Raw genomic sequence first — 48,375 nt, 5'->3', positions numbered from 1 at the left:
CCCAGCAAGCTGGGCTTCATCGTTCGACTTGCATGTGTTAAGCACGCCGCCAGCGTTCGTCCTGAGCCAGGATCAAACTCTCCGTAAAAAAATTACGACCCCCAACCCCGAAGAGAAGGAGAGTCAAGTTTGACCTCTAGCAAATAAGACATCTCTCCGACCCGAAAGCCGGAAGCTGACATCAATTTCCAAAGGAATCCCAACCCGATCCGAAGATCAAGGCCGGGGTATAAAATTGGCATTGAACATAGTGCACGCTGTTGAGTTCTCAAGAATCGGACACATCCCGCCTCCACACCAGAACGGTGCTTCACAACGAAAGTGATCGAAGTTTGCTGTACGAGGGCGTGAGCCACTCAATTTGTCTTGCTTGCCGAGACCGGTTAGGCTTGTCAGAACCGAAGTCCCGATCGCCTCCGTGGCAACTCGACTAACTTAGCACATCCGCAGGCCGTGTCAAGTCCGGCTTCTTCGTGGTGTTCGCTGCACGATCGAGGACCGCACCGCTGCACCGGGCTCGGCCGTGAGGCCTTGCAACGAAGCCGGGACCGTGTCCCGTGGAGGCTTTGCATCTTACGCTCGCGATCCCGCAGTCTTCAAGAGACGAATCTCTAACAGGCCTGGGAGCGAGGGGATGGTCCCCGCTTGAGGTGGGCCAGCTGGTCTCGACGCTCTGCGCCTGACTCCCGCTTGCCGCTCCTTTGGGGTGACGAGGAGTTACATTACGTCGGGCCTCGGCCGAGCGGCAAATCGCCTGCGTCCCGGGCGTGTCGCGATTCAGGGGCCGTGCGTCGCTGAGTGTCCGACTCGGTACCCGACACCGGCTACCGGCTACCGGCTACCGGCTACCGGCTACCGGCTACCGGCTACCGGCTACCGGCTACCGGCTACCGGCTACCGGCTACCGGACACCGGACACGGGACACCGTGTTAATGAGACCGCCGACGCCGTCATCGTCCGCGTCCGCTCGAGGAGAGCGGGCACGCGGTCAGCGGACGAAGGCCCCGGCGAAGCTCTTCTTGCCGCGACGGAGGACGGCGATCCCGTCGATCAACGGGAGCTCGCCGAGCGTGACGGTCTCGGACGGGAGGGCGGTGTTGTTCACCGAGAGCCCGCCCTGGGCGAGAGCCCGCCGCGCCTCCCCCGTGCTGGCGACGAGTCCGGTCTCGACGAACGCCTGCAGCGCCGGCGTCTCCGGGGTCGCCTCCATCGAGGGCACCGCCTCGAGCGCGCCGCGGAGGATGACCGGGTCGATCCCCTCGAGCGAGCCCTTGCCGAAGAGCGCGGCCGAGGCGTCGATCACCGAGCGCGTCGCCTCCGCTCCGTGCACCAGCGACGTGACCTCCCAGGCGAGCGCGCGCTGCGCCTCCCGGCGGAACGGCTCGTCGGCGGCGGCCTTCTCCAGGCGCTCGATCTCCGTGCGCGGCAGGAAGGTGAAGATCCGCAGGCGGTCGGCGACGTCACGGTCGTCCGTGTTGACCCAGAACTGGTAGAACGCGTACGGGCTGGTGAGCTCGGAGTCGAGCCAGACGGCGTTGCCCTCGCTCTTGCCGAACTTGGTGCCGTCGGAGTTCATCACCAGGGGTGTGCCGATCGCGTGGACCGACACGCCCTCCGTGCGGTGGATCAGGTCGGTCCCGCTCGTCAGGTTGCCCCACTGGTCGCTGCCGCCGGTCTGCAGGACGCACCCGTACTGCCGGTAGAGCTCCAGGTAGTCGAGTCCCTGCAGGATCTGGTAGCTGAACTCGGTGTAGCTGATCCCCGCGTCGGAGTTGAGGCGGGCGCTGACCGCGTCCTTCTTGAGCATCGTCCCCACGCGGAAGTGCTTCCCGATCTCCCGCAGGAAGTCGATCGCCGACAGCGGAGCGGTCCAGTCGAGGTTGTTGACCAGGCGCAGCCCGTTGTCGCCGCCCGCGGGAACGAACCGGGACACCTGCGCCTGGAGGCGCTCGACCCACGCCGTCACCGTCTCGCGCGAGTTCAGCGTCCGCTCGGCCGTCGGACGCGGATCCCCGATCAGCCCGGTCGAGCCGCCGACGAGCCCGAGCGGCCGATGCCCAGCCAGCTGGAGCCGGCGCATGACGATCAGCTGCACCAGGTTCCCGAGGTGGAGGCTGGGCGCGGTCGGGTCGAACCCGCAGTAGTAGGTGATCGGCTCCCCCGACAGCAGCTCGCGCAGCGTTCCGGCGTCGGTCGACACGTGCACCGAGCCTCGCCAGACCAGCTCGTCCCACACGGAGTCGAAGGCGGGGTCGAGCTGCGGGCTCGTCGCGGACCCGGAGAGGTGCTGGTCGATCACCCGACCAGGCTACCGTGGCGGGAAGAAGCCGGTCTCCACTAATCAAGCGCACAGGCTTGATCTCGGGCGATCAAGTGAGGATACTTGATCGGGGAGGTCCGATGTTCGTCGTCACCGCGGATCAGCGCGACAGCAGGCACGACCACGACCGCGTGGACCAGGCGATCGCGAGCCTGATCGACGACGGTCGGACGACGTTCGTCCTGCCCCCGGAGCGGACGGCGGGCGACGAGTTCCAGTGCGTGCTCGACCGGGCCGATGCCGTCGTCGCGCTCGTGCTCGAGCTGCACCGGACCGGCCACTGGAGCATCGGCCTCGGGATCGGCCCCGTCGACCGGCCACTCCCCGCGACCACGAGAGCGGCGACCGGGGAGGCGTACTTCGCGGCGCGCCGGGCGGTCGAGGCGGCGAAGGGCCGGCCGACGCGCTTCTCCCTCGATCCGGACGCACCGGGAACGGCGGCGCCGGCACCGGCGGACGTCCAGGCGCTGATCGATCCGCTCCTCCTGCTGCGCGACGCGCGCTCCGAGGCCGGCTGGCAGATCGTCGACCTGCTCGAGAGCGGCCTCTCCCAGAAGGATGCGGCCGAGCGCCTCGCCGTCAGCCCGCAGGCGGTCAGCCTCCGGGTCCGCGCGGCGAGTGCTCGAGTCGACGCTCCCGCCCGTGACGCGCTCGCGCGCCTGCTGACAGTGGTCGACCGTACGCTCGACCCCACCGACGAGAGGACACCCCGATGACGGCACCCCCCGGATCCCCCGCCCTGCTCCTCGCCTCCGCGCTGCAGTCCGCCTCGTGGACGGGCGTGGTGCTCGTGCTGCTCGCCGGACTCGCCGGTGCGGTGCTCGCCGTGCGCCTTCGCCGTCCGCAGCTCGCCTGGATCCCCCTCGTGGCGGCGGCCGCCGCCTTCCTGCTCACGGCGGTCGCCGGACCGTCCGCGCCCCCGATCCACTCCGTCCTGGTGGCGGTGCTGGCCTTCGCGCTGGCGATCGCGGGCGGCGGGCCGGTCGTGCTGCTCACCCTCCGGCTCGCGACGGCCGACTCCCGCAGCGGCAGCCACGGCGGCATCATGGTCGCCGGAACCTCCCGCCCCGCCGCCGGGAGCGCGCCCTCGGCGATCGGCCAGGCGATCGAGGTGCTGCGCGGGGGGACGACGATCGGGGTCCTCGAGCGGATCGCGACGGCCGGCGCGCTGATGAGCGGTCTCCCCGAGGGGATCGCGGTCGTGGTGGCGATCAAGGGCGTCGGCCGCTTCAGCGAGCTCGCCTCCCCGGAAGCGCGCGAGCGGTTCATCATCGGCACGCTGGCGAGCCTCGCCTGGGCGGCGGCTCTCGGCGTTCTCGCCCGGCTCTACCTCGCGGGCTGAGCTCCGGGCCGCCGCCGGGGCACTGCTCTCCGGTAGGGCGAGACGGTGGGGTCGGCCGGGATGCTGAAGCGCCACGGGAAGTCGTCCCCGCCGCCCGGGCCCGAGACTCCGGTGCGCGGGCCCGCCGCCACGGAGGACGGCCTCTCCCCCGGCAGCAGCTCGAACGCCGCCTCGAGCGGGTCGCCCGACTCGGTGAGACGGACTCCGAGGGCCTTCGCCAGCCGTGCGGGTCCGCGGGCCAGATCCCGGCTGCGAACGGGTCCGCGCCGGATCATCGCGAGATCCTCCCCCGATACGACCTCGCCGGCGCGCAGCAGCACCGCCGACGCCGCGCCCGCCGGGGAGCAGACGATGTTCACGCAGGTGTGCATCCCGTACGTGAAGTACGCGTACACGGACCCGGGCGGACCGAACATGGGAGCCGTCCGGGGTGTCGGTCCGCGGTGCGCATGCGAGCCCGGATCCTCACCGGTTCCGAGGTACGCCTCGACCTCGGTCAGCCGGACGCCGACCACGCCCTCCGGCGTGCGGTGCAGGAGGACGCGGCCGAGCAGCTCCGGTGCCACCTCGAGGGCCGAGCGCGAGAGATCGGGGAGGTCGGCGCTCAGAAGAAGCTCTGGCCCGACACGAGGGTGATCACGATCACCGCGACGATGACGACTGCGGCGACGAGCACCAGAGTCCGCTGCTGCCAGGGGCGCAGCGGCGGACGGCCGTCGTCGCCCGGCGCTCCTCGAAGAGTCACGGGCGTTCCCCTCGGAGGGATCCGCGCACGACCCGGACGCGCTCGGTCAGCCGGGCGAGCTGCTCCGCGACGCGGTCGGGAGCCGTGCCGCCGACACCGTCCCGGCTCGCCACCGATCCCTCGATGCTGAGGACCGACCGCACGTCTGGAGTGAGCAGCGGCGACACCGAGGCGAGCGCGGCGTCGTCGAGATCCTCGAGCCCCCTCCCCTGCGACTCCGCGAGCTTGACCAGCTCGCCGGTGATCTCGTGGGCGTCCCGGAAGGGCACGTGCTTCTTCACGAGCCACTCGGCCACGTCGGTCGCGAGGGAGAAGCCCTGGGGCGCGAGCTCCGCCATCCGGTCGGTGTGGAAGGTGAGGGTCGCGATCATGCCGCTGAACGCGGGCAGCAGGACCTCGAGGGTCGTCACCGAGTCGAAGACCGGCTCCTTGTCCTCCTGCAGGTCGCGGTTGTAGGCGAGCGGCAGGGCCTTGAGGGTCGCGAGCAGCCCGGTGAGGTTGCCGATCAAGCGGCCGGACTTCCCCCGGGCGAGCTCGGCGATGTCGGGGTTCTTCTTCTGCGGCATGATCGAGGACCCGGTCGAGTAGCCGTCGTCGAGCGTGACGAAGGCGAACTCCCGCGTGTTCCAGAGGATGACCTCCTCCGCGATGCGCGAGACGTCGATCCCGATCATGGCGGTGACGAAGGCGAACTCGGCGACGAGGTCGCGGCTGGCCGTCCCGTCGATCGAGTTCGGCACGCTCGACGCGAAGCCGAGATCGCGGGCGACCGCCTCGGCGTCGAGGCCGAGGGTCGAGCCGGCGAGGGCGCCCGAGCCGTAGGGCGAGACGTCCGCCCGGACGGCCCAGTCCCGCAGGCGCTCCAGATCGCGCAGCAGCGCCCAGCCATGGGCGAGCAGGTGGTGCGCGAGGAGCACGGGCTGAGCGTGCTGGAGGTGTGTGCGCCCGGGCATGATCGCCGTCGGGTGCGCCGACGCCTGCGCGGCGAGGGCGTCGATGAGCTGCACCACCAGCTCCGAGACGAGCGCCGCGTGGTCGCGGAGGTACATCCGGACGAAGGTGGCGATCTGGTCGTTGCGCGAGCGCCCCGCGCGGAGCTTGCCGCCGAGCTCGGGACCGGCTTCGAGCATCAGGCCGCGCTCGAGGGCGCCGTGCACGTCCTCGTCGGATTCGTCGGCGGTGAAGCTCCCGTCGGCGACGGCAGCCTCGAGCCGGTCGAGCGCCGCGAGCATCGCGGTGAGCTCGGCGTCGTCGAGGTAGCCCGCTCCGGCGAGCGCCCGGGCGTGGGCGCGGGAGCCGGCGAGGTCGTAGGGGGCGAGCTGCCAGTCGAAGTGGGTCGACCTCGAGAGCGCGGCGAGCTCGGGCGAGGGGCCGCCGGCGAAGCGGCCGCCCCAGAGGGCTCCGGCCTCGCCCGCGCGGGCGGAGGGTCGTTCCGTCATGGTTCTCCTCGGGTTCGGCTGTCGAGTCTACTGAGCGGCGTCGGCGGTGCCGGCGCGCTCCAGGAGCCACACGAGCAGGGCCTTCTGCGCGTGCAGGCGGTTCTCCGCCTCGTCCCAGATCACGCTCTGCGGGCCGTCGATCACGTCGGCGGTCACCTCGTAGCCGCGATCCGCGGGCAGGCAGTGCAGGAACAGCGCATCGGGAGCGGCGGCGGTCATCGTGGCCGCGTCGACCCGGTAGGTGCCGAAGGTCGCGACGCGCGCCGCCTTCTCGTCCTCCTTGCCCATCGACACCCACGTGTCCGTAATCACGATGTCGGAGCCGGCCGCGCCCTCGTCGGGGTCGGTCGTGGTGATCGCCGATCCGCCTGTGGTCGCGGCGATGCGCTGCGCATCGGCCAGGACCGCCGCGTCCGGCGAGTACGACTCCGGGGAGACGATGCGGACGTGCATGCCGGCCGTGGCCCCCGCCAGGAGGTACGAGTGCGCCATGTTGCTCGCTCCGTCGCCGAAGAACGTGAGCGTGAGTCCCGCGAGGTGACCGCGGTGCTCGCGGATGGTCAGCAGGTCGGCGAGGAGCTGGCACGGGTGGAACTCGTCCGAGAGCGCGTTGACGACCGGCACGCGCGTGCTGCGCGCCATCTCCTCCAGGCCCGACTGCGCGTAGGTGCGCCACACGATGGCGGCGACCTGGCGCTCCAGGACCCGCGCCGTGTCGGAGGCGGTCTCCTTGCCGCCGAGCTGGCTGCTCGCGGTCGAGATGATCAGGGGGCTGCCGCCGAGATCGGCGATGCCGACCGCGAAGGAGACACGGGTGCGCGTGGAGGACTTGTCGAAGATCACGGCGACGGTCTGCGGCCCGGCGAGGGGCTTCCGGGAGAAGCGGTCGCGCTTGAGCTCGAGGGCGAGGTCGAGGATCTCGGCCTGCTCGGCGGGAGTGATGTCGTCGTCGCGGAGGAAGTGGCGGGTCACGGTGCTGGTCGCTTTCGGTGGAGGTACGGGGTCAGAGGGTCTGCAGTGCGCGGCCGAAGCGCTCGGCGAACTCGGCGACGTCGGCGGCGGTCACCACGAGCGGAGGCGCGAGCCGGATGCTCGAGTCGTTCGCCGCGTTCACGATCAGGCCGGCGTCGAGGCAGGCGGCGGCGAGCTCGGCGGCGACCGGCCGGGTCAGGGCGATGCCCAGGAGGAGGCCCGCGCCGCGGACCCCTCCGATCAGGGGCGAGTCGAGAGCGGTCAGCGCGTCGACGATCTGCGCCCCGCGCTCCCGCGCGTTGCCGAGAAGGTCGGCGCGCTCGATCTCGGCGAGCACGGCTCCGGCCACGGCGGTCGCGAGCGGATTGCCGCCGAAGGTGCTGCCGTGGTGGCCCTTCTGCAGGAGGTCGGACGCCTCGCCGAAGGTCACCAGCGCTCCGACGGGGAAGCCTCCGCCGAGCCCCTTGGCCAGGGTGACGGCGTCGGGCAGGATTCCCGCCTCCTGGTAGGCGAACCAGCGTCCGGTCCGCCCGACCCCGGTCTGGATCTCGTCGACGATGAGCAGCGCGCCGTGCTCGCGGGTCAGCTCCCGCGCGCGCTCGAGGTAGCCGGCCGGCAGCGGGATGACGCCCGCCTCCCCCTGGATGGGCTCGACGATCAGCGCGGCGACGGACTCGTCGAGAGCCGCCTCGAGGGCCTCGATGCTCGCCTCGAGGTGCTCGACCCCTCCCGGCATCGGCTCGAACGGCGCGCGCATGGCCGCCTTGCCGGTCAGAGCGAGCGCGCCCATCGTCCGCCCGTGGAACGCGTTCTGCAGCGCCAGGACGCGGTGCCGGCCGCCGGCCGCGTTCAGCCGCGCCAGCTTGAAGGCCGCCTCGTTGGCCTCGGTGCCCGAGTTGGCGAAGTAGACGCGGCCCGTCTCCCCGGCCCCGGTGAGGCGGCGCAGGGTCTCGGCGAGCTCGATCTGCGGGGCGGTCGCGAAGTAGTTGGAGACGTGGGCGAGCGCACCGGCCTGGCGCGTCACGGCCTCGACGAACACGGGATGCGCATGGCCGAGCGAGTTGACGGCGATGCCGCCGAGGAAGTCGAGGTACTCCCGCCCGTCGACGTCCCAGACCCGGCAGCCCTCGCCGCGCTCGAGCACGGCGAGCGGCGGCGCGAAGGTCTGCATCATCGCGGCGGAGTAGCGGTCGCGCGCCGAGCCGGTGCGGGACGCGGTCGTGGGGGTGGACATGGTGGCCTTTCGATCGGAGCGGTCCGGCCGCGAGGGCCGACGGTGCGCGCGTCCCGGACGGGACGGGCGCTCGGAGCCGGGGCCGCTGAGGATCAGCGGCCCGACATTCGCTCCCGGTCGCGGGGGTCGAGCGAGGCGACGACCTCGGTGCCGATGCCCTCCGAGGTGAACACCTCGAGCAGGATCGAGTGCGGGATGCGGCCGTCGATGATGGCGGCCTTGGGCACTCCCCCGCGCACGGCGTCGAGGCAGGCGGTCATCTTGGGGATCATGCCCGATTCGAGCGAGGGCAGCAGAGCCGCGAGGTCGTCCGAGCGGATGTGCGAGACGAGCGACTCGCGGTCGGGCCAGTCGGAGTAGAGGCCGGCCACGTCGGTGAGGACGACGAGCTTCTCGGCGCCGAGCGCGACGGCCAGCGCGGCGGCGGCGGCGTCGGCGTTGACGTTCAGCGACTGCGTGGGGTCGTCCGAATCGGGGGCGATCGAGGACACGACCGGGATCCGGCCGGCCTCGAGCTGAGCGAGGACGGCGGCGGGGTCCACAGCGATCACGTCTCCGACGAGTCCGAGGTCGTGCTCCTCGCCGTCGAGCACGACACCGCGGCGGCGGCCGACGAAGAGGCCCGCGTCCTCACCGGAGATGCCGGCGGCGAGGGGGCCGTGCTCGTTGATCCGGCGGACGATGTCGCGGCTGATGCTGCCGGTGAGCACCATCCGCACCACCTCCATCGCCTCGGGGCTCGTGACCCGGTAGCCGCCCCGGAACTCGCTCTCGATCCCGAGCCGGTCGAGCATCCGCGAGATCTGGGGCCCGCCGCCGTGGACGACCACGGGGCGGATCCCGGCGTAGCGCAGGTAGACCATGTCCTGGGCGAAAGAGCGCTGCAGCTCCTCCGACACCATCGCGTTGCCGCCGAGCTTGATCACCATCGTGCGCCCGTGGAAGCTCTGCAGCCAGGGCAGCGACTCGATGAGCGTCGCGGCCTTCCCGGGCGCGGCGTCGCGCTCGGCGCGGCTCTCGGCCGAGAGAGTGGTGTCGTCGCTCATGGCCGCCTCAGCTCGAGTACGCGGAGTTCTCGTGCACGTAGTCGTGCGTGAGGTCGTTGGTCCAGATCGTGGCCGTCGCGTCGCCGGCGTGCAGGTCGATGTCGACGGCGACCTCCCGAGGGGCGAGGTCGACGAGGTCGCGGCTCTCGTGCGGCTCGCCCGCGAGGCAGACCTGCACCCCGTTCATCGCGACGTCGATGCCGTACGGGTCGAACTGCGCATCGGTCGTGCCCACGGCGGCGAGGACGCGGCCCCAGTTGGGATCCTTGCCGAAGATCGCGGCCTTGAACAGGTTGCTGCGGGAGACGGCGCGGGCGACGACCACGGCCTCGTCCTCGGTCGCGGCGTTCAGCACGCGGATCGCGACGTCGTGGGCGGCGCCCTCCGCGTCGGCCTGCAGCTGCAGGGTGAGGTCGCGGCAGACCGCGGTCAGGGCCGCGGTGAACTCGTCGGCGTCGGCCTCGACGCCGCTGGCGCCGCTCGCGAGCAGTGCGACGGTGTCGTTCGTCGACATGCAGCCGTCCGAGTCGAGGCGGTCGAAGGTGACGCGGGTCGCGGCACGCAGGGCGGTGTCGAGAGCGGCGGACTCGAGGGCCGCGTCAGTCGTGATCACGACCAGCATCGTCGCCAGACCCGGCGCGAGCATTCCGGCGCCCTTGGCCATGCCGCCGATGCTCCAGCCCTGCTCGGAGCGGACCACCGCCTGCTTCGGGACCGTGTCGGTGGTCATGATCGCGCGGGCGGCCGCCTCGCCCGCCTCGGGTCCCCCGGCGAGCTCGGCGGAGGCGCCGGTCACGCCGGTGGTGAGCTTCGCGAGGTCGAGCTGGTCGCCGATCAGCCCGGTGGAGCACACCAGCACGTCGCCGGCGGACACCTTGAGGCTCTCGCCCACGAGCTCCGCGGTGCGGTGGGTGACCTGGAAGCCCTGAGCACCCGTGTAGCAGTTGGCGCCGCCGGAGTTGAGGACGATCGCCGAGACGACGCCGTCGCGCATCACCTGCTCGCTCCAGAGGACGGGGTTCGCCTTGCAGCGGTTGCTCGTGAAGACCGCGGCAGCGCTCTGCAGCGGGCCGAGGTTCTGCACGAGCGCGACGTCGCGCGCTCCGGTCGACTTCAGCCCGGCGACGACTCCGGCCGCCCGGAACCCTGCTGCTGCGGTGACGCTCACGGCGCGACTCCGTTCACGCTCAGGCCGAGGGACTCCGGGAGTCCCAGGGCGATGTTGGTGGACTGGACGGCCGCACCCGCGGTGCCCTTGACCAGGTTGTCGATGGCCGAGACGACCACGACGCGGCGGGCCCGCTCGTCCACGGCGAGTCCGATCAGAGCGGTGTTCGCCCCCACCACGTCGGCCGTCCGGGGGAAGGAGCCCTCCGGGAGCAGCTGGACGAAGGTCTCGTCGCCGTAGGCGGTCTCCCACGCGGCGCGCACGTCCTGCGCCGAGACGCCGGGGGCGAGGCGCGCGGTCGAGGTCGCCAGGATGCCCCGGGACATCGGCACGAGGACCGGCGTGAACGAGATCGAGACGGGTCCGGCTCCGGCGAGCAGGAGGTTCTGCCGGATCTCGGGATTGTGACGGTGCGCTCCGCCGAGGCCGTAGGCGTGCGCGGAGCCGAGGAGCTCGCTGGCGAGGAGGTCGGTCCGCAGGCTCTTGCCCGCACCCGAGGGGCCGACGGCGAGGACCGCGACGAGGTCCGACGACTCGATCACTCCGGCGTGCAGGCCGGGGGCCAGGCCGAGCGTGATCGCCGTGACGTTGCAGCCGGGGACGGCGATGCGCCGCACTCCGGCGAGCGCCTCGCGCTGCTTGCGTCCGCCGCCGCCGATCAGCAGCTCCGGGAGCCCGTAGGGCCAGGCCCCGGCGAAGTCGCCCCCGTAGAAGTCGGCCCAGTCCTGCGGGTCGGTCAACCGGTGGTCGGCGCCGCAGTCGACGACGAGGACGTCCTCGGGGAAGGTCGCGGTGATCTCGCCCGACTTCCCGTGCGGGAGGGCGAGGAAGACGACGTCGTGCCCGGCGAGGTTCCCGGTCGTCGTGTCGACGAGGACGAGGTCGCGGAGCGAGCGGAGGTGCGGGTGCACGGCGACGAGGGGCTGACCCGCGTTGGCGTGCGCCGTCACCGTGCGCACCTCGAACTCGGGGTGGTCGGCGAGCAGTCGCAGCAGCTCGCCGCCCGCGTAGCCGCTCGCACCGGCCACCGCCACGGAGAAAGTCATGCCCGAGAGCCTAGCCGGTGCGGGTGCGGGGCCCCGCCCGGCCGAACCGGACGGGACCCCCGGCCTCACTCGCGGAGTCGGGCGCCGAAGCGCTCCGCCGCCACGGCCACGCCGTTCTCCTTCGCGGCCGTCGCCTCGGCCGCGGTGAGCGTGCGGTCCGGCGCGCGGAAGCGCAGCGCGAAGGTCAGCGACTTCGTCCCCTCGGCGAGCCCGGTGCCGCGGTAGTCGTCGACCAGGCGGATCGCCTCGAGCAGCTCGCCCGCCCCCTCGGCGACGGCGGCGCGCACGTCAGCCGCCGCGGTGCCGACCGGCACGACGAGCGAGAGGTCCTGGGTCGCGGCGGGCAGCGCGCCCACCGGGCGGGCCACGACGACCCTCCCGGCCCGCGCGAGCAGCGGCTCCAGGTCGAGCTCGACCACGGCGACGCGGCGCGGCAGGTCGAGCTCCTCGGCGAGCGCCGGGAGCAGCTCCCCCGCGTGCCCGATGACCGCGCCGTCGAGAACGACCTCGGCGGTGCGGCCCGGGTGCAGCGCGGCGTGGGCCCCCTGGCGCAGCACCAGCTCGGTGCCGGTCGCCGCGGAGACCTCGCGGACCACGTCGAGGGCGTCGCGCCAGTCGACGTCACGGCCGGCGACACCGGGCTGGCGCACGACGGCGGCACCCGTGAGCAGCGCCGCGAGGTGCCGCGGCTGCGGTGGGATGCCCGCGTTCAGCTCGGCCTCGACCTCCGCGGACGGACGCGCCCCGCCCGCAGGGAGCGCCCCGGAGCCGAACGGGCCGCCGGCGGCCGGGAGGAAGACGGAGCCGAGCTCGTAGACCGCGAGATCCGTCAGGCCGCGCGAGCGGTTGCGGGCCGCGATCTGCACGAGACCCGGCAGCAGCGAGATCCGCAGCTGGCCCGCGGTCGCGTCGAGCGGGTTCGCGAGCGTGATCTGCTCCTGCGGCTCCCCGTCGACCGAGCCGAGCCGGTCGTTGATCGAGCGCGAGAGGAACGGGTACGAGAGCACCTCGGTCAGACCCGCGGCGGCGAGCGCCTGGGCGAGGGTGCGGCGCAGCCTCTGGCCCGGGGTCAGACCGCGGCCGGGAGGCGCGACGGGCAGGATCGCCGGGATGCGGTCGTACCCGGTGATGCGGGCGACCTCCTCCGCGAGCGAGGCGCGGTCGACGAGGTCCGGGCGCCAGCTCGGCGGAGTCACCAGCAGGCCCGCTCCGCCGGCCTCGACGGAAGCGCCGATCTCGACGAGCGCGCCGCGGATCTCCGCCGGGGTGTACTCCACCCCGATGAGGCCTGCGACGTAGCCGTCCGGCAGCTCGACCGGCTCCGCCGTGCGCGGGTCGGCCAGGACCGAGCCGAGCTCATCCGCCGTGCCGCCGGCGAGCTCCACCAGCAGCTGCACCGCGCGGGCCGCGGCGACCGAGGCCACCTCGGGGTCGACGCCGCGCTCGAAGCGCCGCGACGCCTCGCTCGGCAGCTTGTGCCGGCGAGCCGTCCGAGCGATCGAGACCGGGTCGAAGTTCGCCGCCTCGAGCAGGACATCGGACGTGGCGTCCGAGATCTCGGTGCGCGCGCCCCCCATCACTCCGGCGAGGCCGATCGCCCCGCCGTCGTCGGCGATGACGAGGTCCTCCGCGTGCAGGCGCCGGCTATGGCCGTCGAGCGTCTCGAGGGTCTCCCCCGGTGCGGCGCGGCGCACCACGATGCCGCCCTGCAGGGTCGCCAGGTCGTAGCCGTGCAGCGGCTGGCCCAGCTCGAACATCACGTAGTTGGTGATGTCCACGACGAGCGAGATCGAGCGGACGCCGGCCAGTCGCAGTCGCGCGAGCATCCACGGCGGCGTCGGTCGTGAGACGTCGACGCCCCGGACGACGCGCGTGACGAACACGGAGGCGCCGACACGGCCGCGGATCGGCGCCTCGTCGGCCACGGACACGGGGAAGACGGGCGCCGTCTCCGTGCGCTCGTGCGGAGGGAGCGCCTGAGCGGGGTCGCGGAAGGCGGCTCCGGTGGCGTGGGCGTACTCGCGGGCGATGCCGCGGATCGAGAAGGCGTAGCCGCGGTCGGGCGTCACGTTGACCTCGACCGCGGCGTCGTCGAGACCGAGGAGCGCGACGGCGTCCGTGCCCGGCTCCGGGTCGAGCCCGAGCGAGGCGAGGCGGAGGATGCCGTCGTGGTCGTCCCCGAGGCCGAGCTCGCGGCTCGAGGCGATCATCCCGTCGGACACGTGCCCGTAGGTCTTCCGCGCGGAGATCGGGAACGGCCCGGGCAGGACCGCACCCGGCAGGGACACGACGACCTTGTCGCCGGCCGCGAAGTTGTGGGCTCCGCAGACGATGCCGCGGACGTCCTCTCCGCCGTCGGCGGCCCGTCCGCCCTCCGGGGCCACGCGGACGTGGCACCAGTTGATGGTCTTGCCGTTCTTCTGCGGCTCCGGAGCGAGGTCGAGCACCTCGCCGACGACGACGGGCCCGGTCACCTCGAACCGGTGGACGTCCTCCTCCTCCAGGCCGACCGACACCAGGGCCGCGTGCACGGACTCCGTCGTGACGTCCTGCTCGAGGTCGACGTACTCCCCCAGCCAGCTCAGCGGGATGCGCATCAGATCACCATCCCGTACTGCTCACTGAAGCGGACGTCGCCCTCGACCATGTCGCGCATGTCCTTCACGTCGTTGCGGAACATCAGGGTCCGCTCGATCCCCATGCCGAAGGCGAACCCGGAGTACTCCTCCGGGTCGATCCCGGCCGCGCGCAGCACGTTCGGATTGACCATGCCGCAGCCGCCCCACTCGATCCAGCGGGCACCGCCGACGAAGGTCGGGTGCCAGACGTCCAGCTCGGCGCTGGGCTCGGTGAAGGGGAAGTAGTTCGGGCGCAGGCGGATGCGCGCGTCGTCGCCGAAGAGGATCCGCGCGACGTGCTCGAGGGTGCCCCGCAGGTGCGCCATGGTCAGGCCGCGGTCGACGGCGAGACCCTCGAACTGCGTGAACACGGGCGTGTGCGTCGCGTCGAGCTCGTCGGTGCGGTACACCCGTCCGGGAGCGATCACGTAGAGCGGCAGCGGGCGCTCGAGCATCGAGCGGATCTGCACCGGCGAGGTGTGCGTGCGCAGCACCAGGTGCGAGTCGACGGGGTCGACGAAGAAGGTGTCCTGCATGGCGCGGGCCGGGTGGTCCTCGTCGAAGTTCAGGGCGTCGAAGTTGAACCACTCGTTCTCGAGCTCCGGCCCCTCCGCGATCTCCCAGCCCATCCCGACGAACACGTCGGCGATCGACTCCTGGAGCAGAGAGAGGGGGTGGCGGGCGCCGCGGCGCACGAAGCTGGCGCCGGCGGTGACGTCCACGCGCTCGGCCTCGAGCGCGGCCGCGTCCTCGGCCTCGACGAGCTCGGCCTCGCGGGCGGCGTAGGCGTCGCCCACCTGCTTGCGGGCACCGCCGACGAGCTTGCCGGACGCCGCCTTGTGCTCGGGCGGGACGGAGCGCATCCGCGCGTTGAGGCGGGCGAGGGCGGACCCCTCGCCGAGGTGGGCGGCTCGGGCGGACTTCAGAGCGGTGGAGTCGCCCGCCGCGCCGATGGCGGCGAGGGCGTCGGCGACCGCCGCGGAGACGGCCTCGTCGGTGATCGGGTTGCTGTCTGACACGATCCCCCAGTGTAGGCGAGGGCCTCCGCCCCCTCCCGCCGCCCGCGCGCGGTGCTCGTCGCGCTCGCCCGCGGCCAGGCCCCCGTCTGCGCCGACGGCTCTCGAAGCCCCGCCACCGGCGCTGCTCGACCAGCAGGGGCGGGTTCTCGCTACGCCGGGGTCGGAGGCTGCTCGACCGGCAGGAAGCTGGGCGCCGCCGGACGGGAAGACGCCCGGACCGATCGCGACTCCCCGATCACCACCGCCTCCGCGTCGACGACGCCGGAGCGGAGCACCACCGCTCGATGCGCTGAGCGATCGCCGGACCCTCGAGGCGATCGGAGGAATCGCGTGCGAGCGATTCCTCCTAGCCGGACGCAGGACGCTCTGCGGAACCCGACCCCGTCAGGAAGCCGACCGCGGTGAGGATCGCCCTCGGGCGATCCTCACAGTTCAATCCTGCACAGCGATCAGCTGCGTGTCCGTCTGCGCGCGGGCTGCGGGGTGGCCGCCGATGGTGCGGCCGCCGCGTCCGCCGCTCTTCGTGCGGATCTCGATCCACTTCGCCAGCCCCGAGAGGAGGAGGCAGATGCCGATGTAGATCGCTCCGATGACGATCGCCGCCGGGATGATCGGGCTGTCGAGGCTCGACTGGTTGCCCAGGTAGCGCGCGTAGTACAGCAGCTCGTTGTAGGTGATGATCGAGCCGAGCGCCGTGTCCTTGAGGGCGACGACGAGCTGGGCGATGATCACGGGCAGCATCGAGCGGATCGCCTGGGGGAACAGGATGAGCCGCATCACGCCGGACTTGCGCAGGCCGATCGCGTAGCCCGCCTCCTTCTGTCCTCGCGGGAGGGCTTCGATGCCGGCGCGGAAGATCTCGGAGAAGACGGAGCCGTTGTAGAGGGTCAGGGCGATGACGACGGCGAGGTAGGGGCTGAGCTTGAGGCCAGCGAACGGCAGGCCGTAGTACATCAGCATCATCAGGATCAGGACGGGGATCGCCCGGAACAGCTCGATGAAGAGCGTGACGGGGACGTTGATCCAGCGCCGGTCCGAGAGCCGGCCGATCGCCAGGAGGAGGCCGAGGACGAGGCTGGCGACGCCCGCCGTGGCGAAGGCCGCGAGCGTGCGGCCGAGGGCGCCGCCGATGCTCTGCCAGACCAGCGGGTAGCCGAACGCGCGCCACTTGGAGGCGTCGAACTGGCCGGACTCCGCGAAGCGCCAGACCACGAAGCCGAGGAACGCCGCGATCAGCAGGACGACGACGACGCCGATGACGCGGTTGCGCACGACGGCCCGGGGGCCGGGGTTGTCGAAGAGGACGGAGCTCATCGGGCGACCCTCCACTTCTTCTCGAGCTGACGTTGGACGAGCGAGAGCAGGGTGACCAGGACCACGAAGACCAGGGCCACCCAGAGGACGACGATGAGGCTGTTCTCGCCGCGCTCGTTGAGCACGCGGACGATGGTGCCCGCCTCCGCGACCGAGAAGCCGGCGGCGACGGTGGTGTTCTTCAGCAGTGCGATCAGGACGCTCATGAGCGGCGGGATCACGGAGCGGAAGGCCTGGGGCAGGACGACCTGCGTCATCGTGAGGCCGAAGTCGAGGCCGATCGCGCGGGCCGCCTCGGCCTGGCCGATCGGCACGGTGTTGATGCCCGACCGCAGCACCTCCGCGACGTAGGTCGCGGTGTAGAGGCTGAGGGCGCAGATCGCCAGGTTCGTGTAGTCCACCTGCGGCAGGTCGAGCTTGGGGTAGCCGAAGGCGAAGAAGAACATCACCAGCGTGAGCGGGGTGTTCCGGATGGTGTTCACGTACACCGTGCCGACCGCGCGGGCGATCGGGACGGGCGAGACGCGCATCGCGCCGACCACCGTGCCGATCAGCAGGGCGAACACGAGCGAGACGCTGAAGAGGATCAGGGTGTTGCCGAAGGCCGGGACGTAGACGTCGAGGTTGTTCAACAGGACATCCATGCGGCTGGCCCTTCTGTCGGAGCGGTGGTGGTGGTCGAGGAGAGGGGACCCCCGGGCGGCGGTCGGGCCGCCCGGGGCGCCTCCTAGTAGTCGTTCACCGCCGGCTGGGTGACGGTCGTGCCGGACTGGCCGAGCGTCTCGTCGTAGATGGCGCTCCAGGTCTCGCCGCCGTCGGTCAGCATGCCGTTGACGAAGTGGCGCAGGGCGTCGTCGTCCTTCGGCAGGCCGATGCCGTAGAGCTCGGTGCTGAAGGGCTCTCCGACGACCTTGAGCTCGTCGGGCTTCTGAGCGGCGTAGCCGATCAGGATCGCGCCGTCGGTGGTGACGGCGTCGACGGTGCCGTCGGAGAGGGCGTCCACGCACTGCGAGTACGTGTCGAACTCCTCGGTCTTCACCTCGGGGTAGTTGGTGCGGATGTTCTGGATCGGGGTGGAGCCGGTGGCCGAGCACACGGTGGTGTCGGCGGTGAGGTCGTCCGGTCCGGTGATCGTGTCGTTGTCGGCCGCGACGAGCAGCTGCTGGCCGGTCTCGAAGTAGGGTCCGGCGAAGCCGACCTGCTCCTTGCGCTTGTCGGTGATCGAGTAGGTGCCGACGTAGTAGTCGATGTCGCCGTTCACGATCGACGCCTCGCGGTTGGCCGACGGGATCGCCTTGAACTCGATGGCGTCGGCCGCGAAGCCGAGCGAGGCCGCGGTCCACTTGGCGATCTCGATGTCGAAGCCGGAGCGCTCGCCGGTCGCCGCGTCGAGGTAGCCCAGCCCGGGCTGATCCTCCTTGACGCCGATGACGACCTTGCCGTCCGCGGTCATCGCGTCGAAGGTCGGGCTGCCCTCGAGAGTGACGTCGGAGGCGACCTCGTACGCGGAGGTCCCTCCCTCGGAGCCTCCACCGGCGCCGCCGCCGGCGGTTCCGGCATCGCCGGAGCAGCCGGCGAGGGCGAGGGTCGCTGCCGCGAGTCCCGCGGTCATGAACATGAGCCTGGTGCGCATGATCGTCCTTCCTGGGGTTCGGCCCGCCGGAGCGGGCGATGTCGGATCGGCTCCCGGGTCACGGGTCCGACCTGCCTGGTGGCTGCTGATCGGCCTTCTAGTGCGTGATGAGCTTGGAGAGGAAGTCCTTGGCCCGGTCGGTGCGGGGCGCGGTGAAGAACGACTCAGGGTCGGTGTCCTCGAGGATCTCGCCGTCGGCCATGAACACGACGCGATCGGCGGCCTTCCGGGCGAAGCCCATCTCGTGGGTGACGACGATCATCGTCATCCCGTCCTTGGCGAGCCCGACCATCACGTCCAGGACCTCGTTGATCATCTCGGGGTCGAGCGCCGAGGTCGGCTCGTCGAACAGCATCACCTTGGGCTTCATCGCCAGCGCCCGCGCGATCGCGACGCGCTGCTGCTGCCCGCCGGAGAGCTGGGCCGGGGTCTTGGCGGCCTGGTGGCCGACGCCGACCCGGTCGAGCAGTGCCGTGGCCTGGGCCTCCGCGTCCTTGCGGGAGAGCCCGCGGACCTTGATCGGGCCGAGGGTGACGTTCTCGAGGATCGTCTTGTGCGCGAAGAGGTTGAACGACTGGAAGACCATCCCGACGTCGGCGCGGAGCGCGGCGAGGCCCTTGCCCTCCTCCGGGAGCTTCTGACCGTCGATGGTGATGGTGCCGCCCGAGATCGTCTCGAGCCGGTTGACCGTGCGGCAGAGCGTCGACTTGCCGGATCCGGAGGGACCGAGGACCACGACGACCTCGCCCCGGTGCACCGTCAGATCGATGTCCTTCAAAGCCTGGAAGTCGCCGTAGTGCTTCTGCACCCCGGAGAGGACGACGAGGGGTTCACCGGCGGGAGCGGCGGCGCGCTCGTCTTGCGGGGCTGTGACCATGCCGTCAGAGAAGCACACGGGGATGGGCCGGTCAAATCATGAGGGAATTCTTAACCGAAGGGTAACAACGCACCCTGTTCTCCAGGTTCGCGGCACCCTCGGCCCGGTTCCTCTCAGGAACGCAGCGCGAAGGCGCTCTCGTACAGGCAGACGGAGGCCGCGGTCGCGAGGTTGAGCGACTCCGCCGCCCCGTAGATGGGCACCGCGACCACGCCGTCGACGAGGGCGAGCGACTCGTCCTCGAGGCCGCGCGCCTCGTTGCCGAAGACCCAGACGGTCGGCTGGGCGAGGTCCCCGCGTGCGCGGACGTCGAGCAGGTCCTCCCCCTTCACGTCGGCCGCGACGGAGCGGAGGCCCACGCCGCGGAGCCGGCCCAGCACGTCGGCGAGGTCGGCGCCGACCGCGACCGGGAGGTGGAAGAGCGAGCCGGTCGTGGAGCGCACGACCTTGGGATTGTAAAGGTCGACCGAGCGGCCGGACAGCACGACCGCGTCGGCGCCGGCGGCGTCGGCGGCACGGATGATCGTGCCGAGGTTGCCCGGATCGCGGACCTCCTCGAGCACCGCCACGAGGCGCGGCTCGGAGGCGACGACGTCCTTGAGCGACGTGGGGAACTGACGGCAGACCGCGACGAAGCCCTGCGGAGTGACGGTGTCGGCCATCGCGTCGAGGACGTCCTCGGTCACGTACTCGATCTCCACCTCCGCCTCGGCGGCGGCGGCGACGATCTCGGGGTAGCGCTCCAGAGCGGTCGGAGTCGCGAACGACTCGACGATCAGCTCCGGGCGGTACTGCAGCGCCTCGGAGAGTGCCTGCGGGCCCTCGAGGAGGAAGAGCCCCGTCTCGAGCCGGGCCGGGCGGCGGGTGAGCTTCGCCACGGAGCGGACACGGGGAGAGCGGGGGTTGTCGAGCATGCGGCGAGCCTATCGGCGCGGTGATCGCCGCCCCCGCAGACACGGCGCGGAAGGGCCCGCGAACGACGGAGGGGGCCGCGACCTCTCGGTCGCGACCCCCTCCGGGAAGCCGTGCTGACTACGCTGCGGCCTTGGGCGCCGAGGTGTCGGCGGGCAGCGCGCTCTTCGCGGTCGCGACGAGCGAGGCGAACGTGGCCGGCTCGGTGATCGCGAGGTCCGCGAGGATGCGGCGGTCGACCTGGACGCCGGCCAGGGCGAGGCCCTGGATGAAGCGGTTGTAGGTCAGGCCGTTCGCGCGGGACGCGGCGTTGATGCGCTGGATCCAGAGACGACGGAACTCGCCCTTCTTGGCGCGGCGGTCGCGGTACGAGTAGACGAGGGAGTGGGTGACCTGCTCCTTCGCCTTGCGGTAGAGGCGCGACCGCTGGCCGCGGTAGCCCGAGGCGCGCTCGAGGATGACGCGACGCTTCTTGTGGGCGTTGACGGCCCTCTTCACTCTTGCCATTGCTGTTTCTTCCTATCGATCCGTGTCGGCTGAGTAGCGACCACGCGGCGCAGCGGGCTGCGCCGGCGGTGGGCTACAGACCGAGAAGCTTCTTGGCGACCTTGGCGTCCTGCGGGGCGAGGACCTGGTCCTGGTTGAGGCGGCGCGTGCGAACGCTGGACTTGGACTCCAGGTTGTGACGCATGCCGGCCTGCTGCTTCATGACCTTGCCGGAGCCGGTCACCTTGAAGCGCTTCTTGGCACCCGAGTGGGTCTTCATCTTGGGCATGTTCTCTCCTTGTGAACGTCACTCCGCGCTCGGCGGGGCGAAACCGGTGCCCCGCGAGCGGGGCGTCCACCGGCCCCGAGGCCGGGGCGGCGAAGTACTAGACGGACTCGGCCTCGGCCGTGTCCTCGGGGGTGTTGGCCTCGCGACGAGCGGCGCGGACCGCATTGGCCTCGGCCTTCGCCTCGGACTTGTTCTTCAGCGGGCCGATGACCATCACCATGTTGCGACCGTCGATGGTCGGGGTGGACTCGACCTGGCCGAACTCGGCGACGTCCTCCGCGAAGCGCTGGAGCAGGCGGACGCCCATCTCGGGGCGCGACTGCTCGCGACCGCGGAAGAGGATCATCGCCTTGACCTTGTCGCCGGCCTTCAGGAAGCCCTCGGCGCGCTTGCGCTTGGTCTCGTAGTCGTGCTTGTCGATCTTCAGGCGGAAACGGACCTCCTTGAGGATCGTGTTCGCCTGGTTGCGACGGGCTTCCTTGAGCTTCTGAGCCTGCTCGTATTTGAACTTCCCGTAGTCCATGATCTTGGCCACGGGCGGCTTGGAGTTGGGGGCGACCTCGACCAGGTCCAGGTCTGCGTCCTGCGCGAGTCGCAGGGCGACCTCGATCTTGACGACGCCGACCTGTTCTCCTGCGGGACCCACGAGGCGGACCTCGGGGACGCGGATACGGTCGTTGGTACGGGGATCGCTGATTGCGTTTCTCCTCTGATCTCGGTGAGTGCAGCTGCGCTGCCGGAGTCTTCTCCAGCGCACCCGAGAGAGGTGATCGTCCCGTCCACGTCGTGCCTGCAGCACGGCGCTCGCACCCTGTGACGCGGTTCCCGAGGCGGACCTCGAGAGCCGCAGCCCTGCCTCCGGTGGTCTGACGACCCTCGGGGGCGGAGTGCTTCTGACCCGGTAACCTTGTGAAGCGGTCAAGCGCGGGTGGGAGAATCTCCACTTTCGAACCGAGGACATGCCTCGGAGCCCGGACAACCATAGCAGACCGGCGGCCCGCCCGACAGTCCGGATCCGGCCGCCCCTCGATCCTCTGCTCCGGCGGCCGCGCCCCTCCACCACGGACGACGAACGAAGGACCCATGGCCCAGTACGACGACGACTACACGCGACGATTCGGCGAGGACGGCGGAGCCTCCGACGTGGAGGCCGCGCGCGACATCGCGGAGGTCCCGGCGGTGGAGATCATCACCACCGCCGCCGTGCACCTGATGAGCGCGGCCGCCGTCAAGTGCGGGCTCGCCGACGAGCCCGGAGCGCAGGTCGACCTCGACGAGGCGCGCAAGCTCATCAACGCGCTCGCGGGCCTGGTCACGGCCGGGGCGCCCGACATCAGCGACATGCACGCCCGGAGCCTGCGCGACGGCCTACGCACCCTCCAGCTCGCGTTCCGTGAGGCGTCCCCGATCGCCGACCCGATCGGCAAGGGCCCGGGCGAGAAGTGGACCGGCCCGGTCACCTGATCGGGAGTCAGCGGGCGGCGGCGAGCTGCAGCGTCATCGAGTCGACGCGCTGCGCGACGGTCTCGTCGGCCGCCCACCGCTCCCCCAATCGCGCGACGAGGGCGCCGAGCGCGTCCTGATCGAGCCCCGGGCGCAGGCTCAGGACCACCACGAGCTCGGGCCCCGCGAGGCGCTGCTCCGGGTCTCCCGCGCGCACCTCGAGCGAGGCGACCGCCCGCTCCCCCTCCGCAGCCGCGCGCAGAGCCAGGAGCACCTCCGCATCGGCAGGGGCCGGCCGCCAGTCGCCGCCCTCCGCGATCGCCCAGAGGGCCGGGCGCCGGACCGCGAACTCCCGCTCGGACGCGGGGTCGAGGACCATCACCTCGGTGCCCTCCGCGACGGCCGCCAGGGCCGCGCGGCGCCCGTCGACAGGGACGGGACGGGCGGCCGGGTCCCACCGGCGCATGCTCTCGACGCCGCTGAAGACGGGGAGCACCGTGCGGCCGTCGGGTCCGGCGACCGTGACGATCGCGAGCTCCTGCGTCTTGTCCGCCCGGAGTCCCCCGACCCCCTCGGCCTCCTCGCCGAGGCGGGCGACCAGAGGGATGAGCAGGCGGGACGTGCGGATCGCGTCGACCACGGCCTCCGGGCCGCGAGTGCCGCGGGTGAAGGACTCGAGCGCGGCGACCAGCGCCTCCGGGGCGCTCCCGTCGTCCTCCGGCGCTGCGCTCGGCTCGAAGTGCCGGCCCGCCCAGGGGGTGCCGGCCGAGTCGGTCAGATGCGCCGGGAGCGGGCGGGGCTCACTCGGATGCGACATCCAGGGCCTCCGCGAGCGTGAACGCGCCCGCGTACAGCGCCTTGCCGACGATCGCGCCCTCGAGCCCCTGGGGCACGAGGTCGCGCAGAGCGGCGATGTCGTCGAGGTTCGAGATGCCGCCCGAGGCGATCACGGGGCGGTGGGTGCGGGCCATGACCTGCTCGAGGAGCTCGAGGTTCGGGCCCTTGAGCGTGCCGTCCTTGGTGACGTCGGTGACGACGTAGCGGGTGCAGCCGGCCTCCTCCAGGCGGTCGAGGACCTGCCAGAGGTCGCCTCCCTCCTTGGTCCAGCCGCGTGCGGCGAGCGTGGTGCCCCGGACGTCGAGCCCGACGGCGATCTGGTCGCCGTACTGCGCGATGACGCTCGCGGCCCACTCGGGGTTCTCGAGCGCCGCGGTTCCGAGGTTGATGCGCTTCGCGCCGGCGCTCAGCGCGGACTCGAGGCTGCGGTCGTCGCGGATCCCGCCGGAGAGCTCGACGTTGACGCCCTTCACCTGCCGGATGACCTTCTTCATGATGCCGTGGTTGTCGCCGCGGCCGAAGGCGGCGTCGAGGTCGACGAGGTGGATCCACTCCGCGCCCTGGTCGGCCCAGTCGGCCGCGGCGTCGATCGGGTCGCCGTAGTTGGTCTCGGTCCCGGCCTCGCCCTGCGTGAGCCGCACGGCCCTGCCGCCCGCCACGTCGATCGCGGGCAGGAGGACCAGGCCCGGGGCCTTGGTGAACTCGCTCATCGTCATCCTCAGTCTCGGAGCCGGTGCCGGCCCCTGGAGGCGCCGACCACCGGCCGATCCTAGTTCGTGCGGAGGGTGCCCAGCCAATTGGCCAGCAGCCGGAGCCCGGCGGCCCCCGACTTCTCGGGGTGGAACTGCGTGGCCGAGAGCGGCCCGTTCTCGACCGCGGCGATGAAGGGGCCTCCGTGATCGGCCCAGGTGACCGCGGGACGCGGGAACGGGGGCATCACGTCGAGCGACCACTCGCGGGCGCCGTAGGAGTGCACGAAGTAGAAGCGCTCCTCGGCGATGCCGTCGAAGAGCACCGAGCCCTCGGGAGCGGAGACGGTGTTCCAGCCCATGTGCGGGACGACCTCGGCCGGGAGGAGGTCCACCGTCCCCGGCCACTCGCCCAGGCCCTCGCTCTCGACCCCGCGCTCGACGCCGCGCTCGAAGAGCACCTGCATCCCGACGCAGATGCCCAGGACGGGGCGCCCGCCGGCGAGGCGCTTCTCGATGATCTCGCCGCCGCGGGCGCGGGTCAGCGCCGACATCACGGCGTCGAAGGCGCCGACGCCGGGCACGAGGAGGCCGTCCGCCTCCAGCGCCCGCTGCCGGTCCCCCGTCAGCTCGACGTCGGCCCCGGCGAGCTCGAGCGCCTTGACGGCGGAGTGCACGTTCCCCGAGCCGTAGTCGTAGACCACGACGGAGGGGCGGGCCGAGCTCACAGCGCGCCCTTCGTCGACGGCACGCCGGAGACGAGCGGGTCGAGGGCCTTGGCCTGACGGAAGGCGCGGGCGAACGCCTTGAACTCCGCTTCGGCGATGTGGTGCGGGTCCCTGCCGCCGAGCACCGTGACGTGCACGGTGAGGCCGGCGTTGAACGCGATCGCCTCGAAGACGTGGCGCACCATCGACCCGGTGAAGTGGCCGCCGATCAGGTGCAGCGCGAAGCCCTCCGGCTCGCCGGTGTGCACGAGGTAGGGGCGCCCCGAGATGTCGACGACGGCCTGCACGAGCGCCTCGTCGAGGGGGACGAGCGCGTCGCCGAAGCGGGAGATCCCGGCCTTGTCGCCGAGAGCCTGTCGGATGGCCGTGCCGAGCACGATGCCGATGTCCTCCGCGGTGTGGTGGATGTCGATCTCGATGTCGCCGCGGGCCCGGACGCGCAGGTCCGTGAGCGAATGCTTCGCGAACGCCGTCAGCAGGTGGTCGAAGAAGGGCACGCCGGTCTCGAGATCGGCGACGCCCGTGCCGTCGAGGTCGAGGGAGAGCTCGATCCTCGACTCGCTGGTGGCACGGCTGAGGGAGGCGGTGCGCCCGGGTGCGGCGCTCGGGGAGGTCATGCCTCCCAGTCTATTCGCGCCGCGTCACCGCCCCCGGGCGGAGCTCACTCACGCGAGAGCGCCACCGTGGCGTCGGCCGACGGTGCGGGGAGGGAGGCGAGCGCCTCGAGGAACGCGGTCGTCTCCTCCTCGGTGCCGGCGCTGACGCGGAGGTGGTTCGGGATGCCGACGTCGCGGATGAGCACGCCGCGGGCGAGCAGGCCCTCGAACACGGCGGCCGGATCCGCGACGCCGCCGAAGAGGACGAAGTTGCTGCCGGTCGCGTCCGGGCGGTAGCCGAGGGCGCGCAGGCCGTCGATCATCCGGTCGCGCTGCACGATGATCTCGCCGACCATGGCGAGCATCTCGTCGGCGTGAGCGAGGGCGGCGGTCGCGGCGGCCTGGGTGAGGGCCGACAGGTGGTACGGGAGGCGGACGAGGCGGAGCGCGTCGATCACCGCGGGGTCGGCGGCGAGGTAGCCCAGGCGGACGCCGGCGAAGGCGAAGGCCTTGCTCATGGTGCGGGACACGAGCAGGCGCGGTCGCCCGGGGAGGAGGCTCAGCGCGGTGGGCGCGCCCCTGCCCGCGAACTCGGCGTACGCCTCGTCGACGACGACTATGCCGTCGGTCGCGTCGTAGACCGCCTCGATCACGGCGAGGTCGAGCGGCGTCCCGGTCGGGTTGTTCGGAGCGCAGAGGAAGACGATGTCGGGCCGGGCCCGGCGCACCTGCTCCGCGGCGTACTCGGCTCCGATCTCGAACTCCGCCTCGCGCGGAGCGGGGATCCACTCCGTTCCGCTCCCCGACGCGAGGATCGAGTACATCGAATAGGTGGGCGCGAACCCCAGCAGCGAGCGCCCGGGACCGCCGAACGCCTGAAGGACGTGCTGGAGCACCTCGTTCGATCCGTTCGCAGCCCACACGCCGTCCGCGGTGAGCCCGTGACCGAGGTAGCCGGCGAGGGAGTCGCGCAGCTCTCGGAACTCGCGGTCGGGATACCGGTTGACGGTGCGCAGCGCCTCCGTGACCCGCCCGACGATGTCGGCGATCACGTCGTCCGGGACCGGGTGGGTGTTCTCGTTGACGTTGAGGGCGACGGGCACGACCGCCTGGGGTGCACCGTACGGGTGCCTGCCTCGGAGGTCGTCGCGGAGGGGCAGGTCATCGAGAGTCGTCACCAGGGAATGGTAGCGAAGCACCCGGCGCGGACGTCCGGGCAGCCCGGCTCAGCGAGCGGTGTCGTACTCGGCCGGGACCGCGAGGCGCTGCCCGGGCTCGACGCCCGCGCTCGAGAGCTGGTTGAGGGAGAGGATGTCGTCGACCACGTCGCGCGGGTCCGCCTGCGGGGCGAGCTCCTCGGCGAGCGACCAGAGCGACTCGCCCGCGTGAACGGTGACGTACTGGAACTCGACCGCAGCGGCGTCGCTCGACGCGACCGCTCCACCGCCGTTGAGCCCGAAGGCGAAGGCGCCCGCCACGATCGGCAGGGCCCCCAGAGCGGCCACCACGGCGCGGCCGCGGCGCGTGAGGCGCAGACGGGTGCGAACGATCCGCGCTTCGCCGAACGCGCTCATCGGCTCGGGAGCGGACGGCAGGACCTCGACGGGCCGAGCCGCGGACGAGCGCTGGAGCGGGCGGGAGGTGAGCTGTGCGGTCATGGGATCGCTCCTTTCAACAGGGATTCGGGGAGGCCCTCGGCCGGGAGGGCCGCCCCGAACGCCTGTACCGAACATATCTTCGAACGACGGAGCGGTCAAGGGACCGTTCCGGCTGATCCGCGGGCGGACTCGCGCGCGACACACTCGAACGAATGTTCCGAGTCGTGAGTTCCGGCGGATACAGTTTCGAGAGCCTGGTCGTAGTACAGCAGCGACCACCGACATTCCTTGTCGGGTCGCGACCGGGCGGGCGCGCACGCGGCGTGCGCACCGGGAAGAGGGAGCATCGTGAGCGACGCGCAGAGGGCCGGGACCCCGGCCGCCAAGACGAAGGCGGCCGCGGGCCGGCGCCGGAAGAGCCTGAGCGCCAAGCAGCTCGCGATCCTCGACGCGATCCAGCGCTCGGTGTCGAGCCGCGGCTACCCGCCGAGCATGCGCGAGATCGGCGACGCGGTCGGCCTCGCCTCGCTGTCGAGCGTCACCCACCAGCTCAACCAGCTCGAGCTCAGCGGGTACCTGCGCCGCGACCCGAACCGGCCCCGCGCCCTCGAGATCCTCATCGACGTCCCCAGCTCGACGGACGACGACGGGTCGTTCGAGTCGACCGCGACGGTCGGCGACGCGGCGATGGTCCCCCTCGTCGGCCGGATCGCGGCGGGCGTGCCGATCATGGCCGACCAGCAGATCGACGAGGTGTTCCCGCTTCCCCGGCAGCTCGTCGGCAAGGGCGAGCTCTTCATGCTCAAGGTCGTCGGCGAGTCGATGATCGACGCCGCGATCTGCGACGGCGACTGGGTCGTGGTCCGCTCGCAGCGCACCGCCGAGAACGGCGAGATCGTGGCGGCCATGCTCGACGGCGAGGCCACCGTCAAGGTGCTGCGCCAGCGCGACGGCCACACCTGGCTGCTGCCCCGCAACTCCAACTTCGAGCCGATCCTCGGCGACGAGGCTGAGGTGCTCGGGAAGATCGTGGCGGTCCTCCGCTCCGTCTGACACCGGGCGTGCAGGAGGGGCCCGACCGGCGTGCAGCCGGTCGGGCCCCTCCTGCATTCGACGGGCACGGGTGATCGGGGCGCGCGCCCCTCCGTCGCGGTCACGGGAAGGCGGAGGAGAGCTGCCGACACGAGATCGCCGAACCCTCCGGCCGCCGGAGTGGGTCGATGATGCGGGACGCCGCACCCCCTCACGGATGCGCCGAGCGCCCGCCTCCCGGACGGGGAGACGGGCGCTCGGGTGGTGGCGATCAGGCCTGGACGGCCGCGCGCGGAACCGCGAACTCGGTGAGCGAGCCCGCCAGGTCGGCGTGCACGAGGGCGACCACGTGGGTGCCGCCCTCGACGTACTGCGTCGACAGGATCCGGCCGCTGCGGTGCAGATGCGAGATCACGTCGCCCCGGTCGTACGGCACGAGCAGGTCGATCTCGACGTCCGGCTCGGGCAGGATCTCGGCGATCCGCGCCTCCAGCTCGTCGATGCCCTCGCCGCTGCGCGCCGACACGAAGACCGCGTCGGGAGCGAGACCGCGCAGCACCAGCCGCGTGCCCTCGTCCACCAGATCGGCCTTGTTGAAGGCGATGATCTCGGGGATGCTGCGGGCGCCCACCTCGCCGATCACGTCGCGCACGGTGGCGATCTGTCCGGCCGGATCGGGGTGGGAGGCGTCCACGACGTGGACGATCACATCGGAGTCCGCGACCTCCTCGAGCGTCGACCGGAAGGCCTCGACGAGCTGGTGCGGAAGCGCTCGCACGAAGCCGACCGTGTCGGCGAGCGTGTAGAGGCGCCCGTCCTTCGTCTGGGCCTTGCGGACGGTGGCGTCGAGGGTCGCGAAGAGCGAGTTCTCGACGAGGACGCCCGCGTGCGTCATCCGGTTCAGCAGGCTCGACTTGCCGGCGTTCGTGTACCCCGCGATCGCCACCGAGGGGACGGCGTTGCGCTTGCGGTTCGCGCGCTTGGCCTCGCGGGCGGGCTTCATCGCCGTGATCTGCTTGCGCAGGCGCGCCATGCGGGTGTGGATGCGGCGACGATCGAGCTCGATCTTCGTCTCACCCGGACCGCGCGAGCCCATTCCGGCTCCCGCGCCCACCTGGCCGCCGGCCTGGCGGGACATGGACTCGCCCCAGCCGCGCAGTCGCGGGAGCAGGTACTCGAGCTGCGCGAGCTCGACCTGCGCCTTGCCCTCACGGCTCTTCGCGTGCTGGCTGAAGATGTCGAGGATCACCGCGGTGCGGTCGATCACCTTGACCTTCACCACGTCCTCCAGCGCACGCCGCTGGCTCGGTGCGAGCTCGGTGTCGGCGACGACCGTGTCCGCGCCGAGGGCCGCGACGAGCCCCGCGAGCTCCTGGGCCTTGCCCTTGCCGAGGTAGGTGCTCGGATCGGGGTGCGGGCGGCGCTGGAGCAGGCCGTCGAGGACCGTCGCTCCCGCCGTCTCCGCGAGCGCGGCGAGCTCGTGCAGCGAGTTCTCCGCGTCCTGCAGCGAATTCTGCGAGTACACGCCGATGAGCACGACGTTCTCCAGGCGCAGCTGGCGGTACTCGACCTCCGTGACGTCCTCGAGCTCGGTCGAGAGGCCGGCGACGCGTCGCAGCGCCTGCCGGTCGTCGCGGTCGAACTGCTCGCCGTCGCTGTTCTCGCCCTCGTGGCCGGCGCTCTGCAGCGCCTGGGCTCCACCCGCGACGAAGCGCGAGTACCCTGCCGAACGCGACTGCGCGTTCGCCAGGACCCTCGAGACGACGTCCACGGCCTCGGTCGTGTCGGTCTCGTTCAGGTCTTCCGTCATCCGGATAACACTAACTCCTCAGGTCTTGATAGGTTCACTTCTCATGGCCGCCGAGCACTACTTCTCGAGTACTCCCGACGGCGACCTCCGGCCCCGCAGGATCCAGGCCCGCCTGGCCGGCCGCGACCTCGAGGTCACGACGGCAGGAGGGGTGTTCAGCCCCGGTCACGTCGATCTCGGCACGCGCGTCCTGCTGGACGCGGTGCCCGACGCCCCCGCTGACGGGGACCTGCTCGACCTCGGCTGCGGCTGGGGCCCGATCGCCCTCGCGCTCGCCCTCGCCTCCCCCGACGCCCGGGTGTGGGCGGTCGACGTCAACCAGCGGGCGCTCGAGCTGGTCCGTCGCAACTGCGAGGAACTCGGCGTCCTCAATGTCAACGCCGTGCTGCCCGAGGATGTTCCCGACGACGTCCGCTTCCGCACCGTGTGGTCGAACCCGCCGATCCGCATCGGCAAGGAGGAGCTGCACCTCCTGCTCGAACGCTGGCTGCCGCGGCTCGAGGAGGGCGCGGACGCCTGGCTCGTCGTGCAGCGAAACCTCGGCTCCGACTCGCTCCAGACCTGGCTGGGCGCCGCGTTCGCCGGGCGGCTCGACGTGGAGCGCGTCTCCTCGGCGAAGGGCTTCCGCGTGCTGCGGACGACCCGCCTGGCCTGACCGGGTCCTCAGTCGATCCGGATCGTCCCGGTGAAGACGAGGTCGGCCGGGCCGGAGAGCCCGACGTGCTCGCCCTCCTCCGCCGCGAACATCGTCACGCCGAGCGTGCCGCCCGGGACCTCCACGCGCCAGGCCTGCGGAGCGCGCGCTCCCGCCCAGTAGCGCACCGCCAGTGCCGCCGCCGCGGCACCCGTGCCGCAGCTCAGGGTCTCGCCGCTGCCGCGCTCGTGCACGCGCATCCGGATCCGCCCGATCCCGTCGTGGACCAGGGGCTCGCCGGGAACCACGAACTCGACGTTCGCGCCGTCCTCGGGCTCCGGGTCGAGCTGCGGGATGTAGGAGAGGTCGGCGGAGTCGAGCTCCTCGTCGTTGCTGAGGGCGACGACCACGTGCGGATTGCCGAGGTCGATCCCGAGACCGGGGCGCGCGACCTTGAGCTCCTTCGCCCGCACCAGGGGCTCGCCGCCCGCCAGCTCCCAGCGGCCGAGGTCGACCTGGAACCCGGCACCGCTGCGGGTGACGTCGCGGACGCCGGCGCGGGTGCCGATCGGCAGGGTGTCGCCGGGCTCGAGCGCCGCGAGGCCGCCCGCGAGCAGGAACGCGGCGTAGACGCGGATGCCGTTGCCGCACATCTCGGCGATCGAGCCGTCGGCGTTGCGGTAGTCCATGAACCACTCCGCCTCGCTCTCCTCGGCTAGAGCCGCGGCGCCCTCCGGGATCGCGCGGGAGCGGACGGCACGGATGACGCCGTCGGCGCCGACGCCGAAGTGGCGGTCGCAGATCATCGCGATCTGCGCGGGCGAGAGGTCGACCTCACCGTCCGGGTCGCTGAAGAGCACGAAGTCGTTGCCGGTGCCCTGGCCCTTGGTGAAGTGCAGCTCGATCGTCATGGCGCACAGCCTAGCGAGGAGCGGGAGCGGCGGCCTGGGCGGCGGCGTGCGCCCGCGACACCAGGTCCGGCGCGTCGTACGGGAGCCGGTGGGCGCCGGCGTAGCGCCGGAACCAGCTGTTCTGCCGACGTGCGTAGCGGCGCGTGAGCGCCTGCGTCGCCGCGATCGCCTCCTCCTCGCGGAGGACGCCGGCACGCTGGGCGAGCGCCTGGGCGTACCCGATGGCCCGCCCGGCTGTGACGCCGCGCTCCAGGCCGAGGGGGACGAGCCGCTCGACCTCGTCGAGCATCCCGGCCGCCCACATCCGCTCCACCCGCCGGTCGAGGCGCTGCACCAGCTCCTCCCGCGGAGCCTCGAGGAACAGGATCGAGGCGGGGCGCCACGGAACCGGCTCGTCGGACATCAGCGCGCTGTGCGTGCTCCCGCCGTTCAGCTCCGCGATCTCGAGCGCGCGGACGATGCGCCGGGTGTTGTGCGGACCGATCCGCTCGGCCACTCCGGCGTCGATCCGGCGCAGCCGCTCGACGAGGGCGCCCAGGCCCTCCCGCTCGGCGGTCTCCTCGAGCCGGCGCCGGACGGCCGGGTCGGTGCCCGCGAACGAGAACTCGAAGACGACGCTGGAGACGTACAGGCCGGAACCCCCGACCAGGACCGGCGTCGCCCCGCGCGCCAGCACGCTCTCGATCACCTGCCGCGCCTCGCTCTGGTAGCGGGCGACCGACGCCTCCTCCGTCACGTCGAGGACGTCGAGCAGATGGTGCGGGACGCCCCGCCGCTCGTCGGCGCGCAGCTTCGCGGTGCCGATGTCCATCCCGCGGTAGAGCTGCATCGCGTCGGCGTTCACGATCTCAGCGGCGCCGCCGTCCTGCCGGATCGCCTCGGCGAGATCGAGCGAGAGGTCGGACTTGCCCGTGCCGGTCGCGCCGACGACCGCGATCAGCTCCGGCGCGGTATCGGGGGCTCCGGTCTCAGCGCTCGCCATCGAGGGCGTCGTAGATCGGCGTCGTCAGCGTGCCGGCGTCGCGCACGCGCAGCGACGGCAGGCCCAGCGAGACCCGGGGCGCCCCGCTCGCGCCCGGGGCGGCCGGAACTCCGCAGGACTCGGTCTGCGCCCGGTCCCAGGCGTCGCCCGCGCGGGTGCGGCGGATGCGGAGCGGCGCGCCGTCGGGCGAATCCGCCAGGAGGTAGAAGGGGGCGGCACGGGTGACCCGGACGGAGACCACGTCTCCGGGACGCGGCTGCTCGGAGCCCTCGGGCACGTCGAAGTGCACCAGACGGCTGTCCTCGGCGCGTCCGCTCAGCCGGTGCGTCTCCGTGTCGCGGCGGCCCTCGCCGGTCGCGACGAGGACCTCGACCTCTCGGCCGACGACCGTGCGGTTCTCCTGCTCGCTGATCGCGTCCTGCAGGGCGACGAGCCGCTCGTAGCGCTCCTGGACGACCGCCTTGGGGATCTGGTCGGGCAGCGTCGCGGCCGGGGTGCCGGGCCGGATGGAGTACTGGAAGGTGAAGGCGGAGGCGAAGCGGGCCGCCTCGACCACCCGCAGGGTCTCCTGGAAGTCGGCCTCCGTCTCGCCGGGGAAGCCAACGATGATGTCGGTGCTGATCGCCGCGTGCGGGATGCGATCGCGCACCCGGTCGAGGATCCCGAGGAACTTCTCGGAGCGGTAGGAGCGGCGCATCGCCTTGAGGACGCGGTCGGAGCCGGACTGGAGCGGCATGTGCAGCTGCGGCATCACCGCCGGCGTCTCGGCCATGGCGTCGATCACGTCGTCCGTGAAGGCCGCGGGATGGGGGCTCGTGAAGCGGATCCGCTCGAGCCCGTGGATGGTGCCCGCCGCGCGGAGCAGCTTCGAGAACGCCTGGCGATCGCCGAACTCGACGCCGTAGGAGTTCACGTTCTGGCCGAGAAGGGTGACCTCGATCGCGCCGTCGTCCACGAGCGCCTGGATCTCGGCGAGCACGTCGCCGGGACGCCGGTCCTTCTCCTTGCCGCGGAGCGAGGGGACGATGCAGAAGGTGCAGGTGTTGTTGCAGCCGACCGAGATCGAGACCCAGCCGCTGTAGGTCGAGTCGCGCTTCGTGGGGAGCGTGGAGGGGAAGACATCGAGCGATTCGAGGATCTCGAGCTGCGCCTCGTCGTTGTGGCGGGCGCGCTCGAGCAGGCTCGGGAGGGCGCCCATGTTGTGCGTGCCGAAGACTACGTCGACCCACGGGGCACGGTCGAGGATGACGTTCTTGTCCTTCTGCGCGAGACAGCCGCCGACCGCGATCTGCATCCCCTCGTGTCGGCGCTTCACCGACGCGAGGTGGCCGAGGTTGCCGTAGAGCTTGTTGTCGGCGTTCTCGCGCACCGCGCAGGTGTTGATCACGACGACGTCGGCCTCGGCTCCATCGGCGGACACGTAGCCCGCCGCCTCGAGCGAACCGCTCAGCCGCTCGGAGTCGTGCACGTTCATCTGGCACCCGAACGTACGGACCTCGTAGGTCCTCGGCCGGGTCTCGGCGACGGGCGACGGGGCGGTACCGAGCGTGCTCATGGTGTGGGATTCTACGCTCCGGTCGGACCGCTCCCGGCCCGCCGTGTCAGCGGAAGCGGACGCTCGACCCCGGCTTGCGGATCGTCTCGCGGACGACGCGCTGCACGAGTCCGCCGGCGTAGCCGCGGCGCGCGAGGAATCCCGTGAGCCGGCGCTCGGCGACCTCGTCGGAGAGAGAGCGCAGGCTCGGCAGGCGCTTGCGCGCGAGCTCGAGCGCCGTGCGGTACTCATCGTCGCCGTCCAGCTCGTCGAGCGCTGACGCGATCGCCTCGGGGTCGATCTTCCGCGCGCGCAGCTCCTGCTGGATGGAGGAGCGGCCGAGCTTCTTGCGGTCACGGAGCGAGACGACCAGCTGCTCCGCCATGCGGAGGTCGTCGAGGTAGCCGAAGCGCGTGAAGCGCTCGAGGATCTCGAGGGCGTCCTTCTCGGCGACGCCCTCCGTGTAGAGGCGCGCCTCGACCTCGGCGACCGAGAGGCTCTTGCGGGAGAGCCCCCGTACGATCCGATCCGCGACCTGCTCGGGATCGATCTCCTCCGGGACCTCGATCGCGTCGTCGTCGTCCTCGTCGTCCGCGTTCTCGACGAACGCCGGCGCGCGCCGGGCGACATGAGCCGAGAGCTCGGCGATCCGCTCGGAGGCCGGAGACGCGGCGCCCCCGACGGCGGAGCCTTCCAACTCGCCTGCGACCGTCCCGGGAGCTCTGGTACGCGGCGTCCCGGCTCCGGACGGCTCCGGAAGCGACCCGGCCCCGTCGGCGTCCGGCGCCGCCGGAGCCCAGCCGTCGTCGCCCGCCGCACCCCGGTCGACCCAGGGCAGGAAGGCCACGGGGCGGCCCTTCGCCCCCTCCGCGGCCTTCTCCGCCACGGGCTAGGCGCCCTTGCGCACGGGCTGCTTGGTCTCGATCGCGACCGGCGCGGCCTCGACGGCCGCGTTCGGGTCGACGATCACGCCGAGCTTGACCAGGATGCGCTTCTCGATCTCGGCGGCCACATCGGGGTTGTCGATGAGGAACTGGCGCGCCTTCTCCTTGCCCTGGCCGAGCTGGTCGCCGTCGTAGGTGTACCAGGCGCCCGACTTGCGGACGATCTCGTGCTCGACACCGAAGTCGATCAGGCTGCCCTCGCGGGAGATGCCGACGCCGTAGAGGATGTCGAACTCGGCCTGCTTGAAGGGCGGGGCCATCTTGTTCTTCACGACCTTGACGCGGGTGCGGTTGCCGACCGCGTCGGTGCCGTCCTTCAGCGTCTCGATGCGGCGGATGTCGAGGCGGACCGACGCGTAGAACTTGAGCGCCTTGCCGCCCGCCGTGGTCTCGGGGCTTCCGAAGAAGACGCCGATCTTCTCGCGCAGCTGGTTGATGAAGATCATCGTGGTGTTCGTGGTGTTCAGTCCGCCGGTCAGCTTGCGCAGCGCCTGGGACATGAGGCGGGCCTGCAGGCCGACGTGGGAGTCGCCCATCTCGCCCTCGATCTCGGCACGCGGCACGAGGGCCGCGACGGAGTCGATCACGATGAGGTCGATCGAGCCCGAGCGCACGAGCATGTCGGCGATCTCGAGCGCCTGCTCTCCGGTGTCGGGCTGCGACACGAGGAGGGAGTCGATGTCGACGCCGAGCTTCTTGGCGTACTCGGGGTCGAGCGCGTGCTCCGCGTCGATGAAGGCGGCGATGCCGCCGTTGCGCTGCGCGTTCGCGATCGCGTGCAGCGTGAGGGTGGTCTTTCCGGAGGACTCTGGGCCGTAGATCTCGACGATGCGGCCGCGGGGGAGCCCGCCGATCCCGAGCGCGACGTCGAGCGCGATAGAACCGGTCTGGATCACCTCGACGGGAGCGCGGTCGTCGCTTCCGAGGCGCATGACGGCGCCCTTGCCGAACTGGCGGTCGATCTGGGCGAGTGCGGTCTCGAGGGACTTCTCGCGGTCGGAGGAACTGGGCATGGCCGTCTCGCTCTCGTGTTCGTGGTGGTGTCGCCTACAGGCTGTCGCGACATGCCGGCGGCTGTCGGAGTGACAGTGCCGGCCGGCTGCGACAAGGCGGTGAAGCAGGTCCGTTCAGGTGTCTCCGACGGTACGCCCGACCACCGACATCGGGGCCGAGCGAGAGCGACTCCGTGGAGACGGAGCCGATCCTGCTTCTGTGGAGGAGCCTAGACCCGTTCGAACACGGATTCGAGCACGAGCCGTCGGCGTGTCGAACACGGCTTCGGCGACGGGAGCGTCAGCGGTGGCGCTTCCGCGGATCCACGCCGTGCCACCGGGCCTCCGGGATGTCGTTGGCGCGGCAGAGGGCGAGCCAGACCTCGCGCGGCTCCGCTCCATCCGCGAGGGCGCGCTCGGCGGTGCGGCCCCCGAGCTCGGTCAGCACGAGGTCCGAGACCAGGACACGGGCGTAGGCGCCGCCGAACTCGTCGTCCACCAGCTGCCGGAACTCGCTCAAGCGCATGCGTCCACGGTAGCCGCTGCCCGGAAGCCGCACTCCCCCGGGAACGCCGAAGGGCGCCCGGCCGGAGCCTGGGCGCCCTTCGCGTGGAACGGGTGCGGTGAGTGGAGGGGACGGAATCCGACTACTGCGTGACGAGGTCCGCGTCGAAGCCGGCGACCATGTCTGCCGGGATGGTGTCGGGGATGGTGTCGATGCCCTCGATGACGGCGAGACGATCGCCGACCTCGCGCATGATCACCGAGATGGGGGTGTCGAGGGCGTCGGCGACAGAGGCGAGGATCTCCGAGGAGGCCTCCTTCTGACCGCGTTCGACCTCGCTCAGGTAGCCGAGCGCAACGCTCGCCTTGCTCGCCACCTGACGGAGCGTACGACCTTTCTGCAGGCGAAAGTCCCTGAGGACATCGCCGATCTCCTGACGAACTAGAACCACTGGACCCTCCTTCTCCACGTCAACCGCATGTCGTGCACCTGCACCGCGAGCACGAGCGCCGGAGATTCCGGAGGGGGTGATCGGGGGGCTGGGACGAGAGAACCGGATAGCTGTTCACTACCCGGTTCGTATGGTGTCGACTCTAATACCGGATGACTGGACTTTGCGTGTGAGCGACACCAGTTGTAACCGGGCCGCAATGCGGCGCATTCCGATTCCCGAAGGGCCCCGGCTGGGTATCCGCCTCATGCGCCGCGGGCGATCAGCTCCGCGCCGAGGGCGAGGGCCGCGTCGACCGAGGCGGCGCGGATCGCGGCGCGGTCGCCGTCGAACCGGTGCTCACGGACGAGCTCGTCCTCGCCGAGGACGGCCGCCACGATGACGGTGCCGACGGCCGCGTCCCCCTGCGGATCCGGACCGGCGACCCCCGTCGTCGCCAGGCCGAGCGTCGGACGCCCGTCGGCTGCGAGCCGCGAGGACGCTCCGCGCGCCATCTGCACGGCGACTCCGGGATCGACGGGACCCCGCTCGCCGAGGACGCGCGCGTCGACCCCGAGGAGCCGGTCCTTGAGGTCGGTGGCATAGCTCACCACTCCCCCGCGGTACACGGCGGAGGCGCCGGGCACCTCCACGAGGGCGGAGCTGAGCGCGCCGCCGGTGAGGGACTCCGCGACGGCGAGGTCGACACCCCGCCGCCGGAGCTCGGCGATCAGCTGCGCGGCCGTCACCGCGTCGGCCGGGCGGCCCGGCTCTGGCGGGCGGCGTCGGCGAGGTAGTCGATCCCGGTGGCGACCGTGAGCACCACCGCGGCCGTCATCGTGATGCCGTTCAGCCAGTGGACCCACTCGCCGAGGACGGCCCAGAGCGGCAGCAGAGCGAGGGAGATCGCGATCGACTGCACGATCGTCTTGAGCTTGCCGCCCCGCGACGCGGGGATCACCCGATCCGAGAGCACGGCCATCCGGAACACGGTGATGCCGATCTCGCGCACCAGGATGACGATCGTCACCCACCACGGCAGCTCCGCGAGGATCGAGAGCCCGACGAGCGCCGCGCCGGTGAGCACCTTGTCGGCGATCGGATCCAGGAGCTTGCCGAGATCGGTCACGAGGCCCCGGCTCCGGGCGATGTGCCCGTCGATGCCGTCCGTGGCGATCGCGACGATGAAGAGGAGCGCCGCGGCGATCCGGATCCCGCCGTCCTGCCCCCCGTCGGCCAGCAGGAGCCAGAAGAAGACGGGCGCCAGCAGGATCCGGACGACCGTGATCGCGTTCGGCAGGTTCCAGTTGCCCGACGCGGCCGGAGCCGGTGCGGTGGGGTTCGTCATCGTGCTCCGCCGTTCCTCGCAGTGCGGGCGACCGGGACGGTCACTCGCGTCCCGTCAGCGTCCAGGCGTCCTCGCCGGACCCCTCGTCGTCGTCGTGGTAGTCGGTGGCGGCGGGCCCCGTCGGCTCGGCCAGCGGATCCGCGTACGGGTCCGGGGCGACCGAGGACGGCGCGGCCGGCCCCTCACCCGGGTCCTCGCCGCGCATCCGCGCGAGGACGCCCGGCAGCTGCTCGGCGGTGACCAGCACGTCGCGGGCCTTCGACCCCTCGGAGGGGCCGACGACCTCGCGCGACTCGAGCAGGTCCATCAGTCGGCCGGCCTTGGCGAAGCCGACGCGGAGCTTGCGCTGCAGCATCGAGGTCGAGCCGAACTGCGTGCTGACGACGAGCTCGGCCGCCGCGACCAGCAGCTCGAGGTCGTCCCCGATGTCGGAGTCGATCTCCTTGCGCTGCGCCTGCACGGTGATGTCCTGGCGGTACTCGGGCTGCGCCTGACGGGTGACGTGCTCGACGACCTTCGCGATCTCGTCCTCGCGGACCCAGGCGCCCTGCACGCGCATCGGCTTGTTGGTGCCCATGGGGAGGAAGAGGCCGTCGCCCTGCCCGATGAGCTTGTCGGCTCCCGGCTGGTCGAGGATGACCCGCGAGTCGGTGACGCTGGTCACCGCGAAGGCGAGGCGGCTGGGCACGTTCGCCTTGATGAGGCCGGTCACCACGTCGACGCTCGGCCGCTGCGTGGCCAGCACGAGGTGGATGCCCGAGGCGCGCGCGAGCTGGGTGATGCGCACGATCGAGTCCTCGACGTCGCGCGGGGCGACCATCATCAGGTCGGCGAGCTCGTCGACCACCACGAGGAGGTACGGGTACGGCTTGAGGACGCGGCTGCTGCCCGCCGGGAGCTTGATCTCGTCCGCGCGGACGGCCGCGTTGAAGTCGTCGATGTGACGGAACCCGAACGACGCCAGGTCGTCGTAGCGCATGTCCATCTCCTTCACGACCCACTGCAGCGCCTCGGCGGCCTTCTTGGGGTTCGTGATGATCGGAGTGATCAGGTGGGGCACTCCGCCGTAGATGGTGAGCTCCACGCGCTTGGGGTCGATCAGGACCATGCGCACGTCCTGCGGGCGCGCGCGCATCAGCAGGCTCGTGATCATCGAGTTGACGAAGCTGGACTTGCCGGAGCCGGTGGAGCCGGCGACCAGGAGGTGCGGCATCTTGGCGAGGTTCGCCACGACGTAGCCGCCCTCGACGTCCTTCCCGACGCCGATGGTCATCGGGTGCGTGGACGTCGTCGAGGCCGGCGAGCGGAGGACGTCGCCCAGCGAGACGATCTCGCGGTCCGTGTTGGGGATCTCGACGCCGATCGCGCTCTTGCCCGGGATCGGGGAGAGGATCCGGACCTCGTTGCTGGCGACGGCGTAGGAGAGGTTCTTGCTGAGCGCGGTGACGCGCTCGACCTTGACGCCGGGGCCGAGTTCGATCTCGTAGCGGGTGACGGTCGGGCCGCGGGAGAAGCCGGTGACCGTCGCGTCCACGTTGAACTGCTGCAGCACCTCGGTGATGGCGCGGACCATCTCGTCGTTGGCCGCCGAGCGCGCCTTGGAGGGCGTGCCCGTCGAGAGGGCGGCCGCCGAGGGGAGGCGGTACGGCGCGTCGTCCTCGAACGAGGAGTCGAAGCCGGCGGTCGGATCCTCCTCGGCGAGGGGCGCGATCGGGCCGGTCTCGATGACGGGCGGGATCGGGACGGCGGGCGCCACGTCGAGGCGGTCGAGCCGGATGACCTCGGTCGCGTCGTCGTCGACCACGCCGGTCGCGCCGCGGGGAGCGCCCGTCTGCTCGAAGCGGGCGAGCGCCGCCTCGGCGGTCTCGGCCTCGGCCAGCACCTCGGTGGCGTAGGAGCGGGTCGGCGGGTGGGCCTCGTCGTCGCGCTCCTCGAGCGCGGTGTCGAAGCCCTTCGCGCGGCCGCGGGCGGGCGCGGCACCCTCGAGCACCTCGGTGAAGGAGTCGATCGGGAGCTCGGTCTGCACGGTCGGCTCGTCCTCGCGCCCGGACTCGGTGCGCCGCCACCAGGGCAGCTCTCCGCCGTCCTGCTGCGCGTCCTCCTCCTGCTCGGCCTCCGCCTTCGCCGCGGCCTTCGCGGCGGCCCGCTCGGCCTTGAGGCGGGCGCGCTCCTCGTCGTCGAGCACAGGGGCGCCGAAGAGGTAGCCGTAGAGCTCCCGCGAGCGCGCGCCGATGCGGTTCGGCGGGGTCTTGGTGATGATGAACAGCGACAGCAGGATCACGAGAGACAGCAGCACGGTCGCGCCGGGGACGGTGGCGATCGCCGCGAGCGGGGCGCCCACCAGCCAGCCGAGGACGCCTCCCGCGGCCGCCATGGTCTCGATTCCCTGGCCGGGCTGCGGCAGGCCGAGGTGCGCGTGGCAGATGCCGGCGGAGGCGACGAGCAGCGTGATGACGCCCACGCCGATCCGCCCGTTGTCGTCGACGGACCGGGGGTGCCGGAAGAGCCAGAGGGAGAAGAGGAGAAGGACGACCGGCAGCACGTAGGCGACCCGGCCGAAGAAGCCGCCGAAGCTCCACGCGTCGAGCACCAGGGCGACCGGGTCGGTCGCGAGGAACCACTCGACCACCGCGCCCGCGACGGCCAGCAGCAGCAGCAGGAAGGGGACGCCGTCGCGGCGCTCCTCCTTCGCCAGCCGCTCGGGACCGAGGGCGCGGGCGGCGCCGCCCGCGAGGTGGGCCAGCGCCATCCAGAGCCGCACGGCGGGGTTGGTGCGCGGGGCGGACTCGAAGGCCACCGTCTTCGTCTCGGCGGCCGCCTTGCCCGAGCCCCGTCCGGATCGCGGCGCGCCGGAGCGCGGAGTCGCGCTGCCGCGCCCGCGCGAGGTCGTCTTGGTACTGGTCGCCATGAGGCCACCGTACCCGCCGCCCCCGTCAGGGCCGGTGACCCGCGCCGCGACGGCCGGCGCCGATCCGCCGCCGGCCGGGAGGCTCAGGCCTCGATGACGAGCGGCACGATCATGGGCCGGCGGCGGTAGGAGGTGTTGACCCAGCGACCGACGACGCGACGGACGGCCTGCGACAGCGCGTGCTGGTCGCTCGCCCCGTTCCGCACCGCCTCCTCGAGCGCGGCCGCGATCCGCGGCTTGACCTCGTCGAAGACGCTGTCGTCCTCCGCGAAGCCCTTCGCGTGGATCTCGGGGCCGACGACGATCCGCCCCGTGCCCGCCTCGACCACCACGATGATCGAGATGAAGCCCTCCTCGCCGAGAATCCGCCGGTCCTTGAGGTCGGCGTCCGTGATCTCGCCCACCGACGATCCGTCGACGTAGACGAACCCCAGGTCGAGCCGTCCGACGACGGTCGCCCTGCCGTCGAGCAGGTCGATCACGGTGCCGTCCTCGGCGATGATCGTGTTCTCCTCCGCGATCCCGGTCTCGCGCGCGAGCTGCGCGTTCGCGACCAGGTGCCGGTACTCGCCGTGCACCGGCATCACGTTCAGCGGCTTGAGGATGTTGTAGCAGTAGAGGAGCTCGCCGGCCGCGGCGTGCCCGGACACGTGCACCTTCGCGTTGCCCTTGTGCACGACGGTCGCTCCGAGCCGGGTGAGCCCGTTGATGACCCGGTACACCGCGTTCTCGTTGCCGGGGATGAGGCTGGAGGCGAGGATCACGGTGTCGCCCTCCCCCGGCTCGATCTGGTGATCGAGGTTGGCCATCCGGCTGAGGACGGCCATCGGCTCGCCCTGCGACCCGGTGGACATGTAGACGATCCTGTCCTCGGGGACGTCGCCCGACTTCTTCATGTCGACCAGGACTCCCGGAGGGACGTGCAGGTAGCCGAGATCCGCGGCGATGCGCATGTTGCGGACCATGGAGCGGCCGAGCAGCGCCACGCGGCGGCCCGTGGCGTGAGCCGCGTCGAGCACCTGCTGCACCCGGTGCACGTGGCTGGAGAAGCTCGCGACGATGACGCGGCGGGTCGCCCTGGCCATGACGCTCTCGATGACCGGGCCGATGTCGCGCTCGCTCGGCGTGAAGCCGGGGACGTCGGCGTTGGTGGAGTCGACCATGAACAGATCGACACCCTCCTCGCCGAGGCGGGCGAAGGCGCGCAGGTCGGTGATCCGGCCGTCGAGCGGCAGCTGGTCCATCTTGAAGTCGCCGGTGTGCAGCACCGAGCCCGCGTCGGTGACGATCGACACGGCCAGCGCGTCCGGGATCGAGTGGTTCACGGCGACGAACTCGAGCTCGAAGGGCCCGAGGTTCTCGACGTCGCCCTCCTTCACCGTGAGCGTGTACGGCGTGATCCGGTGCTCCTTGAGCTTCGCCTCGACGAGGGCGAGCGTGAGGGTGGAGCCGATCAGCGGGATGTCGCGCTTCAGCCGGAGCAGGTAGGGGACGGCGCCGATGTGGTCCTCGTGGCCGTGGGTGAGGACCACTCCGACGACGTCGTCGAGCCGGTCCCGGATGGGTGTGAAGTCCGGGAGGATCAGGTCGACGCCCGGCTGGTCCTCCTCCGGGAAGAGCACGCCGCAGTCGACGACCAGGAGCCTGCCGTCGATCTCGAAGACGGTCATGTTGCGGCCGATCTCGCCGAGGCCGCCGAGGGGGATGATCCGGAGCGTTCCCGGAGCGAGCGGGGCGGGGATGATCACGGGACCGGGCATGCGCCCTCCTTCTCCAGCGGTGCTTTCTCGGGACGTGCCGCTCGGGCTCAGCGGGTGGTGCCGGCGACCTTCGGGAGGGCGCCGCCGGCCGCGGCGTTGCGGTCGGGCCGGAAGTTGCGGAAGTCGACGCCCGGGATGTCGCGGACCAGGCCGAGCTCGTCCTCGATGAGCGCCGCCTCCGACTCCTCCGGGCCGACCAGGGGCAGCCGCACGCGCGGCGAGGAGATGCGGCCGAGGCCGTGCAGGATGTACTTCGCGGCGACGGTACCGGGGACGTGCGTCATCACGGCGCGCACGAGCGGCTCGAGCTGCTGGTGCGCGCGGGTGGCCGCGTGGAGGTCGCCCGCGTTCACGGCGTCGACGATCGTGCGGTACGGCGCGGCGGCGATGTTCGCGGTGACGCCGATGAGCCCCGTGGCGCCGATGGCGAGCTCGGGGAGCACGTTCGCGTCGTCGCCGCAGAAGTACATCAGGTCGGTCTGGTTGAGCACGCGGCTGACCTCGGAGAGATCGCCCTTCGCGTCCTTCACGGCCAGGATGTTCGGGTGCTTGGCCGCCCGCAGGATCGTCTCGTAGCGGATCGGCACGCCGGTGCGGCCGGGGATGTCGTAGAGGATGACCGGCAGGTCCGTCGCATCCGCGATCATCCGGAAGTGGGTGAGCACGCCCGCCTGCGTGGGCTTGTTGTAGTACGGGGTGACGACCATGTTGCCGTCGGCGCCGGCCTTCTCGCTCTGACGGGCGAGCTGCATGGCGTGGGCGGTCTCGTTCGAGCCGCCTCCCGTGATGATCTTGGCGCGGCCCCCGGCGACCGAGCGGCCGACCTCGACGAGGCGGATCTTCTCCGGGTCGGTCAGGGTGCTGGTCTCGCCCGTGGTCCCGGTGACCACGATGCCGTCCGCGCCCGCTGCGATGCAGTCGTCGATGTGCTTCTCGACACCGGGCCAGTCGACCTCGCCGTCGGCGGTGAACGGGGTGACCAGGGCGACCAGGACCTGGCCGAAGGGATTCTCCGGAGTTGACACGCTGCCAGGGTAGCGGGTCGCCGCCGCGCCGCCGGGAGGAGGTTCCCGGAGCCGCCCGCGCGGACGGCAGCAGGCGGATCGGGCGGGACGGCCCGCTCGTCCTCGCCGGGCGGCGGGCTACGGGGCGACGCGGCCGTTCGCTGTGAAGGCGGCGGCCGTGAGGGGCATCAGCTCCTGGAAGTGCGTCTCCATCTGCTCGGCCGCCATCTCGATCTCGCGCTGCGGGAAGGAGGGGAACGTCGAGTCCTCGCGCTTGGTGCGCAGGGAGAGGAAGTTCATCAGCGAGCGGGCGTTGAGCGTGACGTACATCGACGAGTAGATGTTCAGCGGGAGGACGATCCGGGCGACCTCGCGGGCGACGCCCTCGCCGAGCATCCGCCGGTACGACTCGTAGGCCTGCGTGCTGACGCGGCGCGTCTCCTCGGCGACGAGCTCGGCCTGCTCCGCGGTGCCGGGCTCGAAGGAGTAGGCGCCGGGCTTGCCGACCTGCACGAGATTACGGCGGGGGCCGGGCACGTAGAAGACCGGACGGAGCTCGCGGTAGCGGCCCGACTCCTCGTTGTAGGAGGCGATGCGGTGCCGCATGAACTCGCGGAAGACGAAGATCGGCGCCTGCACGTAGAAGGTCATCGAGTTGTGCTCGAACGGCGAGCCGTGGCGGTCGCGCATGAGGTAGTTGATCAGGCCGCGGTCGCGCTTGCGCTGCAACTCGGCGTCGGACTCCTCGCCGTCGAGCGCCTCGGCGAGCGTCTTCTCGCCCTGGGTCGAGACGCGGGCCGCGAACAGCACGTCGGAGTCGTGGGCGCTCGCACGGACCAGCTCGACGACGACATCACTGCGGAAGACGGGACTACTCGGGTCTGCGCTGAGGCTGCTCTGTTCGGTCACGGATCGAACCTAGACCACGCTCCGACCGCGGCCGTCGTCACATCCCGAAACAGTCGTCCGCGCAGCGCCCGCGCCGACCTACGCTTCCCGGATGGAGCCCGTGACGATCCTCGCCGCACTGCTCGGCCTCGTCGTGCTGGGCGTCGTCCTCGGGGCTGTCCATCGGGCCCGCTCCGGGCGCGTCGCGAGCGCCCCCTCGCGCCAGGACCCCGCGATCGACCCCGGCGAGCTCGTCCCCGGCGCAGTGCTCGGGACCCGGGCCACAGTCGTGCAGTTCTCGACCGACGTCTGCACGCGGTGCCCTGCAGTGCGACGGATGCTCGGGGAGCTCGCCCAGCAGCGGCCCGGGCTGGCGCACCTCGACGTCGATCTGACGCACCGCCCCGACCTCGCGGCGCGCTTCCGCGTCCGGCAGACGCCCACGCTCCTCCTGCTCGATCGAGACGGAGTGCCGCGCAGCCGCATCGGCGGCGCTCCGACCCGCGCCGCCCTGACCATCGAGCTCGACCGACTCCAGGAGACATGATGGGCACCCGCTCCCCCTCCACCACCGGCGCCACTCCCCCGTCCGGCACCGTCGATCCCCGCGGTCCGAGGGTCGCCGCCGGAGTCACCGCCGCACTCCTCCTCACGGCCGTGGGCCTCGGGCTCGCGGCCCCGGCCCGGGCCGACCTCGACGGCCGGCTCTCCCAGCCCGGCTTCCTCCTGCTGCTCGCGCTCGCCGCCCTCTTCGCCTGGTCGGCCGCGCGCGGCGTCGGCTCCGGCCCCTGGGCGGTGCTGTTCCGCCGGGTGGTCCGGCCGCACCTGGCACCGCCGCGCGAGTGGGAGGACGCCCGCCCGCCGCGCTTCGCCCAGCTGATCGGCCTGGTGGTGACCGGCGCCGGCGTCCTCCTGCACGTCGCCGGCGTCCCGGGATCGGTTCCGGTCGCCGCGGCCGTCGCCTTCCTCGCCGCCTTCCTCAACGCCGTGTTCGGCCTCTGCCTGGGCTGCGAGCTCTACCTCGTGCTCGCGCGGGCCGGCCTGGTCGGGCGCTCGGCCGGCTCCCGGGCGTGAGGCTCTAGGCTGGGTCCGCTTCGCGGGCGGCCCGCGACCGGCTCCGGGAGGCACCATGAGCGACTCATCCGCACGGCACTCCGACCACGACGGGACCACGGACTCCGGCTCGCCGCGACGCGCCACGCGCACGCCGGGCGAGCACGTGTCGACGCCGTCCGAGCTGCCCTCGGCCCGGCCGGACGCGTCCGCTCCCCGGCTCCGCGTCCTGATCTCGGGCGCCAGCGGGATGATCGGCTCCGAGCTGACCCGCCAGCTGCGCGCCGAGGGGCACGAGATCCTGCGCCTGGTGCGCCACGCGCCGTCGGGCCCGGACGAGTTCCACTGGGCGCCCACCTCGCACATGCTCGACTTCAGCGTGCTCGACCGCGTCGACGCCGTGATCAACCTCTCCGGCGCCTCGATCAGCCGCCTGCCGTGGACCGCGTCCTACAAGCGGGAGATCCTCGACTCGCGGATCCAGTCCACGCAGACCCTCACCGACGCGATGCGGATGTCCTCGACCCCGCCGACGACGCTGATCAACGCCTCCGCGGTCGGCTACTACGGAGACCGCCCGGGCGAGGAGCTCACCGAGCAGTCCTCGCGCGGCGACGGGTTCCTCGCCGACGTCGTCGACCGCTGGGAGAAGGCCGCTCACCTCGCGCCCGAGGCCACGCGGGTGGTCACCGCTCGCACCGGGCTCGTCCTCGGCGACGGCGGCGCGCTCAAGCCGCTCCTGCCCCTGACGAAGCTCGGCCTCAGCGGACCCCTCGGCAGCGGCAACCAGGCCTGGCCCTGGATCAGCCTCTACGACGAGGCCGCGGCGATCCGCCACCTGCTCACGTCCTCGCTCTCGGGCCCGGTGAACCTCGCCGGACCGGTGCCGGCGACCGCGAACGACGTGATGCGCACCCTCGCCGAGCAGCTGCACCGCCCGTTCAAGCTGGCCGTCCCCGAGAAGATCATCGAGCTCGCGCTGCGCGACGCCGGGCACGAGCTCCTGCTCTCGAGCCAGCGCCTGGTCCCCCAGCGGCTGCTCGACGACGGCTTCGAGTTCCGCCACCGCACGGTCGGCGCGGCGCTGGAGTGGGTGCTCGCCTGATCCCGGCCGCCCGAGCGGTTCTCGCCCGGAGAGCCGCGCTCGAGTCGCGGCCGAGCGGTCAGGCCGGAGCCTCGTGCTCCAGCGCGATGGCCCGGCGGATGGCGCCTCGGGCGCGCTTGCGGTCGCCACTGGCGTCGTAGGCGAGGCCGAGGCGGTACCAGGCACGCCAGCTCCCGGGCTGCGCGTCGACCTCCTCCGCGTACTGCGGGAACAGCGCGTCCGCCTCCTCCCGGAGCGGACGCCCGCTGGCCCGCGAGTCGAGGACCTCCTGCGGCAGCGCGTTCTCGCCCTCCAGCCGACGGGCCAGCTTCTCGGCGCGGAGCCCGAACAGCAGCTCGCGCACGAGCCCCCAGACGCCGACGGCGCCGAGGATCAGCAGGCCGACGCCCATCACGATGCCGGGCACCGTCGCCGCGGCGAAGGCGACGACGGAGTACTGCAGGCAGACGAACAGGTAGAGGGCGAGCAGGACCGCCATCAGGACGACGCCGATGCGGGTCCTCACGGGGTGCTCGTCGCTGCGGCGGCCTGGCCGGACGGAGCCCGGTCGACGACGGGCTGCTCGTCGACCGGCCGCTCGTCGAGAGGCGCGGCGTCGAAGGCGGCGCGCAGGTCGATCAGCGCGTCGAGGCCCACCACCACGCCCGTGGTCGTCCGGACCGCGTCGAGAGCGCGCAGGACGCCCTGCTCGTAGGACGCCTGCGAGGTGGTGTCGTGCCGGATGGTGACCGTCTCGCCGGTGCCGCCGAAGACGACCTCCTGGCGCGCCTCCACTCCGGGCAGGCGGAGGCTGTGGACCGGGACGCTCGCGACCTGCTGGCCGCGGGCCCGCTGGTCGGTGTGCGGAGCCTGCACCGGACCGAGCTCGGCCCGGGCGCGCAGCAGCAGCTCGGCCGTGCGGACCGCGGTCCCGGAGGGCGAGTCGACCTTGCGGGCGCCGTGGGTCTCGACGATCTCGGCGGCGTCGAAGAAGCGCGCGGCCACGGTGGCCAGCGCGGTCGCGAGCACCGAGCCCAGCGAGAAGTTGGGGATGATCACGACGCCGGCCTCCGGCTGCTCGGCGACGCTGCGCCGGAGGGCCGCGATCCGGTCGCCGGTCCAGCCGGAGGTGCCGACGAGCACCTTCCTCCCGTTGGCCACGGCGAAGTCGACGATCTGCTGGCTGACGGCCGGCACGGTCATGTCGACGACGACGTCGGCCGCGAGCATCTCGGCGGGATCGCTCCGCGAGCCGAGCCGCGCGACGAGCGAGAACTCGCTCGACGCCTCGATGAGCGAGCAGGTGAACGAGCCGAGTCGGCCGGACGCGCCGACCACGGCGACGGAGGTAGTCACCGACTCAGCGTAGCCCGCGGCTCAGTACGGCTGGGCCTCGGGCAGGCCGGTGCGCAGCTCCACGGGCAGGTGCGAGAGGTCGTTGTGCACGACGAGCACCGGCGGCTTGCGGGAGCGGACGCGGATGATCGTCAGCCCGCAGTTGGCCTGGTTGAGGCCCAGCCACCGCCAGTCGGGAGCGTCGAACACGTGGCGGACGAACCAGCCGATCACGAAGTTGTGGGTGATGAGGAGGTCGTGGCGGTCCTCGCGCGACGGCGCCAGGAACTCGGCCACCGCGTCCTGCATCTGCGCGTGCCCCGCCTCGATCTCGGCCGCGGTGACGCTGCCGAAGAAGGGCTCGAACGCCTTGGGCATGTCCGGGGTCGGCCCCGAGGGGATGCAGTCGAACAGCAGCGAGGACGGCTGGAGCGGCAGGCTCGGCAGAAGCGTCTGGAAGCGCGCGGCCGTCTCCTCGGCCCGGCGCAGCGGCGAGTGCCACGCTCCGGTGAAGGGGACTCCGCCGAGCCGCTCGGCGATGAGCCTCGCCTGGCGCTCACCACGGGCCGAGAGCGGGCCGTCCGGCATGCCGTGCTCGGCGTCCTGCTGCTCGCCGTGGCGGACGAGGTAGATGTAGTGGGACACGGGGTCCTCCCTGGTGCGGCGCGGCGGTGCGCGGTCAGCGGGCGTTCGACGATCGGATCAGATCGCGGAGGCGCTCTCGATCCCGGCGATCCCGGCGAAGGCCGACTCGTCGACCGCGCCGACGGCCGAGATCGACGACGGCCCCCGGGCCAAGTCTGCCGCGAGTGCCTGGACGTCCTCCGCGCCGACGAGGGCGAGTCGGCGCAGGCTCTCGTCGAGGTCGA

At 71.9% G+C, this 48,375-nt stretch carries 51 protein-coding genes and 1 rRNA gene (1 of these 52 only partly in view); 8 read left to right on the top strand and 44 right to left on the bottom strand.

The window, feature by feature from the left end:
* Positions 1 to 88: ribosomal RNA gene (locus tag C5C53_RS06430) — 16S ribosomal RNA — on the bottom strand; the annotation flags it as partial.
* 901 nt (positions 89 to 989) lie between these two features.
* Complete coding sequence (gene tyrS / locus C5C53_RS06425) at positions 990 to 2,300, bottom strand: tyrosine--tRNA ligase (protein WP_104267111.1); 1,311 nt, start codon at positions 2,298 to 2,300, stop codon at positions 990 to 992.
* Between the two features lie 101 nt (positions 2,301 to 2,401).
* Between tyrS and C5C53_RS06420 the strand changes: the two genes are divergently transcribed.
* Together C5C53_RS06420 and C5C53_RS06415 are read left to right on the top strand one after the other, a co-directional pair.
* Entirely contained in the window at positions 2,402 to 3,037 is a 636-nt protein-coding gene (locus tag C5C53_RS06420; protein WP_104267110.1) for a DNA-binding protein, read from the top strand.
* Entirely contained in the window at positions 3,034 to 3,663 is a 630-nt protein-coding gene (locus C5C53_RS06415; RefSeq protein WP_258075381.1) for a hypothetical protein, read from the top strand. Before C5C53_RS06420 ends, C5C53_RS06415 begins: the two co-directional genes overlap by 4 nt.
* Here the strand turns inward: C5C53_RS06415 and C5C53_RS06410 are convergent.
* From C5C53_RS06410 to infC, 18 genes are all read right to left on the bottom strand, one after another.
* Positions 3,648 to 4,271: a DNA-3-methyladenine glycosylase gene (locus C5C53_RS06410; RefSeq protein ID WP_104267109.1), complete on the bottom strand. Its 624-nt coding sequence runs from the start codon at positions 4,269 to 4,271 to the stop codon at positions 3,648 to 3,650. The two genes, C5C53_RS06415 and C5C53_RS06410, sit on opposite strands and share 16 nt — an antisense overlap.
* Positions 4,268 to 4,408 (bottom strand): hypothetical protein, encoded by a 141-nt coding sequence (locus tag C5C53_RS17060; RefSeq protein WP_160034127.1) that lies wholly within the window; start codon positions 4,406 to 4,408, stop codon positions 4,268 to 4,270. The genes C5C53_RS06410 and C5C53_RS17060 overlap by 4 nt, the downstream gene beginning before the upstream one ends.
* Positions 4,405 to 5,847, bottom strand: a complete 1,443-nt coding sequence (argH, locus tag C5C53_RS06405) for an argininosuccinate lyase (protein WP_104267108.1) — start codon at positions 5,845 to 5,847, stop codon at positions 4,405 to 4,407. Before argH ends, C5C53_RS17060 begins: the two co-directional genes overlap by 4 nt.
* Positions 5,848 to 5,874: 27 nt before the next feature.
* Positions 5,875 to 6,819, bottom strand: coding sequence for an ornithine carbamoyltransferase (gene argF / locus C5C53_RS06400; RefSeq protein ID WP_104267107.1), 945 nt, complete (start codon positions 6,817 to 6,819; stop codon positions 5,875 to 5,877).
* A 31-nt stretch (positions 6,820 to 6,850) separates the two neighbouring features.
* Entirely contained in the window at positions 6,851 to 8,053 is a 1,203-nt protein-coding gene (locus C5C53_RS06395) for an acetylornithine transaminase (RefSeq protein ID WP_104267106.1), read from the bottom strand.
* 92 nt (positions 8,054 to 8,145) lie between these two features.
* A complete protein-coding gene (argB, locus tag C5C53_RS06390) occupies positions 8,146 to 9,099 on the bottom strand; it encodes an acetylglutamate kinase (protein ID WP_104267105.1) in 954 nt (317 codons plus the stop codon).
* Between the two features lie 7 nt (positions 9,100 to 9,106).
* Positions 9,107 to 10,267 carry a bifunctional glutamate N-acetyltransferase/amino-acid acetyltransferase ArgJ gene (gene argJ, locus C5C53_RS06385; RefSeq protein ID WP_104267104.1) on the bottom strand — a complete coding sequence of 387 codons (1,161 nt, stop codon included), beginning with the start codon at positions 10,265 to 10,267 and terminating at the stop codon, positions 9,107 to 9,109.
* Positions 10,264 to 11,313: an N-acetyl-gamma-glutamyl-phosphate reductase gene (gene argC, locus C5C53_RS06380; RefSeq protein ID WP_104267103.1), complete on the bottom strand. Its 1,050-nt coding sequence runs from the start codon at positions 11,311 to 11,313 to the stop codon at positions 10,264 to 10,266. The genes argJ and argC overlap by 4 nt, the downstream gene beginning before the upstream one ends.
* 65 nt (positions 11,314 to 11,378) lie before the next feature.
* Positions 11,379 to 13,910 (bottom strand): phenylalanine--tRNA ligase subunit beta, encoded by a 2,532-nt coding sequence (gene pheT / locus C5C53_RS06375; protein WP_104267102.1) that lies wholly within the window; start codon positions 13,908 to 13,910, stop codon positions 11,379 to 11,381.
* Positions 13,910 to 14,950: a phenylalanine--tRNA ligase subunit alpha gene (gene pheS, locus C5C53_RS06370; protein ID WP_104267101.1), complete on the bottom strand. Its 1,041-nt coding sequence runs from the start codon at positions 14,948 to 14,950 to the stop codon at positions 13,910 to 13,912. The genes pheT and pheS overlap by 1 nt, the downstream gene beginning before the upstream one ends.
* Positions 14,951 to 15,382: 432 nt before the next feature.
* Positions 15,383 to 16,264: an amino acid ABC transporter permease gene (locus C5C53_RS06365; RefSeq protein ID WP_104224492.1), complete on the bottom strand. Its 882-nt coding sequence runs from the start codon at positions 16,262 to 16,264 to the stop codon at positions 15,383 to 15,385.
* The gene (locus tag C5C53_RS06360) at positions 16,261 to 16,908 is read right to left on the bottom strand and encodes an amino acid ABC transporter permease (protein WP_104224491.1); all 648 of its coding nucleotides are present in this window, start codon (positions 16,906 to 16,908) and stop codon (positions 16,261 to 16,263) included. The genes C5C53_RS06365 and C5C53_RS06360 overlap by 4 nt, the downstream gene beginning before the upstream one ends.
* 83 nt (positions 16,909 to 16,991) lie before the next feature.
* Positions 16,992 to 17,897, bottom strand: a complete 906-nt coding sequence (locus tag C5C53_RS06355) for a glutamate ABC transporter substrate-binding protein (RefSeq protein WP_104267100.1) — start codon at positions 17,895 to 17,897, stop codon at positions 16,992 to 16,994.
* 97 nt (positions 17,898 to 17,994) lie between these two features.
* Positions 17,995 to 18,774: an amino acid ABC transporter ATP-binding protein gene (locus tag C5C53_RS06350; RefSeq protein WP_104224489.1), complete on the bottom strand. Its 780-nt coding sequence runs from the start codon at positions 18,772 to 18,774 to the stop codon at positions 17,995 to 17,997.
* 113 nt (positions 18,775 to 18,887) lie between these two features.
* Positions 18,888 to 19,688 carry an RNA methyltransferase gene (locus C5C53_RS06345; protein WP_104267099.1) on the bottom strand — a complete coding sequence of 267 codons (801 nt, stop codon included), beginning with the start codon at positions 19,686 to 19,688 and terminating at the stop codon, positions 18,888 to 18,890.
* Between the two features lie 118 nt (positions 19,689 to 19,806).
* On the bottom strand, positions 19,807 to 20,193 hold the full coding sequence (gene rplT / locus C5C53_RS06340) for a 50S ribosomal protein L20 (protein WP_104224487.1): 387 nt from the start codon (positions 20,191 to 20,193) through the stop codon (positions 19,807 to 19,809).
* Between the two features lie 73 nt (positions 20,194 to 20,266).
* A complete protein-coding gene (gene rpmI, locus C5C53_RS06335; RefSeq protein ID WP_055793295.1) occupies positions 20,267 to 20,461 on the bottom strand; it encodes a 50S ribosomal protein L35 in 195 nt (64 codons plus the stop codon).
* A gap of 97 nt (positions 20,462 to 20,558) precedes the next feature.
* Positions 20,559 to 21,107: a translation initiation factor IF-3 gene (infC, locus tag C5C53_RS06330; protein ID WP_374952931.1), complete on the bottom strand. Its 549-nt coding sequence runs from the start codon at positions 21,105 to 21,107 to the stop codon at positions 20,559 to 20,561.
* 437 nt (positions 21,108 to 21,544) lie between these two features.
* On the opposite strand from infC, the gene C5C53_RS06325 reads away from it, so the two are divergent.
* A complete protein-coding gene (locus tag C5C53_RS06325; RefSeq protein WP_104313470.1) occupies positions 21,545 to 21,925 on the top strand; it encodes a DUF1844 domain-containing protein in 381 nt (126 codons plus the stop codon).
* A gap of 7 nt (positions 21,926 to 21,932) precedes the next feature.
* On the opposite strand, the gene C5C53_RS06320 is transcribed toward C5C53_RS06325, so the two are convergent.
* Genes C5C53_RS06320 through C5C53_RS06295 form a run of 6 tightly spaced genes read right to left on the bottom strand, consistent with a single transcriptional unit; the run spans position 21,933 to position 26,412 of the window.
* Entirely contained in the window at positions 21,933 to 22,721 is a 789-nt protein-coding gene (locus C5C53_RS06320; protein ID WP_104267098.1) for an SseB family protein, read from the bottom strand.
* Positions 22,705 to 23,451 (bottom strand): bifunctional 1-(5-phosphoribosyl)-5-((5-phosphoribosylamino)methylideneamino)imidazole-4-carboxamide isomerase/phosphoribosylanthranilate isomerase PriA, encoded by a 747-nt coding sequence (gene priA / locus C5C53_RS06315; RefSeq protein WP_104267118.1) that lies wholly within the window; start codon positions 23,449 to 23,451, stop codon positions 22,705 to 22,707. The genes C5C53_RS06320 and priA overlap by 17 nt, the downstream gene beginning before the upstream one ends.
* 59 nt (positions 23,452 to 23,510) lie before the next feature.
* Positions 23,511 to 24,158 carry an imidazole glycerol phosphate synthase subunit HisH gene (gene hisH / locus C5C53_RS06310; protein ID WP_104224485.1) on the bottom strand — a complete coding sequence of 216 codons (648 nt, stop codon included), beginning with the start codon at positions 24,156 to 24,158 and terminating at the stop codon, positions 23,511 to 23,513.
* Positions 24,155 to 24,775 (bottom strand): imidazoleglycerol-phosphate dehydratase HisB, encoded by a 621-nt coding sequence (gene hisB / locus C5C53_RS06305; RefSeq protein WP_104267097.1) that lies wholly within the window; start codon positions 24,773 to 24,775, stop codon positions 24,155 to 24,157. Before hisB ends, hisH begins: the two co-directional genes overlap by 4 nt.
* Before the next feature lie 44 nt (positions 24,776 to 24,819).
* A complete protein-coding gene (locus tag C5C53_RS06300; RefSeq protein ID WP_181068100.1) occupies positions 24,820 to 25,932 on the bottom strand; it encodes a histidinol-phosphate transaminase in 1,113 nt (370 codons plus the stop codon).
* A gap of 48 nt (positions 25,933 to 25,980) precedes the next feature.
* Positions 25,981 to 26,412: a LysM peptidoglycan-binding domain-containing protein gene (locus C5C53_RS06295; protein ID WP_308470716.1), complete on the bottom strand. Its 432-nt coding sequence runs from the start codon at positions 26,410 to 26,412 to the stop codon at positions 25,981 to 25,983.
* 288 nt (positions 26,413 to 26,700) lie between these two features.
* Between C5C53_RS06295 and lexA the strand changes: the two genes are divergently transcribed.
* A complete protein-coding gene (gene lexA / locus C5C53_RS06290; RefSeq protein ID WP_104267096.1) occupies positions 26,701 to 27,405 on the top strand; it encodes a transcriptional repressor LexA in 705 nt (234 codons plus the stop codon).
* 250 nt (positions 27,406 to 27,655) lie between these two features.
* Here lexA and hflX read toward each other — a convergent pair whose 3' ends face one another.
* A complete protein-coding gene (gene hflX / locus C5C53_RS06285; RefSeq protein ID WP_104267095.1) occupies positions 27,656 to 29,194 on the bottom strand; it encodes a GTPase HflX in 1,539 nt (512 codons plus the stop codon).
* Positions 29,195 to 29,237: 43 nt separating this feature from the next.
* On the opposite strand from hflX, the gene C5C53_RS06280 reads away from it, so the two are divergent.
* Complete coding sequence (locus C5C53_RS06280) at positions 29,238 to 29,849, top strand: class I SAM-dependent methyltransferase (RefSeq protein ID WP_104224480.1); 612 nt, start codon at positions 29,238 to 29,240, stop codon at positions 29,847 to 29,849.
* Positions 29,850 to 29,857: 8 nt separating this feature from the next.
* On the opposite strand, the gene dapF is transcribed toward C5C53_RS06280, so the two are convergent.
* From dapF to thyX, 13 genes are all read right to left on the bottom strand, one after another.
* Positions 29,858 to 30,739 (bottom strand): diaminopimelate epimerase, encoded by an 882-nt coding sequence (gene dapF / locus C5C53_RS06275; protein ID WP_104226308.1) that lies wholly within the window; start codon positions 30,737 to 30,739, stop codon positions 29,858 to 29,860.
* A 10-nt stretch (positions 30,740 to 30,749) separates the two neighbouring features.
* On the bottom strand, positions 30,750 to 31,721 hold the full coding sequence (miaA, locus tag C5C53_RS06270; protein WP_104267094.1) for a tRNA (adenosine(37)-N6)-dimethylallyltransferase MiaA: 972 nt from the start codon (positions 31,719 to 31,721) through the stop codon (positions 30,750 to 30,752).
* Entirely contained in the window at positions 31,708 to 33,276 is a 1,569-nt protein-coding gene (gene miaB / locus C5C53_RS06265; RefSeq protein ID WP_104267093.1) for a tRNA (N6-isopentenyl adenosine(37)-C2)-methylthiotransferase MiaB, read from the bottom strand. Before miaB ends, miaA begins: the two co-directional genes overlap by 14 nt.
* A 46-nt stretch (positions 33,277 to 33,322) precedes the next feature.
* Positions 33,323 to 34,102, bottom strand: coding sequence for a regulatory protein RecX (locus C5C53_RS06260; protein ID WP_181068345.1), 780 nt, complete (start codon positions 34,100 to 34,102; stop codon positions 33,323 to 33,325).
* Positions 34,103 to 34,144: 42 nt separating this feature from the next.
* The gene (recA, locus tag C5C53_RS06255) at positions 34,145 to 35,212 is read right to left on the bottom strand and encodes a recombinase RecA (RefSeq protein ID WP_104224475.1); all 1,068 of its coding nucleotides are present in this window, start codon (positions 35,210 to 35,212) and stop codon (positions 34,145 to 34,147) included.
* A 280-nt stretch (positions 35,213 to 35,492) separates the two neighbouring features.
* Positions 35,493 to 35,717 carry a DUF3046 domain-containing protein gene (locus C5C53_RS06250; RefSeq protein WP_104267091.1) on the bottom strand — a complete coding sequence of 75 codons (225 nt, stop codon included), beginning with the start codon at positions 35,715 to 35,717 and terminating at the stop codon, positions 35,493 to 35,495.
* Between the two features lie 121 nt (positions 35,718 to 35,838).
* Positions 35,839 to 36,147: a helix-turn-helix domain-containing protein gene (locus C5C53_RS06245; protein ID WP_068207524.1), complete on the bottom strand. Its 309-nt coding sequence runs from the start codon at positions 36,145 to 36,147 to the stop codon at positions 35,839 to 35,841.
* A gap of 245 nt (positions 36,148 to 36,392) precedes the next feature.
* Complete coding sequence (locus tag C5C53_RS06240) at positions 36,393 to 36,875, bottom strand: CinA family protein (protein ID WP_104267090.1); 483 nt, start codon at positions 36,873 to 36,875, stop codon at positions 36,393 to 36,395.
* Positions 36,872 to 37,474: a CDP-diacylglycerol--glycerol-3-phosphate 3-phosphatidyltransferase gene (gene pgsA / locus C5C53_RS06235; RefSeq protein WP_104267089.1), complete on the bottom strand. Its 603-nt coding sequence runs from the start codon at positions 37,472 to 37,474 to the stop codon at positions 36,872 to 36,874. Before pgsA ends, C5C53_RS06240 begins: the two co-directional genes overlap by 4 nt.
* A 40-nt stretch (positions 37,475 to 37,514) precedes the next feature.
* Positions 37,515 to 40,382 (bottom strand): DNA translocase FtsK, encoded by a 2,868-nt coding sequence (locus C5C53_RS06230; RefSeq protein WP_104238628.1) that lies wholly within the window; start codon positions 40,380 to 40,382, stop codon positions 37,515 to 37,517.
* Between the two features lie 83 nt (positions 40,383 to 40,465).
* Positions 40,466 to 42,142, bottom strand: coding sequence for a ribonuclease J (locus C5C53_RS06225; protein ID WP_104267088.1), 1,677 nt, complete (start codon positions 42,140 to 42,142; stop codon positions 40,466 to 40,468).
* 47 nt (positions 42,143 to 42,189) lie between these two features.
* Complete coding sequence (gene dapA / locus C5C53_RS06220) at positions 42,190 to 43,167, bottom strand: 4-hydroxy-tetrahydrodipicolinate synthase (RefSeq protein ID WP_104267087.1); 978 nt, start codon at positions 43,165 to 43,167, stop codon at positions 42,190 to 42,192.
* Positions 43,168 to 43,284: 117 nt separating this feature from the next.
* Complete coding sequence (gene thyX / locus C5C53_RS06215; protein ID WP_104226301.1) at positions 43,285 to 44,055, bottom strand: FAD-dependent thymidylate synthase; 771 nt, start codon at positions 44,053 to 44,055, stop codon at positions 43,285 to 43,287.
* 91 nt (positions 44,056 to 44,146) lie between these two features.
* Here thyX and C5C53_RS06210 point away from each other — a divergent pair, with 91 nt between their 5' ends.
* Genes C5C53_RS06210 through C5C53_RS06200 form a run of 3 tightly spaced genes read left to right on the top strand, consistent with a single transcriptional unit; the run spans position 44,147 to position 46,192 of the window.
* Positions 44,147 to 44,581, top strand: coding sequence for a thioredoxin family protein (locus C5C53_RS06210; RefSeq protein WP_104267086.1), 435 nt, complete (start codon positions 44,147 to 44,149; stop codon positions 44,579 to 44,581).
* Positions 44,578 to 45,108 carry a DUF4395 domain-containing protein gene (locus C5C53_RS06205; protein ID WP_258075380.1) on the top strand — a complete coding sequence of 177 codons (531 nt, stop codon included), beginning with the start codon at positions 44,578 to 44,580 and terminating at the stop codon, positions 45,106 to 45,108. Before C5C53_RS06210 ends, C5C53_RS06205 begins: the two co-directional genes overlap by 4 nt.
* A 55-nt stretch (positions 45,109 to 45,163) precedes the next feature.
* Positions 45,164 to 46,192, top strand: a complete 1,029-nt coding sequence (locus C5C53_RS06200; RefSeq protein WP_104267084.1) for a TIGR01777 family oxidoreductase — start codon at positions 45,164 to 45,166, stop codon at positions 46,190 to 46,192.
* A 58-nt stretch (positions 46,193 to 46,250) separates the two neighbouring features.
* Here the strand turns inward: C5C53_RS06200 and C5C53_RS06195 are convergent, their stop codons facing one another.
* The 4 genes in view from C5C53_RS06195 to C5C53_RS06180 are tightly spaced (at most 57 nt apart) and all read right to left on the bottom strand, a layout consistent with a single transcriptional unit that may run on beyond the window.
* Positions 46,251 to 46,697 carry a hypothetical protein gene (locus C5C53_RS06195; protein WP_104250175.1) on the bottom strand — a complete coding sequence of 149 codons (447 nt, stop codon included), beginning with the start codon at positions 46,695 to 46,697 and terminating at the stop codon, positions 46,251 to 46,253.
* Positions 46,694 to 47,527: a 4-hydroxy-tetrahydrodipicolinate reductase gene (gene dapB, locus C5C53_RS06190; protein WP_104267083.1), complete on the bottom strand. Its 834-nt coding sequence runs from the start codon at positions 47,525 to 47,527 to the stop codon at positions 46,694 to 46,696. The genes C5C53_RS06195 and dapB overlap by 4 nt, the downstream gene beginning before the upstream one ends.
* Before the next feature lie 21 nt (positions 47,528 to 47,548).
* Complete coding sequence (locus C5C53_RS06185; protein WP_104224462.1) at positions 47,549 to 48,151, bottom strand: histidine phosphatase family protein; 603 nt, start codon at positions 48,149 to 48,151, stop codon at positions 47,549 to 47,551.
* A gap of 57 nt (positions 48,152 to 48,208) precedes the next feature.
* On the bottom strand, positions 48,209 to 48,375 hold the 3' portion of the coding sequence (locus C5C53_RS06180) for a pitrilysin family protein (protein ID WP_104224504.1). 1,231 nt of this gene lie beyond the right edge of the window; 167 of the gene's 1,398 nt are visible here — the last part of the coding sequence; its start codon lies beyond the right edge, outside the window — the gene reads right to left on this strand; its stop codon occupies positions 48,209 to 48,211.

The organism is Rathayibacter sp. AY1E3, from assembly GCF_002932235.1.
Taxonomy (GTDB): Bacteria; Actinomycetota; Actinomycetes; order Actinomycetales; family Microbacteriaceae; genus Rathayibacter.
Note: the sequence above shows the minus strand (reverse complement) of the source record. Positions and strands in the feature narration are given on the sequence as shown.

Coding starts and splice junctions, on each gene's coding strand:
- C5C53_RS06420 (WP_104267110.1), top strand. CDS start 2,402: ATGTTCGTCGTCACCGCGGATCAGCGCGACAGCAGGCACGACCACGAC.
- C5C53_RS06415 (WP_258075381.1), top strand. CDS start 3,034: ATGACGGCACCCCCCGGATCCCCCGCCCTGCTCCTCGCCTCCGCGCTG.
- argH (WP_104267108.1), bottom strand. CDS start 5,847: ATGACGGAACGACCCTCCGCCCGCGCGGGCGAGGCCGGAGCCCTCTGG.
- C5C53_RS06395 (WP_104267106.1), bottom strand. CDS start 8,053: ATGTCCACCCCCACGACCGCGTCCCGCACCGGCTCGGCGCGCGACCGC.
- argB (WP_104267105.1), bottom strand. CDS start 9,099: ATGAGCGACGACACCACTCTCTCGGCCGAGAGCCGCGCCGAGCGCGAC.
- argC (WP_104267103.1), bottom strand. CDS start 11,313: ATGACTTTCTCCGTGGCGGTGGCCGGTGCGAGCGGCTACGCGGGCGGC.
- pheT (WP_104267102.1), bottom strand. CDS start 13,910: ATGCGCATCCCGCTGAGCTGGCTGGGGGAGTACGTCGACCTCGAGCAG.
- C5C53_RS06365 (WP_104224492.1), bottom strand. CDS start 16,264: ATGAGCTCCGTCCTCTTCGACAACCCCGGCCCCCGGGCCGTCGTGCGC.
- C5C53_RS06360 (WP_104224491.1), bottom strand. CDS start 16,908: ATGGATGTCCTGTTGAACAACCTCGACGTCTACGTCCCGGCCTTCGGC.
- C5C53_RS06355 (WP_104267100.1), bottom strand. CDS start 17,897: ATGCGCACCAGGCTCATGTTCATGACCGCGGGACTCGCGGCAGCGACC.
- C5C53_RS06350 (WP_104224489.1), bottom strand. CDS start 18,774: ATGGTCACAGCCCCGCAAGACGAGCGCGCCGCCGCTCCCGCCGGTGAA.
- C5C53_RS06345 (WP_104267099.1), bottom strand. CDS start 19,688: ATGCTCGACAACCCCCGCTCTCCCCGTGTCCGCTCCGTGGCGAAGCTC.
- rplT (WP_104224487.1), bottom strand. CDS start 20,193: ATGGCAAGAGTGAAGAGGGCCGTCAACGCCCACAAGAAGCGTCGCGTC.
- rpmI (WP_055793295.1), bottom strand. CDS start 20,461: ATGCCCAAGATGAAGACCCACTCGGGTGCCAAGAAGCGCTTCAAGGTG.
- C5C53_RS06325 (WP_104313470.1), top strand. CDS start 21,545: ATGGCCCAGTACGACGACGACTACACGCGACGATTCGGCGAGGACGGC.
- C5C53_RS06320 (WP_104267098.1), bottom strand. CDS start 22,721: ATGTCGCATCCGAGTGAGCCCCGCCCGCTCCCGGCGCATCTGACCGAC.
- priA (WP_104267118.1), bottom strand. CDS start 23,451: ATGAGCGAGTTCACCAAGGCCCCGGGCCTGGTCCTCCTGCCCGCGATC.
- hisB (WP_104267097.1), bottom strand. CDS start 24,775: ATGACCTCCCCGAGCGCCGCACCCGGGCGCACCGCCTCCCTCAGCCGT.
- C5C53_RS06295 (WP_308470716.1), bottom strand. CDS start 26,412: ATGACCGCACAGCTCACCTCCCGCCCGCTCCAGCGCTCGTCCGCGGCT.
- hflX (WP_104267095.1), bottom strand. CDS start 29,194: ATGACGGAAGACCTGAACGAGACCGACACGACCGAGGCCGTGGACGTC.
- C5C53_RS06280 (WP_104224480.1), top strand. CDS start 29,238: ATGGCCGCCGAGCACTACTTCTCGAGTACTCCCGACGGCGACCTCCGG.
- dapF (WP_104226308.1), bottom strand. CDS start 30,739: ATGACGATCGAGCTGCACTTCACCAAGGGCCAGGGCACCGGCAACGAC.
- miaA (WP_104267094.1), bottom strand. CDS start 31,721: ATGGCGAGCGCTGAGACCGGAGCCCCCGATACCGCGCCGGAGCTGATC.
- miaB (WP_104267093.1), bottom strand. CDS start 33,276: ATGAGCACGCTCGGTACCGCCCCGTCGCCCGTCGCCGAGACCCGGCCG.
- recA (WP_104224475.1), bottom strand. CDS start 35,212: ATGCCCAGTTCCTCCGACCGCGAGAAGTCCCTCGAGACCGCACTCGCC.
- C5C53_RS06250 (WP_104267091.1), bottom strand. CDS start 35,717: ATGCGCTTGAGCGAGTTCCGGCAGCTGGTGGACGACGAGTTCGGCGGC.
- pgsA (WP_104267089.1), bottom strand. CDS start 37,474: ATGACGAACCCCACCGCACCGGCTCCGGCCGCGTCGGGCAACTGGAAC.
- C5C53_RS06230 (WP_104238628.1), bottom strand. CDS start 40,382: ATGGCGACCAGTACCAAGACGACCTCGCGCGGGCGCGGCAGCGCGACT.
- C5C53_RS06225 (WP_104267088.1), bottom strand. CDS start 42,142: ATGCCCGGTCCCGTGATCATCCCCGCCCCGCTCGCTCCGGGAACGCTC.
- C5C53_RS06210 (WP_104267086.1), top strand. CDS start 44,147: ATGGAGCCCGTGACGATCCTCGCCGCACTGCTCGGCCTCGTCGTGCTG.
- C5C53_RS06205 (WP_258075380.1), top strand. CDS start 44,578: ATGATGGGCACCCGCTCCCCCTCCACCACCGGCGCCACTCCCCCGTCC.
- C5C53_RS06200 (WP_104267084.1), top strand. CDS start 45,164: ATGAGCGACTCATCCGCACGGCACTCCGACCACGACGGGACCACGGAC.